Origin of the sequence: Shewanella sp. 1CM18E (assembly GCF_023161665.1) — a bacterium.
Lineage (GTDB): Bacteria > Pseudomonadota > Gammaproteobacteria > Enterobacterales > Shewanellaceae > Shewanella.
In genome coordinates this window covers 144,853-202,523 of sequence record NZ_JALNTW010000004.1, presented here as the reverse complement: position 1 = coordinate 202,523, position 57,671 = coordinate 144,853, and the positions used below count along the sequence as shown (strand labels likewise).

The window sequence follows — 57,671 nt, the reverse complement described above, 5'->3', positions numbered from 1 at the left end:
CTAATTAGCTCCGACCTCTTTCTTTCCTTTCTTTCAAAAACGATGTAGCTGCGCGAATATAGACAAATACTGGCACACTGTGATTGACCAAATTTTTGTATTGCTACAAAGTGGCCATTGTATGGTTGCTATTCACTGTAAGGAGTAAATTTTGGTAGGAAAGGATGATTCTGAAATTTCAAGATATTCGTCTTTTGACGAGTTCTGCAATGCTAATGGTTTGCCTTTACCGCATCGTGTGGAATTTGATCGTTCCAAGATAAATCAGCAAGAGCTAAAAGTGATAAAGAACTACTTTACTGACTTGTGTATCGATTTGACGGTATATAGTGATTTATTTACGTCTCAAGAATCAGTAGATACTTTAAATGAATTCAATGACTTGATTTTTAATAGAATAAAAAGAGCATATGTAGAAAAACTATGTTTGAGCATTGCTTGTTTACTAGATCCTGCTGAAACGGGAAACAATAAGAATCTATCACTCGCACATATAATCAAACAATGTAACTGCCCAGAGTTGGATGTGAAGCTTGATGGGTTAAAAGGTATCTATGAGTCTACGGGGATAAAGCGGTGGCGACAAAAGTTACTTGCTCACAATGATTTAAGCACATTGATGGGCGTAAAGCCCTTGGATTTAAAGTTTGAGCATAATGACATTGAGCATATGATAGAACTTATTCAGGAAATATTCGATGACATTTCAGATCCAACTGTTCATACGGATATTAGAGTCGTCTTACCTTTTGACAAAAATGGAAGCGCTTTTATCAAAAAGCTTCAACTTTCATTAAAATAACTGGGGCAAAGGTAAGGCAAAGGGGTCGGAGCGAATAAGATAAATTGAGATACTTTGCCTCATCTAAGTCACTCCTGATAGACCAGATACCTTAACGTGTTTCTGTCCAAAAGCGAGTTGGAACAGTCTTTAGTTATCACATCAAAAGCCGGATGACTTTGCAGGCTAACAGAAAACACCTATTCCCCATCGAAGTTGCCTAGGTTATTGAAGAACTCTTGTAAACATTAGCCGCGTGAGCGAGGTATGGATGCCGAGGTAGCCTTAGGTGAGCCATGGATGGCGAATATGAGGGGATAGCGATTGTCGAAAATAACTGAGGATTAACAACTTCGTCTGGGGCGCTGAGGGTTTGTTAAGGGGGACAAGCGTTTTCCCCCTTGACTCGGGTGTGGGCGAAGCGCCACGACTTTAGTTGTTAGACGAGGTCTAACTTTAAGCTCAAGCGCAGCTTGGTAAGACAAAGTTTAATGGTTAACTTCAACCTAAACCCTAAGCAACAGAAGCTAACAATTCCGTTAGCTCAACGGAACTCAAAGGTCGCATACAACCCTCAGGCAAATCCCCTAACTGCAAGCTCTGAATCGACACGCGTTTAAGGTCGATAACCTTAAAGCCCAAAGCTTGCGACATGCGCCTGATCTGACGATTAAGCCCCTGAGTCAAAGTAATCTGATACTTATCAGAATCCAAACGGCTCATCACACAAGGTAAAGTGGTGACATCTTTATAGTTTACACCAGCGGCCATGCTGGTAAGAAAAGCATCATCAAATGGGCGGTCAACTTGCACATGGTAAGTTTTAGCATGACCAAAATCTGGGTGCATTAGCTTATGGGTTAACTCACCATCGTTAGTTAATATCAATAAACCTCGGCTGTCTTTATCAAGACGGCCTATGGGATAAAGCCTTGGAGAGCTGGGTAATAAGTGCAATAAACTACAAGGTAAGTCAGCTAATAAGCGGCTATCTGTACCAACGGCTTTGTTAAATAGCCAATAGGCTTTGGCTTCGACGGCGGCAATTAGCTCGTCGTTAACATAGATGGTTTCAGCGCATTGCTGGCCGTTTTCAGTGTCGGTAAGGGTAACAGTGTCGACATGAGTCGCTACACGTTCGTTGATTCGAACTAAGCCGTCACGGATTAAGCGGGTGGCAGCGCGGCGTGAACAGCAGCCTGTTAAAGCTAGGTATTTTGCGAGTCTCATAATGTGAGTAATTACTCTGCAGCGAAATAGCGCTGAGAAAGTTCTAAATGATTCTTAATGGCCATTTGGCGTATGCTCCATGCGTGACCAAGGCACCATAACATCACTATGTTTGTTTGTGCCCACAAGGTTATGGTCATTAAACAGTAATGATCCCATAGATGGTGTTGCTCACATGGATCAAAATCTAAGGTTTGCCAGTTTAACTGAAAAATAAGCCCAGACGATGCAATGAAGCCTAAAACACTGATAAAAAATACTGGCCAACTGCAGGCTGAGTTTGGGTTAAACCTATCGCTAATGCACAAAAAGTACATCACTACTGTAGCGACTAAAAAGCTGGTGGAGACTAGTCGGTGCGGCCATAGATAGTTGATTGGAAATATGCCCATTAAGATCACACACAGGCCGACAAAAATCCCTATGCAGGCCAAGTAGTGGCTAAAATAGCCCAGCTTTAACAGTAATAAACTGACCATGGACAACATGATGCATAAGCCTGCCACCATCAAAGAGATGTTGTAGATAAAGGCGTAGCGGGTGTAAGTGTAGTCACCTAAAAAATCGGTGCGCAGATTAATGACCTGCCAGCCAATATTTTGATATTCAAGCCAAACAGAGGTCGATACACCAACGGCTGCAATCAAACCGCCGAGAAAAATAAGCACGACAATGAAGCGGTGATGATCATTGCGTATTGATTGATTTTGCAGTGTTTCGTCCATGAGAGCCCTTGCTATAGCGTTAAACAAAAAAGGAGTACACCTAGATGTACTCCTCTAACGTTTTATATAGCCAAACCTGCCTGATTAATTGCGTTTACGCAAGATCACAATCGCAATAGCTACAACCGCTAAGATCATGCAGTACCAAGCGTGGGTAACAACCGTTAGTGGCGATATAGCAAAGGTTGAAGCAACCAATAATGCTTGTGCACCGTATGGGATTAGACCTTGAATGATACAAGAGAAAATATCCAAGATACTGGCTGCACGCTTAGGTGTTACGCCGTGTTTTTGAGCGAGATCTTTAGCAATGTCACCAGTAACCACAATTGATACTGTGTTGTTAGCAACACAAGTGTTAGTGGTAGCAACAATTGCAGCCATGCCTAGTTCTGATGCGCGGCAAGATGCTTCGCCTTTGGCTTTAGAGAAACGACTGATAAGCTTTTCAATCTGCTGGCTAACAAATGCTAGACCACCTTGTTGCTGCATTAGTGCGGCTAAACCACCGACTAACATAGACAGAATGAAGATTTCTTGCATACTACCAAAACCTGCGTAGATATCCTTACCAAATTGAATTACGCCGTAATCCATAGTCGCTAGACCGGTAACACCTGCTAGCAAGATACCAATGGTTAGTACAACGAACACGTTAAGACCGGCAACGGCTAAAAACAGAATGGTTAGGTAAGGAATCACTTTTACAAAGTCGACTTCCTGCGCTGCAACATCAGCTTGGCCTTGGCCTGCTAAAGTGAAAATCACTAAGGTAATAATTGAAGCTGGAATGGCGAAAATCAGGTTCTCTCTGAACTTGTCTTTCATTTCACAGCCTTGAGTACGGGTGGCTGCAATGGTGGTGTCAGAGATAATTGATAGGTTGTCACCAAATAGTGCACCTGAGATCACGGCGCCAGCCATAATGGCTAAGTCAATTTGCGCTTCGTTAGCAACGCCTAGTGCAATAGGTGCTACTGCTGCAATTGTACCCATAGAGGTACCCATTGCGGTTGCGATAAACGCGGCAATCACAAAGAAGCCTGGTAGCAATAGGCTTGATGGCACTAAAGACAGACCAAGGGCGACAGTGGCGTCAACACCACCTGTGGCTTTAGCTACTGAAGCAAATGCACCCGCCAGCAAATAAATCATACACATAGCGATGATATTTGAGTGGCCAATGCCGTTTAAGAAGGTTTCTATTGATTGGTTAAGCTTTTGCTTTGAAATCAAAATAGCAAAGATAATGGCGGGTAAAATTGCCACTACGCTTGGTAATTGATAAAACGCAAAGTCTACGCCTTGGCTTTGAAAATAAACGCCAGCACCAATAAATAGCGCTAGAAATAGAAATAGTGGCGTTAGGGCTAAAAATGATGGAGCCGTTGTCGCGGCAGCTTTTTGGGCTTCTGGGGCATTACTGGAAGTCGTCAATGTTATCTCTCTTATCTTCAATCAGTCTTTGAACCATTGTTCCCATTGCCCTCCTAGCTGGAACAAACTACTCATTAGCTAGCGCTAAATCATAGAATGGTACATCTCAATAGATGAGAGGATATGAGATCGAAAGACGTCTGTCAATTTAGACGTCTAGATGTTTTTACTGCTAAGTCAAAATATAACCAAAGTTGTGAGCTATATCGGTTATGGCTTGTTGAGCTTTGGCTTATATTAGCTTGTGTAAGTTGCCACGATTATATGCCGATTGCCACTTTGCTAACTGGGGAAGTATTTAGTTTTTGCTTACGGTTTTTCATCTAGGCTTTATTAATCAATGATAAGCTTGTGTAAGTGAGTGTATTAATAACGATAAATTAATGAGATATGTTATGCAGTTAATGGACATTGATAAACAAACCTATCGCAAAAATACCAACTTAGTGATTATGGGGTTTGTAGCCAGTTTAGCGATTTTAGCTTTAGTTTTTGGCGCGATTCTCATTCACTTTTTTGGCGCTCCACCTAGTGCTAGTGGCGAGTCTACCGGCAATTTTCATCTTAATGTGATGGGTGTGGTTTTAGCGCTGGGCTTGTGTAGCGCAGTATTAAACAGCCAAAAGCAAAAGCCTTTTTTAAAAGAGGTGTACTACGTTTGGCAATTAAAACAGCTGCATAATCAGATTTACCGTAAGCTGGCAAAAATAAAACAGGCAGCGGAGCGCAACGAGCCAACGGCTTTTATTATTCTTAGTTTTTACTTTGCTAGCTTAAAGCAGGTTTATACCCTAGACGATAACACCTTAACTTTGGCTACCGTTGAAAGTGATCTTAACCAGTTAAATGACAAAATCGCTGCACTTGGACTGACGATTACGCCTGAGCAGTTTGAGCCGCAAATGCTGGAGAAAATCTAAGCCTGATATTACAGCGTGCTCCCAAACGTGGGAGCCGCTAGTGTTTTATAGCAATTGGTATTAGGTCATTCCTTTGTGTTTTATCCCAGCTCCTCTTGATTTGACTATCCCGCTGTTATTGATTGAAGTTATTTATTCTTCGCTCAACATTATCACTTTCGCTCAAAATCGGCGGTTTAATGCCTATTTACGTTCGGCTCAAGGCTGTTTAAGTTTAGCTTGTGAATGCTTACGTTGAGCTCTAGCTCAGAGCCGTTATTTCTTGCTCAGGGCTCTTATATTCAGCTCAAGGCTTTTGGCTCAGCTCAAGGCTTTTCATTCCTCGCTCAAGGCTGTTGGCTGCGACGACTTGTATTAAGTCAGTTGTTTGCTATGTTTTTGTTTAGTGATGACTGAATTTAATGATGAAGCTGATAATGACTCGTTCTGCTCAATCAAGTTGAGCCGATAAATTTGCAAAACGGATTGATGAATTGATACCCAAGGTTGGAGATCCCATGAAAAAAGCGCTAGCACTGGTTCCTTTCACGGCATTGGCTTTTACACCAGCCAGCAATGCAGTAGAAGTATTTAAAGACGATAAGAACGTATTTGATATTGGTGGCTATGTTGATGCCCGTGTTATCGACACCCAAGGGGTGACAGAGGTCGTAAACGGTAGCTCACGAATTAACTTTGCCTTTACCCGCAATATGTCTCAAGACTGGAAAGCCTACGTCAAGTTGGAATGGGGTGTTAACCCATTTGGTAACAGCACCATTTCTTACAGTAGTGAAAGTAATTTTGAAACTAAAAGTGGTGACTTTCTTAATAATCGCCTCGGTTATGTTGGTTTAAGCCACGACGATTACGGTTCTGTATCTATTGGTAAGCAGTGGGGCGCATGGTATGACGTGGTGTATAACACCAACTACGGCATGGTGTGGGACGGCAATGCTTCAGGGACTTATACCTATAACAAGTCTGACGGTGCCATTAACGGTGTTGGCCGCGGTGATAAAATCATTCAGTATCGTAACAGTTTTGGTGATTTTAGTTTGGCGGTGCAGATGCAGCTGAAAAATAGCGTGTCTGATGTCCCTGATGATGGTTCAAGCAATCCGAATCGCCTAGTACAAACAGAATATGATAATACTTACGGCATTGGCCTAACCTATCAAGCGACGGATATGTTGGTGTTAACCCTTGGTGGTAATACTGGTGAGCCTATGGCGACCACCGCTAGTGGCAGAGTGCTTAAAGAAACGGACTATATTTATGGTGCAGGCATAAGCTGGGGCGGCTGGGATCAATATGGTTTTTATGCCGCAGCTAACGTCAATGCCAATGAATATCACGATACTGATAATTTAGGTCGCTTCTTACAAGATGCGGTCGGGCTTGAGTCTTTAGTGTCTTACTACTTTGACAACAACGTTAAGATCTTGGCTTCATACAATATTCTAGAAGCGGGTGACGAGTACGAAAGAGTGCACCCTGGTGACGTGTTTAAGCGCCAATTTGCGTTTGCAGGCGTGCATTATTACTGGGATAACAGCGTGGTGATGTACCTTGAAGCACGTAAAGACTTCAGCGATTTTTCTAGTCGCGACCCAGCTAAGGAAGCTGCACAGCAATTAACTGAAGATGACGGTGTGGCCATTGGCGTACGCTATATTTTATAAATCTTTTGCTAGTTGTTTGCATTGAAAAGGCTTACCTTTTGGGTAAGCCTTTTTGTTGCTGTTTTGCTATTGCAGCGGCTATTTCAAGTGATTATTTCAAACGGTAAGTCACTTCGACTCTATCTTTGATCATCACTTGCCCTTGTTGATAGCTTTGGCCTGCATCGAAGCTTTTTGCTTCTGAATTCATGCGTAGCATAACAGGTTGAATAGGGCGCTGTTCAAAGTAGCTGATCTGCCATACGCCATCTAGCTCTTCACCAAAGCCTTCAGCTAGGCTTTTGGCTTTTTGCTGCGCATCTTTAATCGCTGCCATACGTGCTTGCTCGACATACTCAGCTTCTTTACTCGACTTAAGTGCAATGTTATTGATGCGGTTAATGCCTTGCTCAAGCGCTGAGTCAAGAATGCTATTTAACTTGGCAAGATCCATTACCGTGACAGTAATGCGGCGATTGGCATTGTAGCCGATAAGCTGATTAGGCTTGTTCTTCTCGTAATGGTATTGCGGCTGTAAATTGATATTAGCGCTTTGAATAAGTGATTTATCAACGCCGGCTTTTTCAAGGCGGGCTAAAAAGCTAGCAACGGCTTTATCTGATCCACGCTTTGCTTCTTGTGCGGTTTTAGCTTTAATCACCACTTCAACGTTCACTTCAGCCATATCAGCTTTAACTGTCAGCTCGCTGGTACCTATGGTGTTTAGGTGAGCAAAGTCGACATCGGCGGCTTGGGCGCTAGCAACGAAAGAAGTTGATGCAATAACAGTAGAGATAACGGCTGCGATAATTGATGATTTCATAAAAGCTCCAAACAATGAGTAGATGACTAAGCTATTTGCTCGTCTTGTTTGGTATAAACGCAGCCGTTTTGAAAAAGGGTTTTATTTTTTTAATTTTTTTATTCGGCTGAATTAAAGCTGTTTTGAAACACCACATCTTGCTTATGTTTTTGCTCTGCCCAGCCGGCGGTTTTCAGCTCTGGCTCATCTAAGAACTCATCCACATAGCCGATACACAAATAACCAATCAGCTCGCTGCTAGCTGGTGCATCCACCGCGTGTTTTATAGCTTCTGGGTCAACAATACTTACCCAGCCCACACCTATATTGAGTGAACGCGCCATAAGCCATAGGTTTTGAATGGCGCACACTACGCTAAAGCGTCCCATATCTGGCATGCTGGTTTGCCCAAGTACTGGAGCTGTTTGGTTTTGATAAAACACTGCTAGATTAACGGGCGCTTCGAGTATACCTTCAAGCTTAAGCTTGCTGTATTGAAGTTGTTTGTCAGTGCTAAATTGCGCTTTACCAGCGCTGTTGGCGGCGGTAAAGGACTGATGTACTTGCTGCTTAATCGTGTCATCGCGAACTACCACAAACTGCCAAGGCTGCGAATAACCCACCGATGGAGCGTGCAGGGCAGCTTCAAGCAGTTTATCTAACACGCTGTCATCAACTGGCGTCGCTAAAAAGTGATTACCACGAACGTCACGGCGAAGGCGCATAATGTCCATTAGCAACTGGCTATCGTTTAATGAAAATGGCTGACTCATTGGATGGACTCTTATTAGAAAATGAACAATAAAAAGGCGCCATATTGGCGCCTGTACTTTACCGCTATTTAACCGTTAAAGCTGCTAGCTCTGTGATTAAAATGGTAAGTTAATTAATCATCATTGAGATAGCGTAACCCACAACTGTAGCTGTGATGACGCCAATAAAGCCCGGCATAATAAAGCTGTGATTAACGATGTACTTACCAATATGCGTTGTCCCAGTTCTGTCAAAGCTAATGGCCGCTAGGTCACTTGGGTAGAATGGGAAGAAGAAGTAGGCATAACAAGCGGGTAAAACGCCGATTAATACTGGCGCAGGAATGCCTAACGAGAAGCCCAGTGGCAACATAATGGTTAAGGTTGCTGCTTGGCTTTTTAGAAATACCGAAGCGGTAAACATAGCAATGGCAAATGACCAAGGGTGCGCGTGCACAATATCGCTGACTGATTCAATCAAGTAGCTCTTGTGGTGGCCAATAATGGTGTCACTTAGCCACGCGATACCGAAGATAATAATCACTGCCGTCATACCTGCAATAAACACATTGCTGTGGACGATTTTCTTCGGGTCAATCTTGGTCGCTAATAAGATAATCGCGCCCACAGATAGCATCATAAACTGAATGGCGACCGACATCTTCACGCCTTCTGGTAGTAGTTGGTCGCCAAACATTGCCAGCGCAATCACCGACAAAATACCCAGTAAGAAGATGCTTAAACCTTTCTTAGCAGTGCTGTCATTCTTAGCGCTATCGCTGCTGTCTGACTCAGTATCAATCAGGCTATTTCTAAAATCTTCATCTTGTAAGCGCGCTTGAAACTCAGGGTCTTTATCGAGATCTTTACCGCGATTAAGGCTCCAGGTTGAGGCAACAAGTACACCTATTAGAGTCGATGGAATGGTGACGAGCAGCACATCAATAAGACTAATATCAAGGTTGTTTTCCATAGAGCTGGCAATCACTACGGCTGCTGCCGCTGCAATTGGGCTGGCGGTAATCCCCATTTGCGATGCAACGGTAGCAATGGCAAGGGGACGCTCAGGACGGATGCCTTTTTTGTAAGCAACATCGTAAATTACCGGCAATAGCGGGTAAACCGAATGGCCAGTACCGACTAAAACCGTTAATGAGTAAGTACACAGTGGGCCGAGAAATACGATTTGGTTAGGGTGTTTACGCAGCAGTTTTTCGGCGTAGCGTACTAGCAGTTTTAAACCGCCAGTGGCTTCTAGGGTGGCAGAGGCTGCTACAACTGCCAAAATAATCAACATCACGTTGATAGGCGGATTTCCTGGCGCAATGCCAAACACAAAAGCAAGAATCGATACGCCCAAGCCCCCAAGTAAGCCAAAGGCCACACCACCGTGGCGGATCCCCACAAAAATAACAGTTAACAACAAGAGCATATGTATGAAAAACATAGCGTGGAGTCCTTTTAGGCATTCTCAGTTAGTCAGCCAGTTTCAGCTGAAGCACTACCGGCGTGGTAGCCTTTTCGATGCAGTTATACCGTATGTGACTGATTGCTTAAATAGTGGGTGTTACACAAGGTGATAACACGCATTTATTTGTCAAATTTTTACTAAAAAGTGTGAACTGGCGCTGACGGGCGATAGGCTTCAACACTGGCTAAGAGCATGTCATATTGGCAACCGCTGTGATTAGCGAATATTAAACACGAGTTAACTGACAATATTGTGCGGAATTGGTTAGAATTAGGCAGATTTTTCATTCATCAGAGTGACGGTATGCACGTACATATTTTAGGAATTTGTGGCACTTTCATGGGCGGCTTAGCTTTACTGGCTAGAGCTGAAGGGCACAAGGTTACGGGCAGTGATGCCAATGTTTATCCGCCAATGAGCACTCAGCTTGAAGAGCAGGGGATTGAGCTTATTCAAGGGTTTGACCCATCTCAATTAGGCACAAATGAAGATGACGCACCAGACTTGGTTGTGATTGGCAATGCCATGAGTCGCGGTAATCCTTGTGTTGAAGCGGTATTAAATCGCGGCCTTAAATATACCTCTGGTCCACAGTTTTTAGCTGAGCATATTCTGCCGCAGCGTTGGGTGTTAGCCGTATCTGGTACTCATGGTAAAACCTCAACTTCCAGTATGTTGGCATGGATCTTAGAAGATTGTGGTTATGAGCCTGGATTTTTGATTGGTGGCGTACCGCAAAACTTTGGGGTATCGGCCCGTCTCGGTGGCTCGCCTTTCTTTGTGGTTGAAGCAGACGAATACGACAGCGCATTTTTTGATAAGCGCTCCAAGTTCGTCCATTACCAGCCACGCACCTTAGTGATAAATAACTTAGAGTTTGACCACGCTGATATTTTTGATGATTTAAAAGCGATCCAACGTCAGTTTAATCACGTAATACGTACCGTCCCGGGTGAAGGCAAAATCATTTGGCCTGCTGATGCGAGCAGTGTGCAGCAAGTGATTGATATGGGCTGCTGGAGCGAGCAAGAGCAATATCATTTATCAGCCAATCAAAATGGCTGGTACGCCGTGAATTTAACGGATGATGGCCATAAGTTTGAAGTCTTCTTTGATGGTGAGTCGCAGGGCATTTTGGATTGGCAGTTAATTGGCCAGCACAATATTGAAAACGCAGTAATGGCGATTGCTGCTGCGCGCCATGTTGGGGTGAAACCTCAAGCGGCCATTGAGGCGTTAACGCAGTTTGCGCCGCCAAAGCGCCGTATGGAGCTATTAGATACGATTGCTGGTGTTGAGGTGTATGATGATTTTGCTCATCACCCTACAGCAATCACCACTTCGCTAAGTGGCATGCGTGCTCGTGTAGGTAGCGGTAAAATCACCGTTATTTTAGAGCCTCGCTCTAACACGATGAAAAGCGGTGTGCATAAAGACACTTTAGCTAATTCGCTAAGCTTAGCGAGCAAGGCGTTTTTGTATCAAGCTGGCAATATTGATTGGGACATTCAGTCAGCAATGGCTGGCGGGTCAATTCCGGTTGAAGTGCGCTACGACATAGATGAGATAGTTCACCAAGTCGCGTCTCAAGCTGAGCCCGGAGAGACTATTATTGTTATGAGTAACGGTGGCTTTGGTGGTTTGCATCAAAAACTGCTGAGTAAGTTACGTAGTCAGCAAGGTAAATAATCAACCATGAGCGTTAAATATCGTAAAGCAGAAAAGTCGATAAGCTTGGCTTGGACTGGTGCGTCAGGGGCACCTTATGGCTTGAGGCTGCTGGAAATATTATTAAAAAGCGATTATCAGGTGTTTTTGATGATCTCCTCTGCAGCGCGCGTCGTGTTGGCGACCGAGCAAGGCTTACAATTAAGTGCCAATGGTGAAAAAGCCAAAGAGCAATTGCTTGCTCAATTTGGTGAAGTCGCTGGTGAGCTTATTGTACTGGGCAAGGAGGAGTGGTTTTCACCGCCAGCATCAGGCTCTGCGGCACCGAAGCAGATGGTGATTTGCCCTTGTAGTACAGGCACATTGGCAGCGGTTGCCACAGGCATGAGTAATAATTTGCTCGAAAGAGCTGCCGATGTGGTAATAAAAGAGCGCGGCCAATTAATCTTGGTTCCTCGCGAAACTCCTTTTAGTGCCATACACTTAGAGCATATGTTATCGCTTTCTAAGTTAGGCGCCACCATCATGCCAGCAGCACCAGGCTTTTATCATAATCCCAAATCGGTTGAAGATCTGGTAGACTTCATGGTCGCTCGAATTCTTGACCATCTGGGCGTTAACCATGCACTAACGAATCGTTGGGGTTATGACAAGCATAACGTTAGCGACATCGACTACTGAGAGTTATATGAAACACACCACTGAAGTGATGATCACTGCTGAAGAGATCGATCAAAAATTGGATATTTTGGCTGAGCAAATCAATGCTCATTATGCCGATAGCGACCGCCTATTAATGGTAGGTCTGTTAAAAGGTTCTGTTGTGTTTATGGCAGATCTTTGCAGACGTATTAAAGGTCATGTTGAAATCGACTTTATGTCGGTATCAAGCTATGGCAACGCTATGACTAGCAGCCGTGACGTAAAAATCCTTAAAGACGTACAGTCTGAAATTCAGGGGCGTGACGTACTGATTGTTGAAGATCTTATTGACTCTGGCAATACCTTGAACAAAGTGCGTGACATGCTGTTACTACGTGAGCCTAAGAGCCTTGCGCTTTGTACGCTTTTAGATAAACCAGAGCGCCGTGAAGTTGACGTACCAGTTGATTTTATTGGCTTTACTATTCCTGACGAGTTTATCGTAGGTTATGGTATCGACTATGCGGAGCAGTATCGTAATCTGCCTTACATCGCTAAAGTTGTTCCATTAGAGGACTAATTACCATCTAAATTGAGCATTTAAAGAGGAAAGTTTAGCGTACCTCGTTTGAATGCTTATTTTAATGCGTAATGACCTTATCGACTCCCGCACTGCGGGAGTTTTTTATATCTTTCAGACGGATTGAAATAACCATGGCAAATTCTCAAGCAGCCCTTGTTATTGACTCGCTTAAAAAGACCTATAAAGGTGGAGTTGAAGCGGTTAAAGGCATTAGTTTAACGGTCAATAAAGGTGACTTTTTCGCTCTTTTAGGCCCTAACGGTGCAGGTAAGTCGACCACAATTGGCGTGATTAGCTCGTTAGTGCAAAAAACGTCTGGCAAGGTGTCGGTGTTTGAACATGATATCGACTCGGAGTTAGAGCTGGCTAAGCTGTGTATTGGATTAGTGCCGCAAGAGTTTAATTTCAATCAGTTTGAAACAGTGCAGCAGATTGTGTTGAATCAAGCCGGTTACTACGGCGTTAAGCGTGATGTAGCCCTTGAGCGTGCTGAAAAATATTTATCGCAGCTGGATTTATGGGAAAAGCGTAATAGCCCTGCACGTGAGCTTTCAGGCGGTATGAAGCGCCGTTTGATGATTGCTCGCGCATTAATGCATGAGCCAAAGTTGTTAATTCTTGATGAGCCAACTGCGGGAGTTGATATTGAGCTGCGTCGCTCGATGTGGACTTTCTTAACCGATCTAAATCAGCAAGGTGTGACGATTATTCTTACCACCCACTACCTTGAAGAAGCCGAAATGCTGTGCCGCAATATCGGTATTATCGATAAAGGTGTGCTGGTGGAGTGTACTAGCATGAAGTCACTATTAAGCCGCTTAAATATTGAAACCTTTGTGCTGGATTTAAAAGATGATTTAGCCGCAGTGCCAGCGCTTAACGGTGTTGAGTGCCGCTTAACTGACAGCCATACATTAGAAGTGGATGTGGCGAAAGAGCAAGGGCTTAACAGCGTGTTTGTTCAGTTAAATGAGCAAGGCATACAAGTACTGTCGATGCGTAATAAAGCAAACCGCTTAGAAGAGCTGTTTGTTGAATTAGTTGAAAAAGGCAAGCAAACCGGAGGTGTGAAATGAACATGAGAGCGCTGTATTTCACAGCTTTTAAAAGTATCTTAAATAAAGAGGTTAACCGCTTTACCCGTATTTGGGTGCAAACCTTAGTGCCGCCAGCGATTAGTATGACCTTATATTTCCTTATTTTTGGTAACTTGGTTGGTAAACGCATTGGTGAGATGGGTGGCGTGTCTTACATGGAGTTTATTGCTCCGGGCTTGATCATGATGGCGGTGATCACTAGTTCATACTCTAATGTGGTGTCGTCGTTCTTCAGTGCCAAGTTTCAACGTAACCTTGAAGAACTGATTGTGGCGCCTGTGCCGCATTATGTGATTATTGCTGGTTATGTTGGTGGTGGTGTCGCACGTGGTCTTTGTGTGGGCACTATTGTGACTTTAGTGGCGTTATTTTTTGTCGATATTAGCGTGCATCACTTAGGGCTGGTGGCCTTAACTGTACTGCTGACATCGATTCTGTTTTCGCTGGGCGGCTTGATTAATGCCGTCTTTGCTAAAAGCTATGACGACATCAGCATAGTCCCTACGTTTGTGTTAACACCGCTGACCTATTTAGGTGGGGTGTTTTACTCGCTATCGTTATTGCCTGAGTTCTGGCAAGGTGTATCGGCGTTAAACCCAATCGTGTATATGATTAACGTATTCCGTTATGGCTTCTTAGGTTACGCTGATATGAGCGTGCCGCTTTCAATTGGGGTGATGGTAGGTTTCTGTACTGTACTTTGGGCCGTGGCTTACTACCTTATTTCTCGCGGTATTGGATTGAGAAGCTAATCGCTAAAACTTGCCGAGAACTGAGCACTTGAAATAAGCCAACCGTTGCGGTTGGCTTTTTTGTGTCTGTTATTTTAATCGTTTGAAGCTAGAGGGTTATTCATTACAACTCACCGTCTTCAATAAAGGCTAGTATGGTAAACAGTTGCTCAATGTTATTGGCTGCAAGTTTACTAGTGCAGCAATGGCCTGCTTGGCTGGCATGAAGTCGCACCCATTCGATCAGGCGCTCCATCGATGGTTGCGGCCTTGATAAATGTAATTGCAAACCTGCTGCACAATTTTCTATCTGGTAACTGAAACCTCGGCTATCGATGATAGTAAGTTCTTCAAGGCTGCCTAACATAGGCAGTTGTTCGGTTAACTCAGTTAATTCTGTGAGATAAACGAGTTCATCTTGCTGAAGATGTTTAACTGCAATTGGCCATTGGAGTGAGGCTAAAGAAAGAGTCGACAATAGGTGCTCCGGCAGAAGATAGTCCAGTACAGCTTACACTTAATTTGCTTTTGCGGCTTCTTCTTCGATGAGTTGTTTTCTAGCAATCAATACATCAATGGCACCTGCGTTGGCGGTAACAAGCTGATCAAAGTGCTGATTCATTTCATCAAGGGATTCTAGATATTTCGGATCTGTTTTTTCTTTTTTCTGCCAATAGCGATTACGCTCAAGCTTTTGTAATTCACTGGCTCTGAGTATTTCGTAATAACTATTTTCTTGGCGCAAGCGATACACTTCACTGTCTAACAGCTGTAATAAGCGCTCTTTTGAAATGGTTTTTTTATTCAGTAACGCTTGTAGCGGATCTTGAGTCTCAATGCGTTTATCTGAATCGGTTTCTGTGGTGATCCCGAGTTGATATTCAATCTTATGCTGGCGAAATTCAGTCGGGCACGAGTGTTGACTAAAGACGATTTTATTGTCTTTAGTGCACTTGAAAATACTGCTCTTTGCGTGAGCAGAACTTGCGACTGCAAGGCAAATTATTGTGAAAATAATTTTCGCCATCGGGTTAACTGTCCTTATTGACCTGAGTGCTGTATTGACTGAATGTGACGTCGTATTGTTATAGCGTAACTGCCAAGTATTAATGCTTAAGAATTAACAAGTATGCATTATCCTTAACAATCTTTCATACTATGGCTGAAGTTGACTAATAACTCCAGTTTTTTGACACTAAATTATTTAAGGTTAATGCAACGGTTTTATCAGTCTTTGAGCGTATTTTAGCTGAAATTATTTATATAAATTCAATATTTTGACGGGCGATATTGCCATGAGTGAGAGTCGACGAACTCAGTTACTGACTGTAACCATAGAGTTCATTATTTCAGGCGGGTTCAGTCAGCTTTGTGAGTATAAATCGCTAATAAAAAACGGCACTAAATAGCGCCGTTAATTGATTTGTCATGCAAGTAACTTAAATCGATACCAAGATATTATCGATTAAGCGGGTTGTGCCCATGTAAGCTGCAACTAAAATCACTAGTTCTTTGTCTGTACTATTAGCAATAGCAAAAGTCTTCGCATTACGCACATCTAAGTAGTCATGCTTAAAGCCTGCTTGGCTTAGCTCATGTAGAGCTTGTTCGACAACTGCATCGATAACTTCACCCGCTTTTAGCGAGGCAGACATAGCGTCTAAGCTACGCTTAATTTGCGCTGCTTGCTGCTTTTGCTCGGCAGTTAAGTAGCCATTGCGCGAACTCATCGCAAGGCCAGATGCTTCACGTATGGTATCAACACCGACAATCTCAATTGGCATTGATAGATCTTCAACCATAGTGCGAATAACAAGTAGCTGTTGAAAGTCTTTTTGACCAAATACGGCCACATCAGGCTGCACGATATTAAATAGCTTACAGACAATTGTTGCCACGCCTCTAAAGTGGCCTGGGCGGCTTGCACCACAAAGCTCATCAGAAATCGCTGGGACTTCAACAAAAGTTTGTGCATCCATACCTTTTGGATAGATGATGTCGGGTGTTGGCGTGAACAGTAATTCTGCGCCTGCGGCCACAAGTGCGGCTTGATCATCAGCTAAAGTGCGTGGGTATGAATCAAGATCTTCGTTTTGGCCGAACTGCATCGGGTTAACAAAAATCGAAGCAACCACATGGTCTGCACGTAGTTTGGCTTCTTTCACTAAAGTGATATGGCCTAAGTGTAAGTTGCCCATTGTTGGTACAAATGCAACGGTTTCGCCTTGTTGGTGCCAAGCTTTAACTTGAGCGCGAATTTCAGCGATTGATTGAGTTGTGATCATGACTTTACTGCTCTGATAGCAAAATAAAATACGCTCAACTAGGCAGTTGAGCGCTGATAATTAGTTAAATGTGTGCTCGTCACCAGGGAATATTCCCTCGGCAACTTCACTGATGTATGCACGAACGGCAGCGCGGATCTCGCCGGTTTGCTTAAGATAGTTCTTAGAAAAACGTGGAATGTAGCCACTAGAGATCCCAAGTACGTCGTGCATCACTAAAATTTGACCATCGGTGTCTTTACCTGCGCCAATACCAATAACTGGAATGGTCAAAGCTTCGGTAATCGCTTTTGCAAGTGCAGCTGGAATACATTCAACTACTAATAGTTGTGCGCCAGCCGCTTCTAGTGCAACGGCTTCATCAAGAATACGTTGCGCGTTGTCAGCATCGCGGCCTTGAACCTTAAAACCACCAAATACGTGCACAGATTGTGGCGTTAGGCCTAAGTGAGCACATACTGGAATACCGCGTTCAGTTAGCATAGATACGCTTTCAAGTAGCCATTTGCCACCTTCAACTTTAACCATGCTAGCACCTGCTTGCATTAGCTTAGTAGCGTTGGTCATGGTCTGCTCTGGCGTGGCATAGCTCATAAATGGCATGTCTGCGATAAGTAATGCACGCTCAATACCGCGGCGCACACAGCGTGTGTGGTAAGCAATATCGTCAACGGTAACAGGTAAAGTGTCGCTGTGGCCTTGAAGTACCATTCCCATAGAATCACCCACTAAGAGTACTTCTACGCCTTCGCTGTCAAATGCACCGGCAAAACTTGCATCGTAAGCGGTTAGTGCAGTGAATTTTTTACCTTCTTGTTTAAAGGTACGCAGTGTTGAACTTGTAATTTTGGACATAATGGTAATTTTAAAACTCAATTTGTGAAGTTGTTACAGGCCAACAAAGGGTTGACTTCAATGAACTTGATGTTGAATTTTTTCAAAATAGACGCGGCCATACTAGCAGAAAAACTAATTAAGCAGAATGCTATTACACAGCGATTAAAGTGTCGGCTAAGACTAGCTCTGCCTTCAGGGAGTCATTGATGAGGCTGGCTAATGCTGTACCGTCAGGCAAGATAAGTTCTGGCGCGATATCACTTAAAGGCACCAGTACAAAACTACGCTCGCGCATACCGTAATGTGGCACAACTAAGCGCGGAATATCGATACACTGATCATCATATAGCAATAAATCTAAATCCAGCGTTCTTGGGCCCCAACGTAGTTCGCGTATACGACCTTGCTGATTTTCTATTGCTTGTAATGCATCGAGTAATTCAATTGGGCTGAGGTCGGTACTGAAGCCAGCAACCGCATTGACGTAGTCAGGCTGTTCAACATCGCCCATAGGGGCTGAGCGATAAAATGGAGATACACTAAGGGAGTCGTCGGCATTAGCCAAACTTAATAGTGCTTCACAAGCACAATTAAGCTGGCCAATGGGATCGGCTAAGTTAGCACCAAGTGCGACGTAAACTTGAGCCATTATTCTGCAGATTTAGGCGCCGATTTTGCACTAGGCTTACGACGGCGACGTTGATTAGAGTTACGGTTACGACCACCTTTATTAGCCGAGCGAGCAATCACATTACGTTGATCTTCGCTGCCTTCAACAAAGCTTTTCCACCAAGCAGCGCTCTTAGCTACAGTGCCACCTTCAGCGTGGGCACGAAGTAATAATAAATCGTATGCCGCTCTAAACTTTGGATGCTCAATAAATCTAAAGGCCTTGGTGCCTTTATTACGGTCAAACCTAAGCTGTAACTGCCAAATATCTTTGGTTACTGTGCTAAAGCGGCGTGGAATGCTAATGGTGCGGCATTGCTGCTCCATTACATCACCCATAGCGGCATTGTAAGCATCATACGAGCTAAGGCCACTTTCTAAGGCAATATCATCAGCACGCTGGCTCAATGGATACCAAAGTAGTGCGGCATAGAAAAATGCTGGTGTTACCGGCTTATCTTGCGCAACGCGCTCATCGGTATTGGCCATCATCTCTTGCATTAATTTAGCTGTTTCACCATTTGGGTATTCTTTTAGTAGTGTTTCTACTAATGGGAATAACGGCTCAAATAGACCAAATTCACGCATCATATTGAAGTTTTGCTGTGCTTTACCTGCAAAGAACAGTTTTAGCACTTCTTCATACATACGCGCAGCAGGAATATCTTTGAGTAAACGCGCTAAGCCTTTGATTGGCTCTGCAGCTTTGGCCTCAATTTCCATATCAAGCTTAGTGGCAAAGCGAACTGCACGTAGCATGCGCACAGGGTCTTCACGGTAGCGAGTTTGTGGATCGCCAATTAAGCGAATAGTGCGAGACTCTAAGTCTTGTAATCCACCGCCATAGCTGTGGATTGAGAAATCGCTAATGTCGTAATACAAGGCGTTAATGGTGAAGTCACGACGTTCAGCGTCTTCATCAATACTGCCGTATACGTTGTCACGTAATAGGCGACCAGATTCGTTAGTTTTTGAGATCTTTTCGCCGCTGTCTACGTGGTGGCCACGTAAGGTTGCCACTTCAATAACATCGCGTCCGAAAACGATATGTGCAAGACGGAATCTGCGGCCGACTAGACGGCAGTTACGAAACAGTCGCTTGATCTCTTCCGGCGTGGCATTGGTAACAACGTCGAAATCTTTCGGTTGTAGACCCAATAAAATATCGCGTACGCCGCCACCGACTAAGTAAGCTTTAAAGCCTGACTTGTGCAGTCTGTAGAGTACTTTGATCGCATTATCGCTGATTTGTCTGCGAGAAATGGCATGTGCATTCCTAGGCACGACCTCTAAACTAAGACCTGTCTGCGTTTGTTCTTCAGCTTTTGGACTATCTTCAAATAGCTGTTTACAGAATTGACTAATACGGCGAAAAATGGGACACCTCTGATTTGGATCTTAATTTGGGTAAAAACAAGTGGGCTATGATAACTCAATTAAAGCTTAATGAGTATACGATTGATCTCACGTATCAAGCAGTATTTCTGATTGCTTAGGCACTAATGCCAAATCAAATTGCTCAACTGCTTGCGCTATCATAGTGCTGACTTGAGATTCTGTGGTTACCGGCGATTGACCTAAAAAGGCTAATGCCGCGTTAATGCTGGCTTGTGGGTGTAGATTATCTATTGCTGGCGCATGATTTTGCTTAGACAGCTTTCTACCTTTTTCAGCACAAGCTAGTGGCAGATGCAGCCATTGCGGTACCGGCGATTGTAAAATCTGATATAAGCTTTCTTGACGACATGTAGGCTCAAGCAGATCGCAACCACGCACTACTTCAGTAATATTTTGATGAATATCATCTAACACCACTGCCAGTTGATAGGCGTATAAACCGTCGCTTCTTTTGATAATAAAATCTTCAGCAGCAAAGGCTTTATCTACGCTTACTGGTCCCATGTGTTGATCAACAAAATGCGCAACAGCATAAGGATTACGTACGCGAATTGCACCTTGGGTTAATGCTTGTGGCAATTGCCCACAGCGGCCATCGTAACTGCCGCCCATAGCTTGAATTTGCTTACGAGGGCATTGGCAATAATAAGCTTGGTCATCTTGTAACAACTGCTCGATTCTTGCTTGATATACATCGAGGCGTTGGCTTTGGTAAAGCACCTCTGCATCCCACTCAAGGCCATAGGCTTCAAGGGTATTTAATATGGCGCTGCTTGCTCCTGGGATTTCTCGTGGTGGATCGATATCTTCGATACGCACTAGCCATTTGCCTCCCATAGAGCGGGCACGCAAATAACTGCCGAGGGCAGCAATTAATGAACCAAAATGAAGAGGACCAGAAGGAGAGGGCGCAAAGCGGCCTATATAAGAAGTCGTATTAACCATTTATAGCAGTCGTAAAACAAAAGAGCGGAGCTAAAAGCTCCGCACTTATTAGGTAGGTATTAACCTGCCATTTGCTTTTCTTTGATCTCAGCAAGCGTTTTACAGTCAATACACTGATCGGCTGTTGGACGTGCTTCTAATCGACGAATCCCGATTTCGATGCCACAAGATTCACAGAAGCCAAAATCGTCTTCTTCAATCTTTTGCATTGTCTTTTCGATCTTCTTAATTAGCTTACGTTCTCTATCACGAGCACGTAACTCTAAGCTGAACTCTTCTTCTTGAGCAGCGCGGTCGACAGGATCTGGGAAATTAGCCGCTTCATCTTGCATGTGATTAAGAGTGCGATCAACTTCTTCGCGCAATTGGTTACGCCATGCTTCAAGAATCTTCTTAAAGTGACCCAATTGAGCCTCGTTCATGTACTCCTCACCTGGTTTTTCCTGGTAAGGATCTACACCTGCGATAGCGAGCACGCCAAGTTTTCTAGTGCCTTCAGGCATAACGCATCTCCTGTTAATCATTTGCGTTGTTGGGCGTCTTTAAATAACGGCCGCTATCTATACCAGAAAGCTTTTCACTAGGCAAATAATTTATGTTTATTGGGGGCTATTCTTTGACTATGTCCGCTATTCAGAACAATTTCAACTGTATCTACTGAATTAAAGCTTAACCGGACAGGATTTAACCAAACATGCCTCTAAAGGCGATAATTCCGCACTATAGGCGATAATCTCGACACCTTTGTTGTGAGCCTCAGCAAGTAATTTGGCGTAATCTGGGTCAATATGTGCTGCTGCTTTAACACTCTTTATGCCCGTATGCTGAACAACAAAAAGCAGTATTGCACGGTAGCCCTGTTCGACCATTTCCATTAGCTCTCGTAGGTGTTTTTGCCCGCGAGTTGTTACAGCGTCTGGGAAATATCCTTGGCCTTCATCTAGTAATGTACAACTTTTGACTTCTATATAGCAGTTTGGTCTATCAAAATCTTCAAGCAGAATATCAATGCGGCTGTTTTCGCTGCCGTATTTCACTTCTCGGCGCAGTGATTGGTAACCTTGCAACTCGGTTATTACCCCATTTTTAATCGCCTCTTCGGCTAAGGCGTTTGCTCGCCCGGTGTTAATGCCAATCATGTGGCCAGCAGACGTTTGAGCAAGCTCCCAAGTGCGACTGTATTTGCGCTTTGGGTTGTCAGAAACTGAGAACCAAACTTTCTCACCTTCAAATAAACAGTTTTTCATCGAGCCGGTGTTTGGGCAATGAATGGTGACCGTTTCACCATCTTCGAGGCTAATGTCAGTCAAAAATCGTTTATAGCGTTTAATCAATACGCCACTATCAAAACTAGGATCAAATTTCATGGTGAACTCAATTTGTAGTTAATTGGCTGTAGGTTAACAGAAACTTAAGCAAGTGTGGCTTGAGGAGTCTTATTTCATTGCCGGTTCAGCTGAGGCCGCTAACTGAGCGCTGATAATCCGAGCGACTAATACCAATCAGTATAAGCTTTAGAATTACAAATGGATGCAGTAGACTGCTTGCACTAAAAATAGGCTGGTTGCTGATAATTAGGTCAAAAGCTAAGTTATCTCAACATCGATTTATATAATAAGGACCTACAAATGACGGAATTTATGCAAGTAACTTTGAGCCATGAAGCCGCTGCAGCTCATTGGGGCAGAGCGGATGTTACTTTTCAGGCTGATTCGGCCACGATTCATTTATCTGCAGGCGACAACTTACTGCAAGTTCAGCAAGCTGCGCGTAAGTTAGAATTGCAAGGCGTTACTCAAGTCGCATTAACGGGTGAGTTGTGGAACCTTGACTTGCAATGGGCTTTTGCACAGGGCTTTGCCACAGCATTAGCTGCGCCAGTTATTAAATGGACAGGCGATGAAGCAACACAAGCATTGCTGACAAGCCGTCTTGAAAGTGCCACTTTTGCTCGTCAGCTTATCAATGAAACTCCTGAAAACTTGTCGCCAGTGGTACTTGCTACTCAAGCGGCCAAGTGGCTAACTGAAATTGGTGGCGACAAGGTAAGCTACCGCATTATTGAAGGTGAAGAGCTGCTTGAGAAAAAGTGGATTGGTATTCACGCTGTTGGTCGTGGCAGTGAACGTCCGCCAGCCTTACTTGAACTAGATTTCAATCCATTAGCCACTGACGCCGATGTATCTGTTGCCCTTGTGGGTAAAGGGATTACATTTGACTCAGGCGGTTACAGCATTAAAGGTTCGGAAGGCATGCTGGGCATGAAGTGTGACATGGGCGGCGCGGCAACCGTTACTGCAGCGCTGGGTCTTGCAATTAAATCAGGCCTGAATAAGCGTGTGAAATTGTTTTTATGCTGCGCTGAAAACCTGATCAGCGGTCATGCATACAAGCTTGGTGACATTTTAAAATACAAAAATGGCGTGACTGTAGAAGTGGTTAACACTGACGCAGAAGGTCGTTTAGTGTTGGCTGATGGCCTGCAGGCTGCATCAGAAACCGGCGCGCCGCTAATTATTGATGCCGCTACACTAACTGGGGCAGCGGTTATGGCTGTAGGTACTAACTACAACGCTATTTTCTCGCCAAAAGCTGAAGTGTTAGCCTTAGCACAGCAAAAAGCCTTGGCTGTAGGTGAGCGTGTATGGCCGCTACCGCTAGATCCTTGGCATAAAGATAACTGTCCAAGCCCTTATGCTGATACGGCTAATAGCCGTCCAATGAAAGGCGGTGGCGCGGGTGGTGCATCAAATGCTGCGGGCTTCTTGTGGCGCTTTGTTGCGCCAGAGGCAAACTGGTTACACATTGACTTAGCATCGGCGTTTTCTGATAACGGTGATCATTTATGGTCAGCGGGTGCTACCACTCATGGTGTATTGACCATTGCCGGTTTGCTAGAAGATTAATCGTTAACGTTAGTCGCTTAAGTTAATAATGCCTCGCTTTTGCGGGGCATTTTTGTTTGCTGCTGAACAGCTTCTGACTTTGATTCTCCATATAACCATTTTTGCGTAATCCGCATTTATGTTGCAATATTGTAATTACCGTTTAGGCGCTGCAAAGCAAAGGCTTTTGTTATGACGCTAAGCTTTAAAGAATTTTCTGTCGATAGTGCTGCATTAGAGCTGCACGTAGGCGAGCATGCTGTCGCTATTGATGAACGTCATATCTTATTGCTGCGACTCTTAGCTGAACATTTTCCTGAACACTGCAGTAAGCAGCAATGCTTAGCGTATATCTGGCCTGATACTGTGGTGTCAGATATGTCTTTGTCTAAACTGGTATCTGATACGCGCAAAATCTTTGTTAATGCAGGCTATGATGGCCGGCTTATTCAGACCGTGCATGGTCGCGGTTACCGGCTCGAACATGTATTGGGTAAGCAAATCGCTGCTCAGCAAGAAGCGCAAACAGCCGCTCAAGCACAGCAGTTAGCTGCAGAACATCAGTCTCGCGAATCCTCTACATTCGGCCCTGCACAAACTGTGACTCAGACAGAACAAGTTTTTAGTCAAAATGAACAAGCCTCTAAACAGAGTCACCATAGTGCGAGTATTACTACTGAGCAGTCTTTGGTTGACTCCGACTCGAACCAGCAAACTCTTGATACCCAGCAGGGTAAACAATCACAAGTAGCCGCACCATTAGTTAATTGGTGGGAGATTTTTGCCAAGGTGCTAATCGCAGTGCTTTTGGTGCTGGGACTGTTGTTTCAGTTTTGGCGAGGCGGATTTAATACTGAGCCGAGCAAGCAATTAGCTTACAGTGAGCCTAATGGAGCTATTGGGCGCATACTTTGGGTAGATGATAATCCACAGAATAACCTAGTTGAAAAAGCCTATTTTGAACAAAAAAATATTGGTGTTTATAACACTGTGACCTCAGAAGAAGCCTTGATGTTATTGAGTATGTATAACTATCAAGCGGTTATTTCAGATATGGGCCGTCATGGGGATTCTTTAGCTGGACTTAAGTTATTGCAGGCTATTAGAGCCAATGGTCATAAAACACCGTTTTACCTCTACACCTATGTTGAGTCTGCGGGGGTCATTGATGCCATTCAAGAAAGTGGTGGTCAAGCTGTGGTTGTGGACTCTGAATCTCTGTACCTTAAAGTGCTAACTCACTTTGAAGTTGAATGAGCTATCGCAAGCTTAAAACCTTCTCTCTCTCAAAGATTTAATTCAGCTAAATCTTTGCACTTCTAGTACCGGAATTGTTTGCGGTTATCGCTCTAATTCTAGTGTAAATCGCATTTGCTAATGCTGTGGTTTTAGCGGTTGACTGGCGGCTTTCAAAACTTTTCAAACTATTTCAAATTAAATCAATAAGGCATGTTACGAGGTTGTGATACTACTAAATGCAACAGAGATTTCTATTACCACTTTGATGAGGCTCCAAAGCGAGTTTGTTCTAAAACGAAAACTTTGACTGGATATGACAGGAGTTAAAACGATTACTAGAGGCGTCACTTAGAAAGATAACAATATTAGTCATCGAGTTGAACCATCTTCGATTAGCCACCTAGCGAGAGGTGGCATTTTTTTAGCTGTTTTTCAGCGAATTCTAATCGTTAAAGCCGTCTTGAATAAATAGATGCTTAGTTTGGTTAAACGTACTTTCGCTACAGTTAACAAAATCAATGGCATATTGAGCATTGTCTAGTCTGAATTTGTCAGTTTTAGCAATTTCATATTCGTTCATCACGATATTCATCGCTTCTTGAGTCCACTCCGCCTCGCCAGTACCGATTTTTACTTCTGGTGGATCGTAGTGGGTGATCATCCAGTTTTGTAGGGCTTCGGCGTCAATTTCGCCTTGCTTCCAAGATGTGAGTAGCGCGATAAGTTGGGCTTTAGTAATTTCGGTGGTTTCCATGATTATCTCATTAGCAGGAACTGAATGACGCATAGGTTAGCCCAGATTAGGTTAACCACAAACAATTATACTAATCGCAGCTCGAATTAGGCTAATTGCCAACTATGCAACGTCGGGTATTCAACGCCATTTTTGCCCGGGTAAGATTCAAATAAACATAGCTTGGTAGGTTGCAGCGTTATCGGCTGATAATCCACAACTTCGACATTCTCTTTGGCTTTGCGAGATAGCGTGACATGCGGGTTATAGCTGTATTCGCTGCAATGCAGTTTTAGTTCCGCAGCAATAGATTGGGCATCTGCAGCAAGTTTTAGTAAGTTAATGTCAGTCGCTGCACCATTTAGACATAAAATTTTCGGCTTGTGCCAATGGGCTATTTTATCAAGCGTCACGCTAAACTGGCGCTTATTAAGCTTATCGACACGCTCGATTAACGCTTGCATTTGCACAGGTGTGGCGCCGCCTAAAAAAGCTAAGGTCATATGCAAATTAGCGGCAGGAACTAAACGTACATTGGCTGGTAGTTGCTGCTGAATAGCAACGACAGAGGTGGTTTGCTGCGGATTTAGCCCGAAGCCTAAAAAGATACGTTTAGTTTTTATGGTCATGGTCTGCCGTTTATTAAGCCTGAAAATATCAAATATAATAGGCGCTAATCACGTTGCTCACTTTACTCTTGGCTAGCTGTTTAGTCTAACGCCCCTTTTAGAGTACACTAGTCCTATTCGACCCGCCTTTCAATGCGTGCAGTTACTAACAAGTAAGGCATTGACCTAGTTCATTATGGTAGATAAACCACTCGTGACCTCATTACCGATTCATGCCTTACTCACACCACTTAGAGATGCATTTAAGTGCCAGAACCAAGTGATCCTTGAAGCGCCAACTGGTGTCGGTAAATCAACGGCTTTGCCACTGGATATGCTTGATTGGTCAGAGATAAAAGGCAAAATTTTAATGCTAGAGCCACGCCGAGTAGCAGCGCGTAATGTGGCGCATTTTATTGCCAAGCAGCGTGGCTGTGAGCTAGGCACGGAAGTGGGCTATCGGGTCAAAGGCGACTCAAAAGTATCGCAGCAAACCAGATTAGAAATTGTCACCGAAGGCGTATTGACCCGGATGATCCAGCATGACCCGGAGCTAAGCGGGATCGACATGGTGATATTCGATGAAATTCATGAACGTCACTTAACAACGGACTTAGGTTTGGCACTCGCGCTTGAGATCCAAGCTAGCTTTCGTGAAGATTTAAAAATTCTAGCCATGTCGGCAACCTTATCTGGCTTGCCGTTAAGCGATGTGATGCCTGACGCCAAGCAGCTTAAAAGTGAAGGGCGCAGTTTTCCTGTTGAGCATAGTTACAGCGCAGTGAGTAATCAAAGCCATTGGCTCGAACATATGGCAAAGGTGATTATTAACAGCCTCAATGAGCATACAACAGGCTCATTACTGGCATTTCTCCCTGGGCAAGGTGAGATCAATCGCTTACATGGCATATTGAGCGCGAGGCTAGATAGCAGTGCTTATATGATCTGTCCGTTATACGGCAGCTTAAGTGCTAAAGCGCAAGATCAAGCGATTGCGCCAGCGCCAGAAGGCATACGTAAAGTCGTGTTGTCAACGAACGTAGCTGAATCGAGTTTAACCATCGACGGCATTACCCAAGTTATTGATTCAGGCTATAAACGCCAAGCTCGTTTTAACCCCAAAACCGGCGTAACTCGGTTATCGCTAAAACGTATTAGCCAAGCATCGGCAGCGCAAAGAGCTGGCCGCGCAGGCCGCTTAATGGCGGGCTTTTGTACACGCTTATGGAGCCAAGAAGAACATGGCCGATTAACTCAAGCTGATGAGCCAGAGATCTTACACACAGACTTACTGTCTATGGTGCTAGATGGGGCATTTTGGGGAGTGAAGTCATTAGCCGAGTTGCCGATGTTGACCCCACCATCTGCGGCAAATGAGCAAGTGAGTTGGCAATTGCTGCAAACGATGGCCATGGTCAATGATGCACGTTTAATAACCCCACACGGCCGCGCTGCGCACAAGTTAGGTTGTAGTCCAAGGCTTGCGCATATGCTATTGATGGCTAAGCAAGCTGCGAGCGACAATAGCGATGTTAATTTTGCTGCTCTGGCCTGTATTCTTGCGGGCACGCTTGAGTCTCGTAGCCGCAGTCGTCAAGGTGCGGACATCAGCCGTTATTTAAATGAAGCCCTGCAAGGCGAGTCGCAAAAGCAGATCCGTAACTGGGTTAATACCCTTGAGTTATCGGCCTTAGGTCGGGTTGATTTAAACCAAGTTGCACGACAGGCGAGCCGAGACGAAATCGCCATTTTGCTTGCTTATGCTTATCCTGATCGAATAGCTAAAGCTCGCGGTGTAACCGGTTACCAACTTGCTAACGGCAGCGGCGTAGACTTACTTGCTGAAGATGCACTATCTGGTTCATCTTGGCTCGTGGTTGCAGACTTTCAAGAAACGGAAGGGCGTTCACAGGGCAAAGTTTATTTGGCGGCCGAGTTAGATCCGCAGCTGTTCAACACTGAGCTAAAGTCCTTAGTGCTGAGCCAAGAACACGGCGGCTGGGATGATGTTAAAGGGCGATTTTTTGCCGAAAAGCAGCAAAAAATTGGCCAGATTTTATTAAGCCAGACCCCAATAAAAAATATCGACCAAGACTTAATTAAGCAGGCCATTGAAGAGCAAATTCGCTTAAAAGGTCTGTCATTAATGAACTTTAATGAAGCTTGTCAGCAACTACAATATCGAGTCAGCTTAGCAAGGCAATACTGCCCAGAGTATGACTGGCCTGCACTTGATAACGAAACCTTATTAGATACCTTGGCAGATTGGCTCAGGCCTTACCTAGATCAAGTTAGAAGTCTTGCACAATTACAGCAATTAGATTGTTATACTCTGCTGCTTAATCTTTTGCCGTGGGATTTACAGCAAAAGCTAGACAGTTTACTACCCAAGAAATGGCCACTGGCCACAGGCAGTAATGTCACCATTGAATATGATGATTTAGGCCGGGCTTTGCTAAGCGTTAGGTTGCAAGAGGCCTTAGGTATGCAACAGAGTCCGCTATTAGCTCAAGGCAAGTTAGTGGTCACTATGGAGCTATTATCACCTGCTCACAGGCCGCTGGCGCTCACTGCTGATTTAGCCAGTTTTTGGCAAGGGCCTTATGAGCATGTAAAAAAAGAGATGAAGGGGCGATACCCTCGACACCTTTGGCCAGATGATCCAGCCAATACCCAGCCGACCAAATTTACTAAAAAGAAGACGCTTAGCTCGCAATAAGCGCTAAACGTTACGGAAGTAGAATGACAGATAAAGCGACACCCAAAGCCGCAGCTAAAAAAGCACCAGCGAAAAAGAAGCCAGCAGCAAGAAAACCGCGAGCAACCAAAAAATCCAGCGCTAAAAAGGCCGGCCCAGGTTGGGGCAGAAAACTATGGTCTATCTGTTGGAAGCTTGGCTTAATTTTAGTTGTTGTGATTGCCTCCTACGGGATCTATTTAGACCAGATCATTGCCCGCAAATTTGAAGGGCAGAAATGGCACCTTCCGGCACAAGTTTTTAGTCGCTCAATGGCGCTTTATCCTGGTGCGGCAGTGAGCCATGGTCAGCTAATGGCTGAGCTTAAGTTGCTTGGTTATCGCAAGGTGGCAAATCCGCGTCAGGTGGGAGAGTTTTCAGCATCTAAGACCAAAATCGATTTGTGGCGTCGACCGTTTTTGCATCCTCAAGGGGATCAAGTTGAGCAAAGGGTGATGATCACCTTCGACAGTAATGGCGTGGTATCGGTTGCTCGTAATAGCGATAAGCGTCAGTTAGCCGTATTTCACTTAGAGCCAGTATTGCTCGATCGTATCATCACTGGCGATGGCGAAGACCGTTTATTTGTGGCAACCGACAAGCTACCTAAACACTTGGTTGAGGCGCTGATCTTAGTTGAAGATCGCAGTTTCTATGAGCATCACGGCGTGAATCCATTTGCGATTTTACGTGCCGCCATGGTTAACATTAGCGCTGGGCGCACAGTGCAGGGCGGCTCAACCTTAACTCAGCAGTTAGCGAAGAACTTCTTCTTATCGAGTGAGCGCTCTCTTACCCGTAAAATCCGTGAAGCATTGATGGCGATTATTATCGATTTTCGTTATGAAAAAGACGAGATTTTAGAGGCTTACTTAAACGAAGTGTATATGGGGCAAGATAAAGCCCGCGGCGTGCACGGTATGGGGCTTGCCTCGCAGTTTTATTTTGGTCGACCCATTGCAGAGCTTACTGTAGCGCAACAAGCGTTTTTAGTGGCTGTGATTAAAGGGCCGTCTTATTACAATCCATGGCGTTATCCTGAACGTGCACAAGACCGACGCGATTTGGTGTTGCGCTTACTGATGGAAGCGGGTGAACTTAATAATGCACAGTATCAAGCCGCTGCAGAGTCGCCACTTGGCTTACGTAAAGCGAATCGCTCAGTACACCAAAAACTGCCAGCATTTTTCTCAGTGGTTAAGCATGAGTTAGCTAATCGATATGGTGACGCTTTGTTGCAGCAATCAGGTATTAAGGTATACACCACGCTTGATCCTATGGCGCAAGAGGCGGCAGAAAAAGCGGTAGAGCAGACCCTCAAACAGCTGGGTAAAAACGACGAATCCTTGCAAGTGGGGATGGTGCTTACTGACAAATACTCAGCAGGTATTGCCGCTATGGTGGGCGACAAAGTACCGAGTTATAAAGGCTTTAACCGTGCAGTAGAAATTCGTCGTCCAATTGGTTCATTGATTAAGCCGTTTGTTTACGCCACAGCCCTTAATCAAGGTGATAAATATAATTTAGCCTCGCCGCTAAAAGATCAGCCTATCACCCTGAAAAATGGCCAAGGTAAAACTTGGTCGCCACAAAACGTGGATAAACAGTTCCGCGGCCAAGTACCGTTATTAACTGCGTTTAAGAAGTCGATGAACGTACCGACTGTGAATCTGGGTATGGCAATTGGCGTGAGTGATGTCGCGACCACACTTGATTCAGCAGGTTGGCGGGAGAAAATTCCTGAGTATCCATCTATGTTACTCGGCGCGGTTAACGGCTCGCCATTAATGGTGGCGCAGGTGTTCCAAACCATTGCTGATGACGGTCGTTATCGCCATCTAAATTCGGTGACGACAGTATTGAATGCGCAAAACCAGCCTCTGGCAGCATCAAGACCACAGGCATCACAAGCGATACCGACAGCGAGTAACTTTTTGGTTAAGTATGCCATGACCCAAGTGGTTGAGTCGGGCACGGCTAAGCGTTTAGGCAATAATTTCCCTTATGTCACGCTTGCAGGTAAGACTGGTACCAGTAATGATTCGCGTGACTCATGGTTTGCTGGTTTTGATGAGCGAAATGTTGCCGCCATTTGGGTTGGTCGAGACGATAACGGTAAAACAGGGCTTTATGGTAGTAGTGGCGCGATGGCCGTTTACCAAGCTTTCTTAAATAACCGCGCACCGCTAAGCCTGCGTATGGCACCTGTCGACGGTGTGGTTCAAGGTTATTTTGAGCGTGATACCGGCGTTGCTAAGCAAGCTGATTGTGCTGGCGTCGTTAAAGTACCAGCGCTAAGAGATAGCTATCAGCCAGTTGCGAATTGTGGTGAGCCATTACCTTGGTGGAAGAAGATGATTGGCGGTTAGGAGTTAATACAAGTGTAAAGCTACTAACTTGAAGATATAAAAAAGCAGCCAATCAGTTGGCTGCTTTTTTGTTAGCTCGCTATTTAAAGTAACTGGCCTTTGAGCTATTCAAAATAACCGACGCGGCTAGTGTGTTCGCCAGAGCGAGAACGTACTTGCATGGTTCCCGATTGCTGCACTGGCTCGCGATATTCCAGCCAACTGGTGCCGTTATCTAGGCTGTACTCAATGGTTAAGCCTGGCAATTGACTAATGATGTGCACCTGATTGTCAATGCGCTTAGCGCCAGGAATGGGCAGATAAAAGCTGATCCCCGCTTCTGCAAGTTTTGGATATTCCTTTTGCGCTAACACACTGGCAAATTCTGCCCACTGACGCGCTTTTTGTTGTTGCTCGTTAGCAGGCACGGTATTTTTATGCCATGCGCGCTCAGCTAACGCAATAATACGCGGGAACACCATCTCTTCTAGTTGCTCTGGGGTACGGATAGTTTCACTCCATACCTGACCTTGAATACCGGCGATATTCTCTGGCTTGTTAAGTTGCGGCAACGCGCGACCCACTAGATCTTCTAGGTTGGTAATTGGCTCTCCTGAGCGGGTGAAGTCGGCATTGGCGTAAACATCCTCTGGGATAAAGTTAAATACCTTTTCGACATCGGTATAGCGTGCAGCCCAGTATAGGCCACGCTCAGTTGGATCTGGCTCTTGCGGGTGGTCAAAGTACAAGTGCGTGCCCATTGAAAGAATCGAGTGGTAGCCTTCATTGGCGAGTCGATAGGCGCGATCTGATACGCCCCATTCCCAAATATTATCCCATGCGTGCACAAAGACTTTATCGTTAGGGAATTGCTCGATAGGGAAAGGCGTGATTCTGTCGTACATTATGCCATCTTCCCAAGCTGAAATATTCAGGCCTCGAGCAGCCAATACTTCCGCCGCTCGGCGAGTGAAGTAGGCTTTTAGATCTGCTGGGCCTTTTACTCCGCTACCAATCTGTTGATATAGCTGGTTACAAACAGGAGAGGCGGTCCAAGAACCGACGCCTACTTCATCACCACCAATATGCACATTGTTGAGTTTTAAGCCCGCCTCGCGGTACATCTGCTGTAGCTCGTAGGCAACTTTATCGACAAAATTGTAGGTTGAATCCATACATACATTGATGGAGTTATCGGTAAAGTATTGCATCGTTGAATACACAGATTTGTCGAGAGGATCTGATAGCAGATACGCGTTGGCTGCAGCTTCATCGCCGGCTTTTAACAATTTATCGTATCTAAGCTCCATCGCCTTAATTGCAGCGCGAGCATGGCCCGGCATATCAATCTCAGGGATCACTTCGATATGACGCTCTTTGGCGTATTTAAGAATATCGACAAACTCTTGTTTGCTATAAAAACCATTGGTTTGTGACGTTTTAAAAGGCCCAGAACCGCGTGTTGGCAACATACATTCTGTTTCTGATAAATCAAAACAACGCTGACTGCCTAAATCTGTTAGCTCAGGTAGCCCTTCAATCTCTATTCGCCATGATTCATCTTCGGTTAAGTGCAGGTGCAACTTGTTGAGCTTGTAGTGCGCCATTTGATCGATAAGCTTTTTAGTGATCTCTACGCCGTGGAAGTTGCGACTCATGTCGTACATAAAGCCGCGCCATTCGTATTGCGGCGCATCATTGGCGCTTAGGCGAGGTAATTCAATTTGGCTATGAGTGCCGCTTGGGGTCAGGCTTAACAAACTTTGAATCGCGTAAAATACGCCAGCGTTATCAGCACCAATAATTTCAATACGATTCTTTTCAACTTCTAAGCTGTAGCTTTCAGCTGCCCAATCTTCATCGCCGTCATAAATCGACAATGAAATCAGTTTTTTATCTTGGGCTGGTAAGTTGTTTGGTGTGACTTTTAACGAACCATTTAGCTTGCTATCTAAGGTATCGCCGAGCAAGTTTGCTTCTGACTTAAGACTTCCTTGATAGGAGATCTGCCAGTCTGCAGTTAACTGTGTACTTGAGCTACGATACTTAACCTGGTTTGGGGTGGGGATGATGACTCGCTTGGCTGCTTCTTCTGTTAGCGCATACTCTTGAGTCGCGCTGTAACGATCATATCGCCAAGCACTTGTGGGTCTTTCCCAGTGATCTTTAGGGCTGCTATAACGCTGGTACTGCTCAGGTTTATCCAGTGGCTTGATATATTGGCTGCTATCTTCGGTATCGGTTGAGCTAAAAACCGCAGGAGTAAGTGAGTTTTGGGTGATAAAGCTTCTAGGCATAAAGTCGCTATAAGAAGATGCCCAGCTCTCGCCTTCAAATGCTATGGTTAGCTTTTCACCCGCTTTTAGGCCTTTGAAGTTTGCCGTAGGAGTGATTTTATAAAGGTCGCCTTGGACAAATTGAAAAGCTAAACCTTCAGACTCTTTAGTTAGAATCGGGCGGATCACATTGGTATAGATCACCCAGTCGGCCGTCCCTGCAGGTAAATCAACATTAGACTGGTTAATTAGCTCGATATTGGCAAGGTGCGACTTATCACCATTATGGTAGTTATCGACGACTTGCCATGACCAGCTCGTTTTATCTGCGAACTCGTTAAGTTCCGCTTGGCTAAAATCTGCCGATACGTTTAGGCTCGATAGTGCAACCGTTAAAGGTAGCAATCCTTTTAAAATATTCACTTACACTCCTAAATCATGAAATTAACTATTGGCTAATTGATAGGGGGTCTAACAGCTCGCGCCTTTGATATAAGCGATGGCTCCAGCCCTGTTTATTAGCTGTCGAAATAGAGTTAGCTTTTGTAAGTGGCGAGCCATACCGCATATGATTGCTCATTATTTCTAGCAATCAATGACTAGGCCTATCCTTGCTTCACCGAGTGTTAAAGCTATCTGTTGCTAGCTAACACCATAATTACTCGTTAGTGGTAATCGTATAATCTTAAGTGTCGGTGCCGCGCTTATTAAAAGCTTCCGTCTTTTAACAAAAATGTAATCTTGGCTAGATATACGCCAAAGTGACAGCGCTGTCAATTTGTTGTTAACGCAGTGTAAGTGGCTATGCTTAAACTGAAATTAATTCCATAGTTGTCGTGTTTTAGAACTAAAAAAACGATGCATAATTGCCTGTGGTTAGTGAATAGTAGCCAGAGAAAAAGTGACAAGTTTAGAGGATAAACTGAGTTTACTTAGCGCATTAACCAGCAGAGTGACGGCGCTAGAATAAAGTTTTCAATTTTATTTCGTCTTTTTAGAAAGCGGCTCGTCTTAAGGGAGTAATCAATAACAGATGACTCATTCGGAGAGCCTAAATGATCAAACTAATTAGCTTTAAAAACTGCCCATTTGTACAACGTGTTATGGGGGCGCTAATAATGAAAAATATCCCATTCGAAATTGAATACATTGAACTCAGTAATAAACCGCAGTGGTTTTTAGATATTGCGCCTAATGGCCAAGTACCAGTGCTAGTGACTGAAGATAAAACTGTACTGTTTGAGTCTGATGCTATTGTTGAGTACTTAGATGATAAATATGCGCCAATTGAGCAAGTGTCGGCTGAGCAAAAAGCGTTAGACCGAGCTTGGTCGTATCAGGCGAGTAAACACTATATGCCACAATGCGGCACTATGGGAAGCAAAGACCAACAGACATTTGAAACTCGACTCGCTAACTTGGCCAAAGCTTTTGCTAAAGCTGAAAATCAATTAGCTGAAAGCATGTTTTTTAAAGGCGATTATATCTCTAATGTTGATATTGCCTGGCTGCCGTTACTGCATCGCGCTGCGGTGATCCGTAATTGTTCTGGCTTTGATATGTTAGCGGGTTACCCGAAAGTACAAAAGTGGCAAGCGGCACTGATTGATTCGGGGTTAGCCGACAAAACTGTACCGGAAAACTTTGTCGAGACCTTTAGCAGTTTTTACCTAAAAAATACCTATCTAGCGAGCCTAATTAATGGCACTGAAGCCGTGGCATTATCAAATGGCTGCGCATCAAGTTCGTGTTGTGGCTAAAGGTTTTATCAAAAAGGCGATGCTCTTATGAGTATCGCCTTTATTTTTCGGATTTGAAGAGTTGTTTATTAGTGGGCTTTTACAAGCTCTGCGCGTCTCGCTTTGAGCAAACAAAGTAGCGGAATAATTGCAATAATAACGATTAATGCTGCCCAATTACTGTTTTGAATCACCCCAAATCTGGCCGCAATAATACTGCCAATTAATGCGCCGCTACCTATGCCCACGTTGAAGAGACCTGAGTAAATCGCCATGGCGACATCGGTGGCATCTGGAGCGAGTTTTAAGCCTTTTGATTGCAGTGATAAGCACATTAGCATCATGCCGGTACCCCATAAAATACACAGTGGCAATAACAACCAAATGTAGCTGGCAATAAAAGGTAAAATCGCCATACAGCTACCTAAAATGACAATGGCAATTATTAGCAATTGCTGAGCATATTTGCCTTGATAGCGACTAAATAGCGCACTGCCAATTAGGCCAGCAGCACCAAAAATCAACAAAATCATGGTGGTAATATTGGCCGAATAACCAAAATGCTCTTGCAGTAAGGGTTCTAAATAGGTGTAAACGCTGTAGTGAGCGGTTACCAGCACCATAGTTAATGCGTAAAGCCAAAGTAAGGCTTTGTTGCGCGCTAGTGCAGGTAAACTGCGCCAGCTACCACCATGAGTTGCTGGTAAGTTTGGTAGTCCGCGCCACAGCAGTAGCATCATAATCAGCGTTAGCACGGCAATTAAACCAAAGATGCTACGCCAGCCAACTAATTGGCCTATGACTCGACCTAAGGGAATACCTAACACCAAAGCCAGTACACAACCGGTAGCAAAAATGCTTAAGGCTTTAGCCCCTTGGCCTTCAGGTGCTAATCTCACCACAAGGGCTGGGGCGATCGCCCAGAAAAGTGCATGAGTTAAAGCAATACCAACACGGCCTGACAGTAAAATGTCGTAGCTGGGTGCCCACACACAAATGCCATGGCTGATGATAAACACAGACATTAAACCAAGTAACAGCTTTTTACGTTCAAAGCGCGCAAATAGCAGTACTGCAGGCAGGGAAGCGAGTGCAACAACGGCGGCATAAACGGTAAGCATTGGCCCAACGGCCACAGCGCTCATATTAAAGCTCTGCCCAAGAGCAGCTAAAATGCCCACTGGCACAAATTCAGTAGAAACAAAGACAAAGGCGGTAAGTGCTAATAACCATACCGGAGCCCAAGTGACAAGGCGCTGTTTCATTGAAGCGAAGATCCAAAATTAAAAGGGCGCAAAGTCTACGCTTAAATCAGTTTTTTGGCGAGTAGCTAAATGAGAGTGGTAACGCAAAATGTGTGATTTGTGAGCAGAGTGGCGCTTTGACTGAAGGGAGATTTAAATATCGCATAGAACTCAAACCCCAAACCCCAGGCCCTAGAACCTTTTAATACTTCTTCAATAAAAAATAACGCTCAGGACTTTTATCTGTTCCCGGTACAGTACCGATAATTTCAAAGCCGAGTTTTTGGTAAAACAGCGGCGCTTGAAATGACAAGGTATCGACTTGCGCCATGATGCAGCCGCGACTTTTAGCCTCAGTCTCAGCATATTGCATTAGTTTCTTACCTATCCCAGAACGTCTTTGTTGCTCATCGACCCACAAAACATTATACCAATCAGTATAAAGATTTGATCGCTCAGCGAGAGTTTAGCGGTTCTGAGGCAAGGCAACGAGTGAAGAGCATAGTTATTCTACGTTTAAGCTTGTTAACGCAGTATCAGAGCCGCTAAAACTCGCCATTCTGGAGCGTTTTTGGCTGCCTACTTCTGCGTTGAATAACTTCAAAAGGGAGCAACCATTCTTTCAGCTATTCGCCTTGAATTAGTTTGCCAAAAATGCTCTGAGTAGATCAACTTCTTATACTGATTGGTATTCTCAAGAAGTTGTCATAGATGGTGCATCCGGCAACGCCAGCGATTAACTTTCCACTGGCGTCATGGGCGACTACAGAAAGTGGCTGAGAGGTTTCTGGCCCCATATGATCTGCATTGAACTGGCGCACCCCAGCAATTAATGCATTAACGTTTGCGGTGTTGTCATCATCGGTGACTGTTATTTTCATCTTATATCTCCAGTAACGAGTATTTAGCCGCTCAATCTCTAATACCCAATACCTAATCCTTAACCCTTAGTCTAGGACGATAAAAGTCTACTATTGCAGTCCTAGCTAGAACCAACTTTGCTCGATCGCCGTTGAAAAGGTAACAGAGTAATGAGACAAAATTGCACTGTGACCTGCAGTAAACATCTCAAATGAGGCATCAGTCGGCATAGTGACAGAACTGCTCGTTACATTGAGGATTAGCTCTGGAAACAAGATGGAGCTGGCAGCATTAACCAAGTCTTGCGCCTCGCTCAGTGGGTAATCTGTATTAGTTAATGATGCCGTTGAAATATTTGATAATTTTGAATCAGACACTTCAGTTGTCACTGAGCTATTTGTCAGTTCAGCTATTGCCTCGTTTTGATTGTTGACCAATGTCGCTACTGCAAAATTAGCAGGTTCGTCAGCGGTGTATTGATAACCTTCATCGAACTCAATATCGCGGCTGTTTTCAAAAGTGAAGTTGGCGATTGCACTATCTGCCGGCAGATTGAAGATGACTCTTGATGTTGTCGTGCTCTTGGCGTAATCATTTTTGTGCAGCACATCATTGTACGCGTACTCAACTCTCACTTCTTGCTGGTTGGTTTCGTCATTTAATCGGCTTATACATTTGACACTAATCTTGTCTGTGGCAGTGCACAAGCGAGTAATAATGGCGTCAGATAGGCCTACCTGTTGCGCGGCACTTCTGAACTGGTCATCGACGATAACTTCATCATCGTCATCATCTGGATGCAAGATATTGTCGATATATTCACAGCCACTGATATTTAGACATAACAAACTGACAGCTAGTACTTTGAATTTAGTATCCATAAATCGACAACTCTCTATACAAAAATAGATAAAAACCAATATTGACGTCAATTTAGCATTGTTTGCGTTGGTGGTAATAGCGATTTTTTTAAACAGATTGTTGTTAGCATTAATGTAAATTTTGACGCATAGACTTGACAGCTTTTCCGCGTCAATTCATCAACTTTGACTTGAAGTTTACTCGCCCCAATAAACCAATAATGAATGCGCTTTTAGCGAAACCAAGCATAGAGCACCGACTGATTTACAGTTTATTTACTCAGTTTTATGACGAGTTGAAATATTGTGTTTGAGTTCCAATCCCCGCCGCATAGTTAGCAGATCTTCAATCAATAGGAGGTTTAGTTACGGTTTAACTAATTAAGAGACCGTTAAACTTGGTCAATCTTCGATTTATATCCCTACAAACTATCCGGCATCTTTACATCAGTTCTATTAGCGCCTATGAGAAACACAATATCAATTATGTAAATGGGATGTATTATCATTTGTATTCGTGTAGCATAAATGTAAATCACAATTGTTAACATTCATTGGTCGCTAAACTTTTAGCAATATTAAGGTATTTGTATGCAACTGAAAAAATCGATTTTGGCAACGACAATAGCACTTTCTATGGGGCTATTAACGGCTTGTGGCGGTTCTGATTCTGATGGATCTCCAACTCCCGAGCCTGCACCAGCAAACAGCACCCCAACAGATGTTGTTTTGTCTGATGTTACCGTTGACGAAAATACTGCTAATGCAGTTGTAGGTACGCTATCTGCAGTTGATGCTGATAGCGGTGATACACATACATTTACCGTTGCCGGTGATCAGTTTGTTATTGAAGGCAATACGCTGCAACTTGCAGATGGCTTGGTGTTAGATGCAGACGGTGCGGAGTCTCTAGAGCTTGAAGCAGAGTTAACTGTAACGGACAACAACAATGCCAGCTTTACTAAAACAGTGACTATTACTATCAACGATGTAATGGATCGTTACACCTTTGACAGCAAGCTTATTGATGGTGATTCAAGTGTGGCTTATACAGGGCAAACAGGTCGTCATGTACTAATTGCAGAGCTGAATAACTACATCAAAAATCAGCTAGAAGCTGATGTGGATGCTGGTAACTTAGCAGATAAAGCTGCCGTTCTTGCAAAGCTTAACTACTTCTATCGTCCAGACAAAGACACTGAGTACGATGATATTGCTATCACTTTCATCGATAACTCAAAAGATGGTCTGTTATCAGATATCACAGGTTATAAGAGCATTTTAGAAAAAGTTGCTGGTAACGATACAGGTGGTCAGCATAAAGATTGGAACAATGGCGCATTTGCCGGTTGGGGAGCAACGGGCTCTACCACACCTACAGATTTAGTTGCAGCTTTGTTTGATCGTTTAGCAGATAACGCTGTTGATAAAATTAACGGTAGCGTACGTAAAGACGTACTTGGTAAAGATATCGCTAAAGTTTACGTTGATGAAAATGGCGTCGATTTAGCACAGTTAATTCAAAAGTTCCTATTAATGTCAGTGGCGTACTCACAATCATCTGATGATTACTTTGGTGTAGATACTGATGGTAAGGGTTTAAGAACCGATAACACTGGACCTGCTAAAGGTGATGCAAGCAAGCCATATACAAACCTTGAACACCAGTTCGATGAAGGTTTTGGCTACTTTGGCGCTGCAGTTAACTACCTAGAATACAGCGATGTAGAAATCGCCGGTAAGGTTGCTGACGGTAATGGTCGTAGTGACTGGAATGGCTCGCACGACACTGACGCTGACGGCAAAATTGACCTACGTAGTGAGTACAACTTTGGCCAGTCAGTTAATGCTGCTAAGCGTGACTTAGGTACCGCTGACAATGCTGCGGCAACTGATTACACCAAGCAAGCTATGGAGGCCTTTATTGCTGGTCGTAAGCTGATCAACGATAACGTTCCACAAGCACTAACTGATGCACAACTTGAAGAGCTTAAAGGCTTTGCTATGACAGGTCTTGATGCTTGGGAGCGTGCAATTGTTGCAACAGTTGTGCACTACATTAACGACGTAACTGCTGATCTTGCGCCACTTGCAGATGGTGGTGACAGTGCAGACTTCAACTATGAAAATCTTGCTAAGCATTACTCTGAAATGAAAGGTTTTGCACTGGGCCTGCAGTTTAGTGAATACGCAGGTATCACTGATGCAGACTTTGTGAAACTACACGAGTTGATGGGTGAAGAGCCTGTGCTAACTGGTGATGTGGATGCTTATATTGCAGAGTTGAGCGAAGCGCGCGATATCTTGGAAGCAAGCTATGAGCTTGACGCTGACAATGTTGCTAACTGGTAATCCACCACCGTTAATTAACACCTTTTAAGGTAAAAAGCTTGGCATCGTAAGGTGCCGAGCTTTTGTTGTTTTTGTACTTTTATTTAATTACTTTCTAAAGTACTAAGGGAAAACTATGACAAGCCATCCCCGCTATTCAGTGTTAAGTGTTGCCTTAATGGGCATATTACTTAGCGGCTGTAATGAAAGCACTAGCAGTGACGCCGGTGCAGACTACGGCAATCAAGACAATACCACTTCAGATTTTGACCAAAAAGCACTTATTGTTAACCTAGTTGACGGTGTCATCACTCCTACTTTTGAGCAATTCGTTAGCGTCAGTAATCAGCAAATCAGCGACATTAGCGCTTATTGCTCAGTAGCAAAAGCTTTCGAGCAAGACCCAAGCGATAATACCGAGTTAACCCAAACTTCAGCCACAGCGCAGCAAAGTTGGCGCAATACTATGTCGGTATGGCAACAAGCTGAAATGATGCAGCTTGGCCCGCTAACATTCGATGATGGCGCACTGCGCAATAAAATCTATTCTTGGCCGGTAACCAGTCGTTGTGGTGTCGATCTTGATGTTGTCTCATTTGAAAACAATGACATTAACGGCACGCCCTACGACATAGCTTCTCGCACACCTGCACGTAAAGGCATGGTGGCGCTTGAATATTTGCTATTTAACCCAAGCTTTGAGCATAGCTGTACTGGTAACTCAACGCCTGCTGGCTGGGATAATCGCACTGACGATGACCGTCGAGTCGCCCGCTGTGAGTTTGCAGTTGAAGCTGCAAAAGATATTAATAATAACGCTCAGCAGTTACTTATCGAGTGGAGTGGTGATAACGGCTATGGCGCTAGCTTAAAGCAAGCGGGTGAGGCGGGTAGTAGCTTTGCTACAGTGCATGAAGCCGTCAATAAACTCTCTGATGCACTGTTTTATATCGACAGCGTGACGAAAGATCGCAAGTTGGCAGTACCATTAGGCAAATTTGCCAACATTTGTGGCAGCAGTGTTTGTCCGGAAGATGTTGAATCTCCACTAGCAAACCATTCAATTGAAAATATCAGCAGTAACCTTGAAGCCCTTAGCGCGCTGTTTTCGGGTAATGAAGGGTTAGGCTTTGATGACTATTTGATTGATGAAAACGATGCCGATACAGCAACAGCCCTGCGTGAACGTATTGCCACTGCGCTTGCCAATAGCCGCAGTTACCAAACCAGTTTAGCTGACACGTTGGTGAGTGATGAAGAGCAAGTCGCTTCAACCCATGACGATGTTAAAGCGGTAACCGATAAGCTTAAGAATGAGTTTATTAATTCACTTGCGCTAGAGCTGCCACAAACTTCAGCTGGAGATAACGACTAATGAACAATCTTGCAATAGGGAAAAAACTTAGTCTTGTTATTGCCATTCAACTGGCGTTAGTGAGCCAAGTGTCAGCGGCTGATAAAGACAGCAATACCGCTGCAGACTCCGATAAAACCAGCGTGAATGACAGTTATATCGAAAAGATGCAGATCATTGGTCATGATGCACGTTTAAGCAAGCAAACAGGCTCGGCGACCTTGATTGATGAGCTAGAACTTGAGCAGTTTAAGTTTGATGATATTAACCGGGTATTATACAGCGTACCTGGGGTGAATATTCGTGAAGAGGATGGCTATGGCTTGCGCCCTAACATCGGTTTTCGCGGCGCAACACCTGAGCGTAGTAAAAAAATTAATATCATGGAAGATGGGGTGCTCATTGGTCCTGCGCCATATTCAGCAGCTTCTGCATATTATTTTCCAATGACCTCAAAAATGACCGCTATTGAAGTCTTTAAAGGCCCTGCAGCGATTAAGTACGGCCCAAATACGGTGGCAGGCTCGCTGAACATGGTAACCCGCGCGGTACCACAAAGCAGTGAAGGCTTAATCGATGTCTCTGCTGGTAGTGATGGCTTTGCAAAAGCTCACGGCTATTACGGTAATACTATCGACAACTTTGGCTTTTTAATTGAAGGCGTGCATATGCGTGCCGATGGTTTTAAAGAGTTAGATGGTGGCGGTAATACTGGTTTTGAGAAAAACGATATTATGGCTAAGCTGCGTTATGACTTAGCGGGTGATGCGTTTGATCAAGTATTCGAGCTAAAGCTAGCTTATGCCGATGAAACCTCTGATGAAACCTATTTAGGTCTTACCGATGATGATTTTGCCGCTAATCCAAACCGTCGCTATGTTGCTAGCCAACTGGATAACATGGATTGGGAGCATACTCAGGTGCAGTTCAATCACTTTATTACTGGTGATAATTTTGATGTAACCACCCGTGTATATCGTAATGACTTTGACCGCGCTTGGTACAAAATTAACGGCTTCAAGCAGTTTGATAATACTTATGAAAGTTTACAAGAGATCTTAGCTAACCCAGATAAAAACGAGGATACTCGCGCCTTTTACAATATCCTGACAGGTAGCCAAGACTCAGTCACTGAGGCGCAAAAGCTGATTTTAGGTAATAACGACCGAACCTATTACTCGCAAGGTATTCAGTCTGATCTGAACTTGCAGTTGGAACTATTTGGTCTAGAACATCAGTTCGCAACGGGTGTACGTTTTCATCAAGACCAAATTGAGCGTAATCACACCACTGATGTTTACTTAATGCAGCAAGCGAATCTTGTTAGTGATGGCAGTGAGACTAAAGCATCAACAACGGATCGTGAAAAAACCGATGCTTGGTCGGTATATCTACAAGACACTATCAGCATTAGTGCGCTAGATATTACAGCGGGTGTTCGTGGTGAATTCATTGACGCTCACTATCAAAACCGCGCGCCCGGTGAAGAACTCAACTACCTAAATAAAACGACGCGTGTTTGGTTACCAAGCTTTAGTGCGTTTTACACCTTATCGGATAATGCCGGTTTGTTGTTTGGTGTGCATGAAGGCTTTTTGCCAACCAGCCCTAAGCAAGATCCAAGTCTTGAAGTTGAGAGCAGCATTAACTACGAGTTAGGTGGCCGTTATAACGATGGTAACTTTAACTTAGAACTTATCGGTTTCTTTAACGACATCAGTAATCTTAAAGAAGGCTGCCAATTCTCAAGCTGTGGTAGCGATGACGACACAGAGTTTAACGGTGGTGAAGTTGATATCTTAGGCCTTGAGCTCACCTCTGGTTATAGCATTAGCTTAACCGACGATATCGATCTGCCTATGTCATTGTCTTATACCTATACTCAGTCAGAGTTTAAAACTAGCTTTGAGTCAGGTTTTGATATGTGGGGTGATGTCACTGCAGGTGACGAGCTGCCTTACTTGCCGGAGAATCAACTAGCAGTCAATCTTGGTCTAGTGAGTGATCAGTGGGACGTTAACATGATAGTGCGTTACATTGGTGAGATGAAAGAAGCTTCTGGTGAAGGTGTGGTGCTTTCAGGCAGTACAACCGAAGCGCTTACTGTTGTTGATATGTCAGCAAGTTATAACTTTAACCAATACGGCCTTGTGTACGTTAAAGCGGATAATCTGTTTGATACCCAAGAAATTGTCAGTCGCCGCCCATACGGGGCAAGACCAAGCAAGCCACAACAATTTCAAGTGGGTTATCAATACCGCTTTTAAGCAGTCGGCGGTGGTTTAGTTAAGCCACCGCCAGTTTGATACTGGAGTATCGTATCGACACCATTATTACGTTTTTTAATATCAATTTAGGCGATCTGCTTAACTATCCTTTTGATAGCAGTAAGCGGATCTTTATCGGCTATTTAATCGGCGCGGTAGTATTAGCACTGCCAGTGTATTTTGCAGCGACCAAAGCTGATGGCGTAGCAACAAGAGGTATTAAAGGCTTTGCGGCATTTTTACTGCCTAAGGAAGTATTTTTAGCTGCTTCAGCCAAACTTGATTATCAACTGTTTGTGCTGAATAAACTGATTAAAGCTGCGTTATTTGCACCGTTAATGCTCACTATGGTGCCTGTAGCGTTAAGTGTGTCATCGGCATTAGAGTCACTATTTGGTGGCGCATTGATGTTAGATGTTGCGCCATGGCTAGTGATGAGTCTGTTCACCATATTGCTGTTTATTCTTGATGATTTCAGCCGCTTTTTACTGCATTACATTTTGCATAAAGTGCCTTGGTTATGGCAATTTCATAAAGTGCATCATTCAGCCACAGTGCTTACACCTTTTACTATTTACCGCACCCACCCTGTCGAAAGTTATCTTTATGGTTGCCGAATGGCGCTATCCCAAGGCGTTGCTGTGGGGATAGGTTACGCCATATTTGGCCCAACACTGAAAATGTACGACGTACTTGGCGCTAATGTATTTGTGTTCGCCTTTAATGTACTTGGTGCCAACTTACGCCATAGCCATATTTGGCTCAGCTGGGGGGATAAGCTAGAAAACTGGTTTATTAGCCCTGCACAGCATCAGGTTCACCATAGTGCTGCCATAGAGCATCGCGATACAAACCTCGGGTCGGCGCTGGCTATTTGGGATCGCGCTTTAGGGTGTTTGATTAAAGCGAGTAGTGTCAGCAAGTTAACCTTAGGCGTGGGTAATTTCACTGGTCACAATAGTTTATGGGGCATTTATAGCGATCCCTTTAAGCAAATCTTTAATCGCTGCCGGCAAACAATTAGCCGTATTTGGCAGCGCAACCAGCCGTCTTAGCCACTGGTGACCAGCTCATCGGGTGAGTCAAAAGCAAAACTTGGTATACACTGACGCACTATTTTTATGGCTAATGAATAATTTGAGTGAATATGTTTTTAAGTACTTATTTTAAAAAAGAAAACCAGTCAGTTACTATCACTCCGACCCAGGCCAGTGATTTTGCTAAAAGCATTGCTCAAGACTTCAACCCTATCCACGATGTGGCGGCAAAGCGTTTTTGTGTACCCGGAGATTTGTTATTTGCCTTAGTCCTTAATCAATACGGCTTAAGCCAGAAAATGACGTTTAACTTCGCTGGTATGGTTGGCGATGGTGTGCAGTTACAGTTTCCTGATGATGTAGCTGAAGATTTTGATATTCGTGACAATAAAGACAAATGTTACCTTGAAGTGCATCGTAGCGGTGATGTGCGTTATTGTGAAACGCAAATCGAGTCATTTATTCGCAAATATGTGGCGTTTTCAGGGCTTAACTTTATGCATATTTTGGTGCCTATGATGAAGCAGCACCAAATGATGATTAATCCTGCTCGCCCGTTAGTGATCTACGAGAGCATGTCATTTGACTTAACCACTTTAGATTTTACTGAAGTAAGCCTAAAGCTGGTGGAGCAAGACCTACAAATCGAAGGTAAGCGTGGTGATGTGACCTTAACCTTTGAGCTACTCAGTGGTGACGTCATTGTCGGTACTGGCGTTAAAACACTGGTGATGAGTGGATTGCGCCCATACGAAGAAGAGTCTGCATTGCAGATGTGTGATGCCTACGAGAGCCGCAGAGTCGCATTTAGTTAATCGCTCCACCTTATTCTTTACACCTCGAAAGCCGTTTAAGCATTAGCTTAAGCGGCTTTTTAGCACCTAGTCATTGCGCAAAATGTACCTGGTATGTATTAAATTTGCGCAATTAAACCGTTAACCTTCTTATTTAGCTTAAAAATGTGACTTAAACCACTTGAGCGCTTTTTTGATAAAGCGCATTCTACTGGTCCCTATCGCTTACTAGCCCTAATGGTTAGCCAAAGTTGGGGATCCGTTCGGATGAAGGTAGCAGGAGAGTGGGGAGTAACCCCACACCGACGAGGCAACTTTGTAAGGCGTAAAGCCAAACAAAGCACTCTTTCAGGTGCCACTTAGTGGTGAGGACTGTTACTGGACGAGCCTCTGGAGAGACTGTGAGCAATTAAGTGTTCGTAAGCTTAATCGTCACACAGCGCCGAAGGCGAAAGTGTAATCTCAGCTATTAAACTTAGCTAAGAGATTACGCGAAACGCTCAGGCAAAAGGACAGAGGAGAGGATGACTGTGCTAGTTATATATTTCAATATAGCTACATTGAGGTCACTGTCGTTTGTCGCTGCGCCTTTTTCTACTTAGGTTAATATTCATTAGCTTAGGTCGACTCATTCGCTCGTTGCATTCGTTAGTGATTAGCAACAGGCATTTCTTTTCCTCCTCCGATTATTAATAACTCTAATTAAAGAGTTTTGTTGTTTAATACTCGAGGAATACCATGAATTTTCAAGCGCTTTTAGCCGATATCAATGCCATAGTCTGGGGACCTATTACCCTGTGCTTATTGGTTGGAACCGGTCTTTACCTGACTTTACGACTCAAACTTATTCAAGTGTTTAAATTGCCAATGGCCTTAGGTTTATTGTTTAAACCAAACCAAGGCAAGGGCGATTTGTCATCTTTTGCCGCGCTGTGTACTGCGCTATCGGCAACAATCGGTACTGGTAATATTGTTGGTGTGGCAACCGCGATTAAAATTGGTGGCCCTGGGGCACTATTTTGGATGTGGTTAGCTGCCTTTTTTGGTATGGCGACCAAGTACGCTGAATGTATGTTAGCGGTAAAATACCGTACCACAGATGCTAAAGGTAATATTGCTGGTGGCCCAATGTATTACATTGAGCGCGGTTTAGGGCTTAAGTGGTTAGCTAAAATCTTTGCCGTGTTTGGCGTAGGTGTCGCATTTTTTGGTATCGGTACCTTTGCGCAGGTTAATGCCATTAGCGATGCCATGACCATTGCTTTTGAGATCCCATCTTGGGTAACTGCTGTGATACTCACTTTGATGGTTGCTGCAGTGACATTAGGTGGTGTTAAGCGTATTGCTAACGTGGCGCAAAAGTTAGTACCTACTATGGCGCTAGGTTACGTACTTGCCTGTTTATGGGTGTTATTTACCTTTAGTGAGCAAATCATTCCTGCATTTGAACTGGTTATTCACTCAGCCTTTACGCCAATTTCTGCGGCTGGTGGTTTCTTAGGTGCAACGGTCGCGCAGGCATTACAAATTGGTATTGCACGTGGTGTATTTTCCAATGAATCAGGCCTAGGAAGTGCGCCAATTGCCGCAGCAGCGGCTAAGACAAACGAACCTGTAGAGCAAGGTTTGGTAAGTATGACTGGTACTTTCTTTGACACGATTTTAATCTGTACCATGACAGGTCTAGTATTAATCATCACAGGTGTATGGAGCGGTGATACCGCCGGTGCAGCCATGACTAGTGCGGCGTTTGCTGCTAGTGGCTCAGCGGTGATTGGCCAATATGTGGTAACCATTGCCCTAGTTTGTTTTGCCTTTACCACTATTTTAGGTTGGCACTACTACGGTGAACGCTGCTGGTATTACTTAACCGGTGCACGCTTAGGCGACAATGGCATTAAAATTTATCAGTGTGTGTTTTTAGGCTTAATTGCCGGTGGTGCGTTTATTCAGTTGGATGTGATTTGGATGCTAGCCGATACCGTAAATGGTTTGATGGCCATCCCTAACCTAATAGCGATAATCGGTCTAAGACACATTATCTTAAAAGAGACTCGTAAGTACTTTGCTAAGCAACAAGCTTTGCAGACTCAGAGCTCATTAGCTTAAGTACTTGAGCTTACACAGATGCAGTAAGTACCTTTGATTAAATAGGGCCCGCCTCATTAGCTATGACGCGGGCTTTTTCTTGGGCTGTTTTTGTTCAAAAGTATTAAAGAATTTAATTGCCAGCGTCGCTTGTTAACTGCTTATTGATTGAGCATTAAAATACGCCAAAATCGCGTATGATCTCGCTCTAGTAAATAGGTCTTAAAAACTGCCCCAATAGCGCTTTGGCACAATTGCCAAGAGTGGCAGTTTCCTTTAATTTAGAGACCATCGAATTTTTTATAGCCCTGAAATTAGACCTGACATTTTTCGCTTAACGTGCACTTATTAGAGGTAGCACGTTACGGCTCTGTTTGGATTAAGGAATGCAATGCCAAGCTTAAATCGCATCATACTTATCGACACTCACCTACCGGGAGTGGTTGAACTGGCGCTGGATGGCCACACCAATATTTGCGGAACTAACGCATCGGGTAAAACCACATTGCAGCGTTTAGTACCGGTTTTTTATGGTGAATACCCAAGTCGAGTGGTGCCATCAACCCGTGATAGTTTTGAGCGTTGGTATTTACCCCATGATTCAAGCTTTATCATCTACGAATACATTAAGTCAGACGGCCTAGCGTATCAGGCGGTATTGGCATCGGCAGGCGACGGTAAAGGGGTAAACTATCGCTTTATTGCTAAAGGCTTTGAGCTTGATGATTACATTAAGACCAAGCAAGGCGACAGCATTCAGTGTTACACCATGGCGGAACTTGGCCGTGAGATGAAACGCGCTGGCGTTGCGGTGACTAACCTGCTCAATACTCGCGAGTTTAGAGCGATTATCCAAAACGATCGCGCGCTATTAAGCACAGGCAGTAACCGCACTGAGTTACGTAATTACGCCCGTCAGTTCTCACTGTGTGAAGCTGAGCATTCACTGCGTCACATTGAAAAGCTAGCGAAAGCGGTGCACTCGAAAGAGGGCAAAATGGAAACGATCAAATCGATGATCGCTGCCATTTTAGAAGAAGACGGGGTTAATCCACCAAGCTCACGTTTAAACCCACAGCGCGTAGAAGCGTGGATCCGCGAAAGTCAGCTGATTCAAGGCTTCGAGCAAATTCGTCCAGAGTTTGAAAAGCTAGAGCAAGAATTTGACCAGTTGTTAAGTACTGAGCAGCGCCTTGCCAGTTTGCGCCGTGGTTACAGTAAAGATGAAACCACAGAAGTTGAGCGTCAAGAACACCATCAAGATCTATCTAAAGCACTCAATGCCCAGTTACGTCAGCTTGATGAAGATTGGAAAGAGCAGCGCGATGAGCTGAGCTTAGATCTGTCTGCTGCCAAAGGTGATGTGGCTAAGTGTGAGCATGAACTGGACGCGATTGAAGATCAGCATGCCAGTTTCCAAGATGCAGACATCGAACAAGCGAAAGCAGATTTAGAGCAATTGCCTAACTGGCGCGGCAGTTTAGAGAACTTAACTGAACGTCATAAGCTACAAACTGAAAAGCATCAAGATATTGAAGCAGCATACAACGCCCGTCGTAGCAAAATTGGTGAAGGTCTAAACCGCGAGTTAGAAACCTTGCATCAAGAGCAAGATAGTTTGCGTGAATCTCGCGATAAGCAAAGAGAGGTTGGCCGCGGTGAACTTGCCGAGCTTGAGCAAGAGTGGCGTGAATCGACCGAAAAAGGTCAGGCACAATTTAGTGAGCAAGCCTACCAGTTAAAGGTGAATGCAGCCGAGCTTAAAGTGCGTGTTGATAGCGTGACTTACTCAGAAGATGAGAAGTTAGTACTTGCAGTGTTCGACGAGCGTATATCTCGCGCTGATGAAGACCAAGAAGCCTGTAACGCTAAGGTGGACCGCTTAACCAGCGAAGAACGCAAGCTAAGAGCTAAGCGCGATCAAGCAAATGAGAGCTTGCGCGTTGCGGGCATTCGCGTAACTGAGCGTCAAAGCGAGCTTGAAGAACTGCAACATATTTTGTTCCCGCAGTCGCACACCTTACTTGAGTTTTTACGTAAAGAAGCCAGCGGCTGGGAAAACACTTTAGGTAAGGTGATTAACTCAGAGCTACTGCACCGCAGCGACCTACACCCAAGTTTAAGTGGTGATAACCTAGACGCGCTTTACGGTATCGCGCTGGACTTAAAAGCGATTGAAGCGCCAGAGTATGCCGCTTCAGAGCAAGAGCTAAGAGTGAAACATGCCTCAGCCGAAGAAGCATTATCTAGCGCCAAAGAGCTGCAAGCAGAAGCAGAAGATCAGTTAGTTGCTGCCAATACTGAGCTAGATAAATTGCTGCGTGAACTGACGTTTGCCCGCACTGCTTACAAAAATAGCCGTGACGACCTACGCCGTTTGTTTGACGATAAGCGCGCCGAGCAAGAAAAGATTAACCAAGCGCTGAACGAGCGTAAAGCGGCCTCACAAAAGCAACTTACGCGTATTGATAGCGATATCAAGCAGCTACAAGCGCAGCAGCAAGAGTGGCTCGAAGAGCAAAAAGAGCAAGCGCTAGAAGCGCGCATGGAAAAGAATGCTTACTGGCAAGAAGTGGTTGGCGCATTAGACAATCAGCTTGGCCAAGTGAAAGCTAACATTCAGCACCGCCGTGAACATGCTGCCAGCGAGCAAAAAGCCTGTGAGCAGTGGTACAAAAACGAGCTTAAATCTCGTGGTGTTGATGAAGCTAAAATCGTGGCCCTTAAAGCTGAAATTCGCAGCCTAGAAAGCAATATTGCTAAGGCTGAGCAGCGCCGCAGTGAAGTACTGCGTTATGACGATTGGTACCAGCATACTTGGTTACAGCGTAAGCCAAAGCTGCAGTCAGAACTGAGTAAGGTTAAGCATGCTAGCTTAGATTTAGAGCAGCAATTAAAAGCCAAATCAAATGAGATTAAAGCGCAGCGCAGTGAGCTAGAAGCTGAGCGTAAGCAGTCAGATGCGGTGCAAATTGAAGCGTCAGAAAATCTCACTAAACTGCGTAGCTTAATGCGTAAGCTGAGTGAGCTAAAACTGCCACCGAACAATGAAGATGCTCAAGGCAGCTTAACTGAGCGTTTGCGCCAAGGTGAAGACCAACTGCTAAAGCGCGATTCATTAATGGGCTCAGTAAAGCAATATGTTGAGCACTTTGATTCAGTGATTGCCAGCAAATCAGGTTCAGGCTTATCTGAAACTTGGGAGCGCGCCCGTGAAGAATCAAGCTTTGTAAACGACAAAGGCATCCGCATCTTAGATTACCGTAAGCTTGTGCCACAACTTGAGCAGCTGCTTAACGTGATGGTGCCGCAATCGGTAATGGCGCTGCGTGAGCAAGGGCGGATCTTTGGTGTCGACTTAACCGCGTTTTATGATGTTTTGGCCGATATTGACCGTCGTATCGCCTCGCAAAGTGCACGTATTACCCGTGAAGTGGGTGAAGAGCTGTTCCTTGATGGTGTATCAGAATCAGCAGTTAAGATTCGCTCACGCATTAGCGAATTAGAGTTCTGGCCAGAGCTAGAGCTATTTGTAAAAGCCTTCAAACGCTGGAAAGCCGATGGCTTTAACGACTTGCCAGGTGAGGATTACACCAACAGCATGCGCCGCGCGCTAGATATTATCGGCCGCGCTGCACTGTCAGGTGGTATTGCTAAGCTACTTGAAATCGAGCTGCGCCTTAAAGAAGGTAACAGTGACTTAGTTATTCGCACCGACAGACAGTTAAACGAATCATCGAGTCATGGTATGGCATACCTGATCCTATGTAAGTTCCTACTAGCCTTTACCCGCTTATTACGTGGCCGTGCAGAAGTCACCATTCATTGGCCGATTGATGAATTAGGTACACTGCATCACGGTAACGTGAAGAAGATATTTGATGCCTGTGAAAACAACAATATTTCAGTGTTAGGTGCATTCCCGAACCCAGAGTCGGAAGTACTGAACCTGTTTGCTAATCGCTACATCATTAATAAACAAACTAAAAAACTGCAGGTGGTTAAGCCTCAAGTTAATCCTATCGCCGATAAACTTAATCAGCGTCGTGCACAGGAGGCCGTGTAATGAGCCAAGCAACCGAAACTACCATCGTAGGTACTAGCGCTTTAATCGAGCGTTTGCTTAAAGGTCAGTTTATTTGTCGCACCACAGACGAAGATGGCTGGCGCGCACTGAAAAGCCCGTCGACACGTGAGCATGTTGAGCAGTATTTAAATCAGATTAATCGCACCATAGGCTCTGCCGGTGAAGGCGAAGTATTTTTCTGCGGCTATCAGCAAATTGGTGATGGCGAGCGCAAGGTCATTTCTTCGCAGTTTAAAGATATCTGTAATGCGCTTATTCCGCTGGTGGAGTGGTTAGTGTTAGTGCAAGAGGGCAGTGGTCAAGATGCACCGCTATCAGAAGGGGTTGCAGTGCGCTTAACTGAGCTGCAAACTCGCATTGAAGACACACCAGCCTTTCGTGAGCAATTGGCTAAAATCAGCCACTACCGTTTGTTTGGCTCAACCAGTACTAACGTTGATGCACAGATCAAACTGGTGTTTAAGCGCCTAGTTGAGCTGGGCTATTTAACCCGCCCTAATAGTGAAAAGCAGATTTACATCGCCACAGGTAAGTTAGATTACTTGTACGAGGTGATCCGCTTTATCGATGAAACCGAAGGCTTAAGTCTCGAAGCACAAGCTGAAACCGCGACCCAAAGGGATTTGGTTTAATATGAGCAGTAACTTACACCAAGCGGGTGTTAAGCTGCTAAAACAGCTTGGACGCCACGCAGAGCTGGTGATGGACGTATATTTATCGGGCTCAGTGTCGGTGGATGAGACTAATGCCTCAGTCATCGATAAACTGCAAAAGAGTGATATTTTATGGCGACCAGCGCCGGAGCAAGAACTCCGCTTAAAACGTTCAGTGCGTGCTTTGCTAGAAGAAGCCTTGAGTGATGAGCGTAACCGTCAAATTGACTCTAATGTTGGCTCGTCATTGGCCACCATTAAAACCTTGGCAGATCACTACAAAGAAGCGCGTCATAATGTGGATTTCAGCGCATCAGAAGCCTATCTCGCAGATTTAAGTGAGCACGTTTATAGCTTTGCTGATGGCCTGCGTTATTCGATTCGTGTGCTGTGGAGCCGAATTAACAACGAGTTTGGTTATGTTGGCAGTATTAACGCCAAAATTCGTGAAAACGAATTAGCTCAAAGCCAAGTGACCGAGTTGCTAAACGGCTTAGAGATGTTCCAGTTCAGTGAGCTAGGTGAGATTGCGGGTGATACCCGTGAGTTGCGTAAGCTGCTGGTAACCACGCTGCAAGAAACCTTGAGTGATTGTACTCAAGAGCTCAGTGTGGTGCAGGCGCGCCTATTAGAGCTACTTGGGCGTTTTCGCCAAATTCGTGGCCGTACCCGTTTGCTGAAGGGCTGGTTGTTATATACCGACCTACATCCAGATTATAAGCCTGCAGATCATGTTAGCCATAAGCAATTGCCTGCGCTGTTTAACCTCGCAGAGTCATTGTTAGCGCCTGCAGCGGTGGATGTAAGCAATCATGGTTTAGAGCCTGAGTTACTTGAGATTGTTTCAAGTATTAAACGCATCGATCGTTTAAGTGAGGTGGGCTCACAGCGCGAGCAAGATGTATCTGTTGATCTGACCCAAGCCGAAGATTTTGATATTCCAGATAACCCGCTAAAGCTTGCGGTAGATGGTTATTTTTGCGCAGTGATTGACTCAGGTAAGAGCCAGTCGGCACTTGAATACCTTGACGATCAACAGCTACCTTGGGATAGAGAGTCTTGGCTTTACCAAGTCATTTGCGGATACGAAGGCTTGCCTGAAGAGCACCGTCGCTACTTTGAGTTAGAGCATATTGGTGAGTCAGACCCAGTGTATACCGGTAACTTTATCATTAAAGATGTTGAGCTGTGGCTGGCTTAGCCGCGCAGATAAACGCTAAAAAAGCACCTTTTAAAGGTGCTTTTTTTATGAGCATTAATCGGTGTATTTTGCTTGTGGTAGTAAATGATCTCTGTTTTTGGTTCTATTTGTAGCTAATGCAGCTTTTAACTTGGCCTGTTTTAGCGGTTTGCTCTGTTCGGTTTTTAATTTTCTGTGTGTGAAATGATGCTATTTTGTTGCTGGTGTAAAAGTTATGCCCACAACCGCTAAAGCTTGTGGTTTATAAAGTTGTTTAATTTCAAGCGCTTGCATGTGTCGGTGGCACTTGGTTACACAGGTGTTTCAAAAACTAATTGCCGTGTTTGCATTGAAATTTGTGCCAGCATGTTTCACTATCCCTGCCACAAAGAGATGAAAATCAATAATTCATCAACATTGAAGGCAATAGAAGGCATGCATTTAAGACATGTCCAATAAGGCAAGCAAATGACAAAATCACTTTCGACAAGGATCTTTATCGGTCTTTTTTCAGGGCTTATTTTTGGCTCTATCATTCAATACTTACTTGCAGACGTCAGTTTATTCTCTGGCACTATCGTAGATTTAGCCTCTGGTGCAGGCACCATGTTCGTTAATATGATCATGATGTTAGTTGTACCATTAGTATTCGTTAGCATTGTTTGCGGCGTGTGCGAGCTTAAAGATCTCAACAGCTTTGGCCGCTTGGGCGGTAAAACATTCGGTTTTTATATTATCAATACCTTAGTGGCGATATTTGCTGCTCTTGGTGTAGCGCTGCTGCTCGCTCCAGGTAAAGGCGTTGATATGGGCAGCAATGGCGGTGTGGATATCGTTGCTACCGAACTGCCTAACTTAGTTGATTTAGTGGTTAGCATAGTGCCGAGTAACCCTATTGCAGCATTTAGCTCTGGCAACATGCTCCAAGTTATCTTTATGGCGCTATTACTTGGCGGCGTGATTAAGTCTCTTGGCGATGCAGCGCAAAGTGCGGTGAATGGCTTCCAAGTGGCTAACAAGATCATGATGAAACTGATTAGCGTTGTGATGCAGTTAGCGCCAATAGGTGTATTCGCCCTGATGTTGAAGCTTGGTGCAACCCTAGAAGCAGCAATCTTTGGCAGCGTCGTTGAATACCTTGCATTGATTTTAGGCCTGCTGCTACTGTGGATCTTTGTGGTTTACCCATTTGCAGTTGGCTTGTTTACTCAAACGTCAGCTAAAGAGTTCCGCGCTAAGACCCGTGAGCAGATCTTATTCTCGCTATCTACTGCTAGCTCAAATGCGACAATCCCAGTGACGATGCGCACCTTGACTGAAAAGCTCGGCGTTAACCGTGCAGTAGCTGGTTTTGGTGTGCCGCTTGGGGCAACCATGAACATGGGCGGCGTATCAATTTATATTACGATTGCTATCTTCTTTGTGGCTAATGCTTATGGCGCACCCATTACTATGGAGCAGTTGCCAGCATTAATGTTCAGTATCTTCTTACTGTCTGTTGGCGCCGGTGGCGTGCCAGGTGGCGGCATGGTAATGATTGGCGTGCTTATTCATCAGATGGGGCTACCCGTTGAAGCGTTTGCAATTGTTGCTGCACTAGACCGTCTAATTGATATGGTACTGACCTCATGTAACGTGGTGGGTGACACTGCGGTACTGACCATTGTTGATGAAACTGAAAAGGCGACTGACGCTAAACTTGCTACCGCTTAATACGGTTAATTGAATTAAAAATGCCAGCATCATGCTGGCATTTTTGTTTTCAGCCCTAAACCACCTACTTCAGTAGGTGGTTATCATCAACTAGGCTTTGCCTGAAGTACGTTTGATGGAATTTCGGAGTTAAGGCGATGTTTAACGACTTATAAGTACGCCGACATTTTTGAAAGAAAAGGGTCCATGGAGGCGAGCTTAGCATCCATGCGATACACGGCTTATAAGTTCATTTAAACATAGCTTACAAGCTCAATTGATACGTGAGCTTTGCTAATAGTGCGGTACAAGCTTCTAAATCAGGGATGATTTAGTAGAGCCTATAGGGATATATTTACGGCGTCTTGTTAACGCACGGTAGGAAAGCTCCCTTTTAGGGAATTATATCAAAGCCACCTTCTTCAGAAGGTGGATCTTTTACTTGTTGCGTTAAAGCTATTTCTCTTTAGTGATCCTGCGGCTGAGTGCACTTTGGCTAATCCCCAGCATTTGCGCGGCAGCAGTTTGGCTGTTAGCGGTGCGGTTCATCGCTTCTTGAATAAGTGCGTCACTCATTTGCGCTAATGTTGGCAAAATCTTAGGGAAAATCAGCTGATCGCTCTCAGTGTTACTGGCTGATTTACACAGGTTAATTGCCTCCATAAACGGAGTGATATTCAGGGCCACGCCGTCGCTGCGACTGACTGCGTCAAACACCATGCCTTTTAACTCGTGTAAGTTTCCCGGAAACTCATATTCAGACAGCTGCTGAGCAAGTGTGCTTGGTTGCTGTGGCTCAGATAAGCCCATCTCTTTGGCTGCCAAGCTAATAAAGTGATTGATCAGCATAGATAGATCTAGCTTGCGATTTTTAAGCGGTGGCAACTTGATGGTGTGTGAGCGCAATCGATATAAAAGGTCGCTTCTAAATTTCCCTGCTTGGTTAAGCGCTAGCAGATCATGCTGGGTTGAGGTGATGATTTTACACTGCACTGGGTAGGCTCTATCACTGCCTACGGGATAATACTGTTTATGCTCAATCACATCCACTAAGCGAGCTTGCGCCTCAATGGGTAAATCGCCAATTTCATTTAAATACAGTAGGCCCGACTGTACTTGATGCAGCACACCAGCTTGAGCGCTAACATTACCATTATCATCAGTATGTAATTGACCAAAAAGCTGCAGCTCAAACGCTGAAGTGCTAATGCCGGCCAGATTTACGTTGATAAACGGCGCATCGGGGCAAATCAGTTGATGACAAGATTTGGCAAACTCATCTTTACCTGTGCCGCTTTCACCTTGAATAAGGATTGGCTCTGGGCTTAATGCTACCGCTTCTAAATATCTAAATTGATCTAGCAGTGCAGGCTCACAGGTGAGGATATTATTAAACACTTCTGGGCGGTCGAGGGTGCGACTTAAAAAGCTTTCTTTGATGCGTAGATAGTTACGCTCAAGCCCGACTACTTCCAATGCGCGGCGTACGGTGCGTGCCAAGTCATCGACCTTATCAGTTTTAATAAAGTAGTCGTAAGCACCATTTTTAATACAGCGCACCGCTGTGTCGACTTCGTTTACGCCGGTAACGATAAGCACTCGGGTTTTAGGAAACTCACTGCGGATCATCTGCAGTAAATCTTCACCAGAATGGAACGGCATAGTCAGATCGAGCAAAACTAAGGCGTAGTCGCCAGTTTGCAGCCGATTCATCACTTGGCGACTATCAACGCAAGTATCAATTTTCGCTTCCGGTACTAAGCGGTTTAGCGTGATAGACAAGGTTCGTAGCCATGAGGCTTCATCGTCAACCAGAAGAATGTTTCTAGCAAGTTTCATGGTGATAGCTATCCTTTTTATCTTCTATTCTTTGCAGAGCAGGTGAACATGGCGTTAATAATCCAGCGGAAAGCGTATTTTAATCACAGTGCCTTTACCAAGGCGTGAGGTGATCTGCATATCGGCTTTATGCTCTTTAATAATACGGCTACACACAGATAGCCCCAGCCCCGTGCCACCACTTGAGCGCCTAGTGGTAAAAA

The 57,671-nt window shown here is 44.4% G+C and carries 47 protein-coding genes and 1 riboswitch (1 of these 48 running past the window's edge); of the genes, 23 read left to right on the top strand and 24 right to left on the bottom strand.

Annotated features, from left to right (window positions below; all coding sequences use genetic code 11):
• The first annotated feature begins 151 nt into the window (after positions 1-151).
• Positions 152-802, top strand: coding sequence for a hypothetical protein (locus tag MSG37_RS08150; protein WP_248470094.1), 651 nt, complete (start codon positions 152-154; stop codon positions 800-802).
• A 492-nt stretch (positions 803-1,294) separates the two neighbouring features.
• Here MSG37_RS08150 and MSG37_RS08145 read toward each other — a convergent pair whose 3' ends face one another.
• The 3 genes from MSG37_RS08145 to MSG37_RS08135 all read right to left on the bottom strand — a co-directional run bounded on the left by MSG37_RS08145 (position 1,295) and on the right by MSG37_RS08135 (position 4,173).
• On the bottom strand, positions 1,295-2,011 hold the full coding sequence (locus MSG37_RS08145; protein WP_248470093.1) for a pseudouridine synthase: 717 nt from the start codon (positions 2,009-2,011) through the stop codon (positions 1,295-1,297).
• Positions 2,012-2,022: 11 nt separating this feature from the next.
• Positions 2,023-2,736 carry a hypothetical protein gene (locus tag MSG37_RS08140; RefSeq protein WP_248470091.1) on the bottom strand — a complete coding sequence of 238 codons (714 nt, stop codon included), beginning with the start codon at positions 2,734-2,736 and terminating at the stop codon, positions 2,023-2,025.
• Positions 2,737-2,820: 84 nt separating this feature from the next.
• Positions 2,821-4,173, bottom strand: coding sequence for a Na+/H+ antiporter NhaC family protein (locus tag MSG37_RS08135; RefSeq protein WP_248470090.1), 1,353 nt, complete (start codon positions 4,171-4,173; stop codon positions 2,821-2,823).
• Between the two features lie 395 nt (positions 4,174-4,568).
• On the opposite strand from MSG37_RS08135, the gene MSG37_RS08130 reads away from it, so the two are divergent.
• Both MSG37_RS08130 and MSG37_RS08125 read left to right on the top strand, forming a co-directional pair.
• Positions 4,569-5,093, top strand: a complete 525-nt coding sequence (locus MSG37_RS08130; RefSeq protein ID WP_248470089.1) for a DUF3087 domain-containing protein — start codon at positions 4,569-4,571, stop codon at positions 5,091-5,093.
• Between the two features lie 497 nt (positions 5,094-5,590).
• Positions 5,591-6,757, top strand: coding sequence for a porin (locus MSG37_RS08125; RefSeq protein WP_248470088.1), 1,167 nt, complete (start codon positions 5,591-5,593; stop codon positions 6,755-6,757).
• Between the two features lie 91 nt (positions 6,758-6,848).
• Here the strand turns inward: MSG37_RS08125 and MSG37_RS08120 are convergent, their stop codons facing one another.
• The 3 genes from MSG37_RS08120 to MSG37_RS08110 form a co-directional block, all read right to left on the bottom strand.
• Positions 6,849-7,559, bottom strand: coding sequence for an oxidative stress defense protein (locus MSG37_RS08120; protein ID WP_248470087.1), 711 nt, complete (start codon positions 7,557-7,559; stop codon positions 6,849-6,851).
• Positions 7,560-7,657: 98 nt separating this feature from the next.
• Complete coding sequence (gene bluB / locus MSG37_RS08115) at positions 7,658-8,311, bottom strand: 5,6-dimethylbenzimidazole synthase (RefSeq protein WP_248470086.1); 654 nt, start codon at positions 8,309-8,311, stop codon at positions 7,658-7,660.
• A 109-nt stretch (positions 8,312-8,420) separates the two neighbouring features.
• Positions 8,421-9,737: an anaerobic C4-dicarboxylate transporter gene (locus MSG37_RS08110; RefSeq protein ID WP_248470085.1), complete on the bottom strand. Its 1,317-nt coding sequence runs from the start codon at positions 9,735-9,737 to the stop codon at positions 8,421-8,423.
• 327 nt (positions 9,738-10,064) lie between these two features.
• Between MSG37_RS08110 and mpl the strand changes: the two genes are divergently transcribed.
• The 5 genes from mpl to MSG37_RS08085 all read left to right on the top strand — a co-directional run bounded on the left by mpl (position 10,065) and on the right by MSG37_RS08085 (position 14,503).
• On the top strand, positions 10,065-11,450 hold the full coding sequence (gene mpl / locus MSG37_RS08105) for a UDP-N-acetylmuramate:L-alanyl-gamma-D-glutamyl-meso-diaminopimelate ligase (protein WP_248470238.1): 1,386 nt from the start codon (positions 10,065-10,067) through the stop codon (positions 11,448-11,450).
• A 6-nt stretch (positions 11,451-11,456) separates the two neighbouring features.
• Positions 11,457-12,110 carry a flavin prenyltransferase UbiX gene (locus MSG37_RS08100; RefSeq protein ID WP_248470084.1) on the top strand — a complete coding sequence of 218 codons (654 nt, stop codon included), beginning with the start codon at positions 11,457-11,459 and terminating at the stop codon, positions 12,108-12,110.
• Between the two features lie 7 nt (positions 12,111-12,117).
• Positions 12,118-12,651 (top strand): hypoxanthine phosphoribosyltransferase, encoded by a 534-nt coding sequence (gene hpt / locus MSG37_RS08095; protein ID WP_248470083.1) that lies wholly within the window; start codon positions 12,118-12,120, stop codon positions 12,649-12,651.
• Between the two features lie 134 nt (positions 12,652-12,785).
• Positions 12,786-13,730: an ABC transporter ATP-binding protein gene (locus MSG37_RS08090; protein WP_248470082.1), complete on the top strand. Its 945-nt coding sequence runs from the start codon at positions 12,786-12,788 to the stop codon at positions 13,728-13,730.
• A 2-nt stretch (positions 13,731-13,732) separates the two neighbouring features.
• Positions 13,733-14,503 (top strand): ABC transporter permease, encoded by a 771-nt coding sequence (locus MSG37_RS08085; RefSeq protein WP_248470237.1) that lies wholly within the window; start codon positions 13,733-13,735, stop codon positions 14,501-14,503.
• Between the two features lie 103 nt (positions 14,504-14,606).
• Here MSG37_RS08085 and MSG37_RS08080 read toward each other — a convergent pair whose 3' ends face one another.
• The 9 genes from MSG37_RS08080 to sfsA form a co-directional block, all read right to left on the bottom strand.
• Positions 14,607-14,960 (bottom strand): DUF4144 domain-containing protein, encoded by a 354-nt coding sequence (locus tag MSG37_RS08080; protein ID WP_248470081.1) that lies wholly within the window; start codon positions 14,958-14,960, stop codon positions 14,607-14,609.
• Between the two features lie 39 nt (positions 14,961-14,999).
• Entirely contained in the window at positions 15,000-15,509 is a 510-nt protein-coding gene (locus MSG37_RS08075) for a DUF4124 domain-containing protein (protein ID WP_248470080.1), read from the bottom strand.
• A 412-nt stretch (positions 15,510-15,921) separates the two neighbouring features.
• On the bottom strand, positions 15,922-16,767 hold the full coding sequence (gene panC, locus MSG37_RS08070; RefSeq protein ID WP_248470078.1) for a pantoate--beta-alanine ligase: 846 nt from the start codon (positions 16,765-16,767) through the stop codon (positions 15,922-15,924).
• 60 nt (positions 16,768-16,827) lie between these two features.
• Positions 16,828-17,622 (bottom strand): 3-methyl-2-oxobutanoate hydroxymethyltransferase, encoded by a 795-nt coding sequence (gene panB, locus MSG37_RS08065; protein ID WP_248470077.1) that lies wholly within the window; start codon positions 17,620-17,622, stop codon positions 16,828-16,830.
• A 133-nt stretch (positions 17,623-17,755) separates the two neighbouring features.
• Positions 17,756-18,253 (bottom strand): 2-amino-4-hydroxy-6-hydroxymethyldihydropteridine diphosphokinase, encoded by a 498-nt coding sequence (gene folK, locus MSG37_RS08060; RefSeq protein ID WP_248470076.1) that lies wholly within the window; start codon positions 18,251-18,253, stop codon positions 17,756-17,758.
• Positions 18,253-19,557, bottom strand: coding sequence for a polynucleotide adenylyltransferase PcnB (pcnB, locus tag MSG37_RS08055; protein WP_248470075.1), 1,305 nt, complete (start codon positions 19,555-19,557; stop codon positions 18,253-18,255). The genes folK and pcnB overlap by 1 nt, the downstream gene beginning before the upstream one ends.
• Positions 19,558-19,737: 180 nt before the next feature.
• Complete coding sequence (gene gluQRS, locus MSG37_RS08050) at positions 19,738-20,616, bottom strand: tRNA glutamyl-Q(34) synthetase GluQRS (protein WP_248470074.1); 879 nt, start codon at positions 20,614-20,616, stop codon at positions 19,738-19,740.
• Positions 20,617-20,675: 59 nt separating this feature from the next.
• The gene (dksA, locus tag MSG37_RS08045; RefSeq protein ID WP_220759072.1) at positions 20,676-21,119 is read right to left on the bottom strand and encodes an RNA polymerase-binding protein DksA; all 444 of its coding nucleotides are present in this window, start codon (positions 21,117-21,119) and stop codon (positions 20,676-20,678) included.
• Positions 21,120-21,278: 159 nt separating this feature from the next.
• Complete coding sequence (sfsA, locus tag MSG37_RS08040; protein WP_248470073.1) at positions 21,279-21,983, bottom strand: DNA/RNA nuclease SfsA; 705 nt, start codon at positions 21,981-21,983, stop codon at positions 21,279-21,281.
• 261 nt (positions 21,984-22,244) lie between these two features.
• Here sfsA and pepB point away from each other — a divergent pair, with 261 nt between their 5' ends.
• Together pepB and MSG37_RS08030 are read left to right on the top strand one after the other, a co-directional pair.
• The gene (gene pepB / locus MSG37_RS08035) at positions 22,245-23,522 is read left to right on the top strand and encodes an aminopeptidase PepB (protein WP_248470072.1); all 1,278 of its coding nucleotides are present in this window, start codon (positions 22,245-22,247) and stop codon (positions 23,520-23,522) included.
• Positions 23,523-23,693: 171 nt separating this feature from the next.
• Positions 23,694-24,758: a winged helix-turn-helix domain-containing protein gene (locus tag MSG37_RS08030; protein WP_248470070.1), complete on the top strand. Its 1,065-nt coding sequence runs from the start codon at positions 23,694-23,696 to the stop codon at positions 24,756-24,758.
• 424 nt (positions 24,759-25,182) lie between these two features.
• Here MSG37_RS08030 and MSG37_RS08025 read toward each other — a convergent pair whose 3' ends face one another.
• Entirely contained in the window at positions 25,183-25,494 is a 312-nt protein-coding gene (locus tag MSG37_RS08025; protein ID WP_248470069.1) for a hypothetical protein, read from the bottom strand.
• An 86-nt stretch (positions 25,495-25,580) separates the two neighbouring features.
• Complete coding sequence (gene thpR / locus MSG37_RS08020; RefSeq protein WP_248470068.1) at positions 25,581-26,102, bottom strand: RNA 2',3'-cyclic phosphodiesterase; 522 nt, start codon at positions 26,100-26,102, stop codon at positions 25,581-25,583.
• A 175-nt stretch (positions 26,103-26,277) separates the two neighbouring features.
• Between thpR and hrpB the strand changes: the two genes are divergently transcribed.
• Positions 26,278-28,800, top strand: coding sequence for an ATP-dependent helicase HrpB (gene hrpB, locus MSG37_RS08015; protein WP_248470067.1), 2,523 nt, complete (start codon positions 26,278-26,280; stop codon positions 28,798-28,800).
• Positions 28,801-28,823: 23 nt separating this feature from the next.
• Positions 28,824-31,187, top strand: coding sequence for a penicillin-binding protein 1B (mrcB, locus tag MSG37_RS08010; protein ID WP_248470066.1), 2,364 nt, complete (start codon positions 28,824-28,826; stop codon positions 31,185-31,187).
• A 104-nt stretch (positions 31,188-31,291) separates the two neighbouring features.
• Here the strand turns inward: mrcB and MSG37_RS08005 are convergent, their stop codons facing one another.
• On the bottom strand, positions 31,292-33,865 hold the full coding sequence (locus tag MSG37_RS08005) for a family 20 glycosylhydrolase (protein WP_248470065.1): 2,574 nt from the start codon (positions 33,863-33,865) through the stop codon (positions 31,292-31,294).
• 632 nt (positions 33,866-34,497) lie between these two features.
• Between MSG37_RS08005 and MSG37_RS08000 the strand changes: the two genes are divergently transcribed.
• Entirely contained in the window at positions 34,498-35,202 is a 705-nt protein-coding gene (locus tag MSG37_RS08000; RefSeq protein WP_248470064.1) for a glutathione S-transferase family protein, read from the top strand.
• Positions 35,203-35,270: 68 nt separating this feature from the next.
• On the opposite strand, the gene MSG37_RS07995 is transcribed toward MSG37_RS08000, so the two are convergent.
• The 4 genes from MSG37_RS07995 to MSG37_RS07980 form a co-directional block, all read right to left on the bottom strand.
• Positions 35,271-36,446, bottom strand: coding sequence for a sugar transporter (locus tag MSG37_RS07995; RefSeq protein ID WP_248470062.1), 1,176 nt, complete (start codon positions 36,444-36,446; stop codon positions 35,271-35,273).
• 181 nt (positions 36,447-36,627) lie between these two features.
• The gene (locus tag MSG37_RS07990) at positions 36,628-36,798 is read right to left on the bottom strand and encodes a GNAT family N-acetyltransferase (RefSeq protein WP_248470061.1); all 171 of its coding nucleotides are present in this window, start codon (positions 36,796-36,798) and stop codon (positions 36,628-36,630) included.
• 295 nt (positions 36,799-37,093) lie between these two features.
• Entirely contained in the window at positions 37,094-37,306 is a 213-nt protein-coding gene (locus tag MSG37_RS07985; RefSeq protein ID WP_248470060.1) for a hypothetical protein, read from the bottom strand.
• Between the two features lie 105 nt (positions 37,307-37,411).
• A complete protein-coding gene (locus MSG37_RS07980) occupies positions 37,412-38,167 on the bottom strand; it encodes a hypothetical protein (RefSeq protein WP_248470059.1) in 756 nt (251 codons plus the stop codon).
• Between the two features lie 570 nt (positions 38,168-38,737).
• On the opposite strand from MSG37_RS07980, the gene MSG37_RS07975 reads away from it, so the two are divergent.
• The 10 genes from MSG37_RS07975 (at position 38,738) to MSG37_RS07930 (ending at position 55,650) form a co-directional block, all read left to right on the top strand.
• Complete coding sequence (locus MSG37_RS07975; protein ID WP_248470058.1) at positions 38,738-40,498, top strand: DUF4856 domain-containing protein; 1,761 nt, start codon at positions 38,738-38,740, stop codon at positions 40,496-40,498.
• 115 nt (positions 40,499-40,613) lie between these two features.
• Positions 40,614-41,852 carry an imelysin family protein gene (locus MSG37_RS07970; protein ID WP_248470057.1) on the top strand — a complete coding sequence of 413 codons (1,239 nt, stop codon included), beginning with the start codon at positions 40,614-40,616 and terminating at the stop codon, positions 41,850-41,852.
• Positions 41,852-44,098: a TonB-dependent receptor gene (locus tag MSG37_RS07965; protein ID WP_248470056.1), complete on the top strand. Its 2,247-nt coding sequence runs from the start codon at positions 41,852-41,854 to the stop codon at positions 44,096-44,098. Before MSG37_RS07970 ends, MSG37_RS07965 begins: the two co-directional genes overlap by 1 nt.
• Before the next feature lie 62 nt (positions 44,099-44,160).
• Positions 44,161-45,153 carry a sterol desaturase family protein gene (locus tag MSG37_RS07960; RefSeq protein WP_248470235.1) on the top strand — a complete coding sequence of 331 codons (993 nt, stop codon included), beginning with the start codon at positions 44,161-44,163 and terminating at the stop codon, positions 45,151-45,153.
• A 92-nt stretch (positions 45,154-45,245) separates the two neighbouring features.
• On the top strand, positions 45,246-45,950 hold the full coding sequence (locus tag MSG37_RS07955; protein WP_248470055.1) for a DUF3581 domain-containing protein: 705 nt from the start codon (positions 45,246-45,248) through the stop codon (positions 45,948-45,950).
• Between the two features lie 359 nt (positions 45,951-46,309).
• Positions 46,310-46,455: riboswitch (glycine riboswitch) on the top strand.
• Between the two features lie 212 nt (positions 46,456-46,667).
• Positions 46,668-48,038: a sodium:alanine symporter family protein gene (locus MSG37_RS07950; RefSeq protein ID WP_248470054.1), complete on the top strand. Its 1,371-nt coding sequence runs from the start codon at positions 46,668-46,670 to the stop codon at positions 48,036-48,038.
• Between the two features lie 370 nt (positions 48,039-48,408).
• On the top strand, positions 48,409-52,083 hold the full coding sequence (locus MSG37_RS07945; protein WP_248470053.1) for an ATP-binding protein: 3,675 nt from the start codon (positions 48,409-48,411) through the stop codon (positions 52,081-52,083).
• The gene (locus tag MSG37_RS07940; protein WP_248470052.1) at positions 52,083-52,736 is read left to right on the top strand and encodes a hypothetical protein; all 654 of its coding nucleotides are present in this window, start codon (positions 52,083-52,085) and stop codon (positions 52,734-52,736) included. The genes MSG37_RS07945 and MSG37_RS07940 overlap by 1 nt, the downstream gene beginning before the upstream one ends.
• Before the next feature lies 1 nt (position 52,737).
• On the top strand, positions 52,738-53,958 hold the full coding sequence (locus MSG37_RS07935) for a phosphoenolpyruvate carboxylase (RefSeq protein WP_248470051.1): 1,221 nt from the start codon (positions 52,738-52,740) through the stop codon (positions 53,956-53,958).
• A gap of 447 nt (positions 53,959-54,405) precedes the next feature.
• On the top strand, positions 54,406-55,650 hold the full coding sequence (locus tag MSG37_RS07930; protein ID WP_248470050.1) for a dicarboxylate/amino acid:cation symporter: 1,245 nt from the start codon (positions 54,406-54,408) through the stop codon (positions 55,648-55,650).
• 435 nt (positions 55,651-56,085) lie between these two features.
• Here MSG37_RS07930 and MSG37_RS07925 read toward each other — a convergent pair whose 3' ends face one another.
• Both MSG37_RS07925 and MSG37_RS07920 read right to left on the bottom strand, forming a co-directional pair.
• Positions 56,086-57,468 (bottom strand): sigma 54-interacting transcriptional regulator, encoded by a 1,383-nt coding sequence (locus tag MSG37_RS07925; protein ID WP_248470049.1) that lies wholly within the window; start codon positions 57,466-57,468, stop codon positions 56,086-56,088.
• Positions 57,469-57,522: 54 nt separating this feature from the next.
• Positions 57,523-57,671: the end of an ATP-binding protein gene (locus MSG37_RS07920; protein WP_248470048.1), read on the bottom strand. 1,861 nt of this gene lie beyond the right edge of the window; 149 of the gene's 2,010 nt are visible here — the last part of the coding sequence; the start codon falls outside the window, past its right edge; the stop codon is at positions 57,523-57,525.

Excerpts from the sequence above, each read along its gene's own strand:
- MSG37_RS07965 (WP_248470056.1), top strand. The coding sequence starts at position 41,852 with ATGAACAATCTTGCAATAGGGAAAAAACTTAGTCTTGTTATTGCCATT.
- MSG37_RS08025 (WP_248470069.1), bottom strand. The coding sequence starts at position 25,494 with ATGGAAACCACCGAAATTACTAAAGCCCAACTTATCGCGCTACTCACA.
- bluB (WP_248470086.1), bottom strand. The coding sequence starts at position 8,311 with ATGAGTCAGCCATTTTCATTAAACGATAGCCAGTTGCTAATGGACATT.
- MSG37_RS07940 (WP_248470052.1), top strand. The coding sequence starts at position 52,083 with ATGAGCCAAGCAACCGAAACTACCATCGTAGGTACTAGCGCTTTAATC.
- MSG37_RS08130 (WP_248470089.1), top strand. The coding sequence starts at position 4,569 with ATGCAGTTAATGGACATTGATAAACAAACCTATCGCAAAAATACCAAC.
- folK (WP_248470076.1), bottom strand. The coding sequence starts at position 18,253 with ATGGCTCAAGTTTACGTCGCACTTGGTGCTAACTTAGCCGATCCCATT.
- panC (WP_248470078.1), bottom strand. The coding sequence starts at position 16,767 with ATGATCACAACTCAATCAATCGCTGAAATTCGCGCTCAAGTTAAAGCT.
- MSG37_RS07950 (WP_248470054.1), top strand. The coding sequence starts at position 46,668 with ATGAATTTTCAAGCGCTTTTAGCCGATATCAATGCCATAGTCTGGGGA.
- MSG37_RS07945 (WP_248470053.1), top strand. The coding sequence starts at position 48,409 with ATGCCAAGCTTAAATCGCATCATACTTATCGACACTCACCTACCGGGA.
- MSG37_RS07935 (WP_248470051.1), top strand. The coding sequence starts at position 52,738 with ATGAGCAGTAACTTACACCAAGCGGGTGTTAAGCTGCTAAAACAGCTT.
- MSG37_RS07990 (WP_248470061.1), bottom strand. The coding sequence starts at position 36,798 with ATGCAATATGCTGAGACTGAGGCTAAAAGTCGCGGCTGCATCATGGCG.
- MSG37_RS08120 (WP_248470087.1), bottom strand. The coding sequence starts at position 7,559 with ATGAAATCATCAATTATCGCAGCCGTTATCTCTACTGTTATTGCATCA.
- MSG37_RS08030 (WP_248470070.1), top strand. The coding sequence starts at position 23,694 with ATGACGCTAAGCTTTAAAGAATTTTCTGTCGATAGTGCTGCATTAGAG.
- MSG37_RS07995 (WP_248470062.1), bottom strand. The coding sequence starts at position 36,446 with ATGAAACAGCGCCTTGTCACTTGGGCTCCGGTATGGTTATTAGCACTT.
- MSG37_RS08100 (WP_248470084.1), top strand. The coding sequence starts at position 11,457 with ATGAGCGTTAAATATCGTAAAGCAGAAAAGTCGATAAGCTTGGCTTGG.
- MSG37_RS08110 (WP_248470085.1), bottom strand. The coding sequence starts at position 9,737 with ATGTTTTTCATACATATGCTCTTGTTGTTAACTGTTATTTTTGTGGGG.
- MSG37_RS07955 (WP_248470055.1), top strand. The coding sequence starts at position 45,246 with ATGTTTTTAAGTACTTATTTTAAAAAAGAAAACCAGTCAGTTACTATC.
- mpl (WP_248470238.1), top strand. The coding sequence starts at position 10,065 with ATGCACGTACATATTTTAGGAATTTGTGGCACTTTCATGGGCGGCTTA.
- mrcB (WP_248470066.1), top strand. The coding sequence starts at position 28,824 with ATGACAGATAAAGCGACACCCAAAGCCGCAGCTAAAAAAGCACCAGCG.
- MSG37_RS07980 (WP_248470059.1), bottom strand. The coding sequence starts at position 38,167 with ATGGATACTAAATTCAAAGTACTAGCTGTCAGTTTGTTATGTCTAAAT.
- thpR (WP_248470068.1), bottom strand. The coding sequence starts at position 26,102 with ATGACCATAAAAACTAAACGTATCTTTTTAGGCTTCGGGCTAAATCCG.
- MSG37_RS07925 (WP_248470049.1), bottom strand. The coding sequence starts at position 57,468 with ATGAAACTTGCTAGAAACATTCTTCTGGTTGACGATGAAGCCTCATGG.
- pepB (WP_248470072.1), top strand. The coding sequence starts at position 22,245 with ATGACGGAATTTATGCAAGTAACTTTGAGCCATGAAGCCGCTGCAGCT.
- MSG37_RS08140 (WP_248470091.1), bottom strand. The coding sequence starts at position 2,736 with ATGGACGAAACACTGCAAAATCAATCAATACGCAATGATCATCACCGC.
- MSG37_RS08000 (WP_248470064.1), top strand. The coding sequence starts at position 34,498 with ATGATCAAACTAATTAGCTTTAAAAACTGCCCATTTGTACAACGTGTT.
- MSG37_RS07975 (WP_248470058.1), top strand. The coding sequence starts at position 38,738 with ATGCAACTGAAAAAATCGATTTTGGCAACGACAATAGCACTTTCTATG.
- dksA (WP_220759072.1), bottom strand. The coding sequence starts at position 21,119 with ATGCCTGAAGGCACTAGAAAACTTGGCGTGCTCGCTATCGCAGGTGTA.
- hrpB (WP_248470067.1), top strand. The coding sequence starts at position 26,278 with ATGGTAGATAAACCACTCGTGACCTCATTACCGATTCATGCCTTACTC.
- MSG37_RS08075 (WP_248470080.1), bottom strand. The coding sequence starts at position 15,509 with ATGGCGAAAATTATTTTCACAATAATTTGCCTTGCAGTCGCAAGTTCT.
- sfsA (WP_248470073.1), bottom strand. The coding sequence starts at position 21,983 with ATGAAATTTGATCCTAGTTTTGATAGTGGCGTATTGATTAAACGCTAT.
- MSG37_RS07970 (WP_248470057.1), top strand. The coding sequence starts at position 40,614 with ATGACAAGCCATCCCCGCTATTCAGTGTTAAGTGTTGCCTTAATGGGC.
- MSG37_RS08090 (WP_248470082.1), top strand. The coding sequence starts at position 12,786 with ATGGCAAATTCTCAAGCAGCCCTTGTTATTGACTCGCTTAAAAAGACC.
- MSG37_RS08145 (WP_248470093.1), bottom strand. The coding sequence starts at position 2,011 with ATGAGACTCGCAAAATACCTAGCTTTAACAGGCTGCTGTTCACGCCGC.
- MSG37_RS08085 (WP_248470237.1), top strand. The coding sequence starts at position 13,733 with ATGAGAGCGCTGTATTTCACAGCTTTTAAAAGTATCTTAAATAAAGAG.
- panB (WP_248470077.1), bottom strand. The coding sequence starts at position 17,622 with ATGTCCAAAATTACAAGTTCAACACTGCGTACCTTTAAACAAGAAGGT.
- MSG37_RS07985 (WP_248470060.1), bottom strand. The coding sequence starts at position 37,306 with ATGAAAATAACAGTCACCGATGATGACAACACCGCAAACGTTAATGCA.
- hpt (WP_248470083.1), top strand. The coding sequence starts at position 12,118 with ATGAAACACACCACTGAAGTGATGATCACTGCTGAAGAGATCGATCAA.
- MSG37_RS08125 (WP_248470088.1), top strand. The coding sequence starts at position 5,591 with ATGAAAAAAGCGCTAGCACTGGTTCCTTTCACGGCATTGGCTTTTACA.
- MSG37_RS07930 (WP_248470050.1), top strand. The coding sequence starts at position 54,406 with ATGACAAAATCACTTTCGACAAGGATCTTTATCGGTCTTTTTTCAGGG.
- gluQRS (WP_248470074.1), bottom strand. The coding sequence starts at position 20,616 with ATGGTTAATACGACTTCTTATATAGGCCGCTTTGCGCCCTCTCCTTCT.